We start from the raw sequence: 41,925 nt of genomic DNA on the forward strand, positions 1-41,925 counted from the left end.
CCGCGGGAGGCATGGCGGCCCGCCGGCGCCGGCTGCGGATCCGGAGGGCCGCCCGGGCCTCAGAGCCGGAGGTCGCGCCGCTCCACCAGCACCGCCGCCGCCGTGACGAAGAGGAGCGCGTAGGCCAGGAGCGCAGCCGCCGCGCGCGCGAAACCGTCCGCCGTCGAGACCGCCACCGTGGCGTCGAAGCGGCCGAAGATCAGCCACGGCAGCAGGCGGTCGTAACGGCCGGCCGCGCGGAGGGCGACCGTGACGACGTAGAGTCCGAGTGCCACGCCGAGGCCGGCGAAGGTGGCCTGGCTGGAGTCGCTGAAGGCCAGGGAGAGCAGCAGCATCAGCGCCGCCAGGGCCAGCGCGACCAGGAAGGAGAGCGCGAGGGCGCGCAGGCTTCCTGCCAGGGAGAGGCTCTGCCCGGCGGCGGCCGCGCCGCCCCAGGCGGCCAGGAGCACCGCCGTGTGGACCGCCAGCAGCTGCACGGCGATGGCGGCGAAGCGGCCCAGCAGGACTTGCGTCCGGCTGACCGGCTGCGCGAAGAGGAACTCGGCCGTCCCCTGGTCGACCTCGCGGCAGAGCACGCCGGCGGCCGCCACGGCGGCGTAGACGGCCAGCACGAGGGGGAGGAGCGAGTAGATCTCGGCCGCCAGGTAGCTGTCCAGCGTGGCCAGCGAGAGGCGGCTCCCCACGATGGCCTTCAGGGCCGGGGGCAGCTGCTGGAGGTACTGTTGCAAGGAGCCCCCCTTCGCGCCGCCCAGGCTCGGGTAGAGGGAGACGACGAACCAGGTGTAGGCCGCCATGCCGGCCGCCCAGCCCAGCAGCGCGCCCCGTCCCAGGCGCAGGTACTGCCGGAAGAGGAGGATCACGGTCGCCCGCCCCCCTCCGCCCCGCTGAAGTAGGCCAGGAAGACTTCCTCGAGGCTCGGCTCCTCCACCGAGAGGTCGCTCAGCTCGCTCTCCGCCAGCCTGCGCAAGACCGGCCGCAAGTCGCCGGAGACGTGGAAGACGAGGCGCCGCCCCTCCCGCCGGACGTCCCGCACCCCTTCGAGCCCCTCCAGGGAGGGCGGCTCCTGGGCGAAGCTGGCCTGCACCCTCTTGAGGCGCATCCTCCGGAGCGAGGCGACCTCGTCCACCGCCACCACCCTCCCCTCGCGGATGACGGCGACGCGGTGGCAGAGCGCCTCCACCTGCGCCAGATGATGCGAGGAGAGGAAGACGGTCCGGCCGCGCGCCACTTCCTCCCGCAGGAGCTCCTCCAGCGTCCGCTGCATCAGGGGGTCGAGCCCCGCATCCGGCTCGTCCAGGAGGATCAGCTCGGGCTCGTGGGCCAGCGCTGCGACGAGGGCCACCTTCTGGCGCATGCCGCGCGAGAGCTGCTTGACCGGAAGCCCGAGGTCCACGTCGAGGCGGCGGCTCAGCTCCTCCACCCGCCTGCCGGCGCGCAACCCCCGCGTCGCCAGCGTGAACTCGACCACCTCGCGGCCGCGCAGGTTCGGATAGAGGCTGACGTCGCTGGGCAGGTAGCCGGTGCGGCGCCGGATCTCCAGGCCGTGACGGCGCGTCTCCAGCCCGAAGAGGCGCGCCTCTCCCCCGCTGGGGCGCAGGAAGCCCAACAGGAGCCGGATGGTGGTGGTCTTCCCCGCGCCGTTGGGCCCGAGGAAACCGAAGATCTCGCCGCGCTCCACCTCCAGCGAGACATCCTCGACGCCGCGGCGACCCCCGTAGTACTTGCTCAGATGCCGGGTCTCGATCACTGCCACGCAGCTCGCCCCCCGCAAAGGCCGCCCCCGGGCAGGGTAGCACGCGGAGCCGCACTCGACGACCGCCTGTTGAGCGTTTTCCGTAGCCTGCGTCCGCGTGGCCGGCTGCCGGCATGGTCGGCAGGTATGGCGAGGGCAAGGTGGCCCAGACGCTAGCCGGGGCTCCAAGGGACCTCGCGGGGTCCCGGCCGCTCCCGACGGTTGGGCGGCGGTGAGCACCGGTCCACCTGGGCGAGCGGACCCGAGTACCGGCTGGTCCGAGTTGGAGCCGGACGCCACCGCGCCCAGGAGAAGGCTCCGCTGCCGGTGGGCCGCGATGCCAGGGGCCGCCGGCTCGCCGCCGGTTCGCCGAGCTCGGCCGTCTCCACGGCGACGGCGCCGGCGATCTCGCGCCAGAGCTGGAGCTCCCGCCGGCAGGCGGCGCAGGAGGCCAGGTGGCGGTCCACTTCCTGGCGCTCCGCGGGCGAGAGCGTGCCTGCCGCGTAAAAAGGAAGGAGCTCGTGGATCCGCTCCTCTTCCTCGCGGCTCTTCCGCACCGGGCCGCTCATCGCTCCCCCTCCTCCAACTCCGCCGCCAGGCGGAGCCGCGCGCGGCGGAGCCGGCTCTTGACCGTTCCCTCCGGGCAGCCCATCACGCGCGCCACTTCCTCGAGCGGCAGGTGTTCCACCAGGACCAGCTGGAGCGTCGCCCGCTGTTCGGGCGGGAGGCTTCGCACCGCCTCCGCGAGCCGCTCGATCCGCTCGCGGCCCAGCAGCCGTCGCTCCGGGTCGCCTGCGCACGCCGCGCCGGCGCCGATCGAATGCCAGGCCGGCGCCTCGGGAAGCTCGCCGAGGGGCTCGGGAGCGTCGCGTCGCCGGCAGGCGTCCAGCGCCTTGTGGTGGGCGATCCGGAAAAGCCAGCCTGCCACCGCGCCATCGCCCCGGAACTGCGCCGCCCCCTGCCAGACCGCGAGCCAGACGTCCTGAAGCACCTCTTCCGCCCCTTCCGGGTCGGGCACCCAGCGGCGCACATAGGCGCGCAGGCGGTTCCCGTAGCGGCGGACGAGCTCGCCCAGGGCGGCCTCGGCCGCCCCGCCCCGCGGGGAGTCCGCGCCGGACGCCCCGGAGATCGCCCGGTCGCCGATGATGCGGACCAGCTGGAGGTCGCCCGGGGTTTCGCCCGGCCGCGACGGTGCCGTGCGCGTCAGCGACGCTCAGCCCCCCGTGGAGAATGTCGGAGTCCGGGTAGGTCGGGATTCATCCGCCGCCTGGGACAGGTCGCCTACTCCGTTTCGCTCTCCAGCGCCCTGCCGATGGCGCGGAGATGGAGGAGGTCGTGCCAGATGAGGCGGCGGAGCGTCTTCTGGGCGGTCCAGGGTTCCGGGCGGCCGACCGACCAGACGTCCGGCGGGAAGGAGCGGGGCGTGACCGGATCCGCCTCCATGCGGCGCTCGATCCAGGCGTCCGCCAGCCGGCCTAGGGCGCTCAGAAGAAAGTCCTGCCACTCTGCCGCGGCGGGAGCGGCCGCGCGCTGGGCATACCAGAGGTAGACGATGGCCATGTGATCGAAGGTGGCGCCCACGGTCCGGCCGCTGCGGCCCACCGGGCGTCGCAGCGCCTCTGCGTCCAACCTTCTGAGCAGATCGAGGGCGTCCGCCCGCGCGTAGGCGCGGAAGCGCCGGGCACGGGCGAGGATCTCCTGCGGAAGCGGCTCCCGATCAAAGGAGAAGAGCCCCTCGCTGTCCGCCTCCCCCAGGTCCGACGCCACCGGACAGCGCTCCACGCGCCCGATCCGCACCCCGGTGCCCGGCGGTGGCGCCTCCGGGTCCCCGTGCCGCCTGAGCCACGCCCAGAACGCTTCGACGGCTCGGGGGAGCCGGTCGAGCGCCTCCCGCTCGCTCTCGCCGTGACCGGTGCAACCGGGCCACTCCCTCACCCAGCCCAGCGCACGCCCCTTGGGGTCGATCTCGATGCCGACGGTCAGATCGGCCGTATCCATCCTGCCTCCTCCCTCCCGGTCCACGCCCGGCGCGCATGGGGCCTGCCGAGCCCCTCTCCAGCGCGCGAGATCCTCCACCTCCACCGCCCCCGTCACCGGCCGGCGACGCCCGCCTCGCCGGACTCGACCCGATCCGGATCGTCCTCGACGGGGAAGACCAGGCTGAGCCCGGCGACCGCCATCATCGCTCCGAGCACCCACCAGAGGACGTTCAGCGGCAGGTAGGCCATGAGGCCGCCCAAGAGCGCCACGCCCAACGGCGTCATGACGGTGCTCAGAGCGTTGACCAGTCCCGTCACCCGGCCCAGCATCCCCTGCGGGACCGCGCGCAGGAGCCAGGCGGTGGCCGCTCCCCCGGTGACCCCGTTGCCGAGCCCGACCAGGACGGCGAGCGACGTGTCCCAGACCGCGTCGGGCCATGCTCCCAGGGCGGCGTAGCCCACGCCGGCGCAGAGCAGGCCGGCGGCGAGGAGGGTCTTGACCGCCGCCCGCCGGCTGAGAGAGCCCAGCATCATCCCGCCCACCACGACGCCGGCCAGGGCGCCGGCGTTGATCACCCCGAGGAGCGAGCCGCCTCCGTGGAGCGGTCCCTTCACCCAGGCGGTGAGCAGGATGTCGACCGGGGCCAGGGCGAAGTTGGCCACGGTCACCGCCAGGAGGAGGCGGCGGACCAGGCGCGACCGGAAGGCCAGCCGTACGCCGGCCACCCACTCCGCCCACAGGCCGCCGGTGCCCCGGGCCACCGGGACGGCCTCCGAGACGCTCAGGACGAGCAGGCTGGCGACCAAGGCCACGAAGGAGAGCCCGTCCAGCAGGAAGAGGAGGGGCGCGCCGACCGCGTCCAGCAGCGCTCCGCCCGCGAGCATGCCCCCCAGCTGCGCGGCTCCCGACCCGGATCGGAAGAGCCCCGTCGCCGCCGGCAGTTCCTCGGCGGGTACGAGTCGTGGCAGGAGCGCGTTGTAGGCGGGCGAGGAGACCGCGCCCGCGAGCTGGAGGAGGAAGACGAGGACCAGGATCCAGGTGACCGGCAGACCCGCCCGGGCGGCGCCGAACAGGAGGAAGCAGATCAGGGCACGCGCCGCGCCCGTCGCGACCAGCGTGGGTCGCTTCGGCCGGCGGTCCACCCAGACCCCCGCGAACAGGCTCGCCAGGAGGGGCAGCGTGACGGCGACCCCCGCCGAGGCCAGGGCCGCCTTCGAACCCGTCCGGGTGTACACGTACCATGGCAGGGCGATGTCGAAGAGGTTGTTCCCCGCCTGTGAGATCACCTGTCCCGCGAAGAGGATGGCGAAGTTCCTGTGCTGGAAGACGGCCACGGCCCGCCTCCACCGGCCCGGCGCAAGTCTTCTGAGCCCTCCACGATCCTGGCTGACCCATTCGAGGTTCCGGCCTCCTCACCTCCGCCGGCACACACGGCTCCTGGGTCCAGCCGGCGAGATCTCCTGGTATGCTCGGAGGCGCGAGGTGGTGGGTAGGCCCGCTACCGGCACCAAGGGGGTGCATGGCTTGACGAGTGAAGAGCTGCTCCAGTCCTTCTGGAGACACAGGAAGGCCACGCAGCGGATCGCGGATCTCATGCCCGACGAGCGCTTCGGGTTCCGGCCCTACGAGGGCTGGAGGAGCTTTGCCGAGCTGGTGCTTCACGTCGCCGACGCCACCGACCGTATGCTCGCACCCGCGGCCGGCAAGGCCCCGGCGCAGGGAGCCTCCCCCTCCCCCGAGGGGGCGGCCGCGATCCGGCGCTACCTCGCGGCGAAGAGCGCGAGCCAGGAAGAGCTCGTCCGCACCCTGGCCGCCGATCCCCGCCGGCCGGTGGAGTGGCGGGGGATGCAGATGCCGGCCGAGCTGCTCCTCGCCCAGGCGCGGGAGCACGAGGCCCACCACAAGGGCCAGCTGATGCTGCTGGCGCGCCTCGCGGGAGTCCGGGACGAGATGTTCTACCTCGACCGCGGCTGATCCGCACCCGGCGGAAAGCCGCGGGGAGGAGAGCGGGTGCGCCCGCGCGGGGAAGCCGACCCGGTCCGCCGCGCCTGCAGCGGCGCCATGTGCTCCCCGCAGGCGCCCGTCTCCTCGGACCTGTGGGTCCGGGGCCGGAGGCGGGCTCGGTCGGGGACCCGAGGGATGCCCGAGCGTGGAAATGGTAACCTGTTTTCAGGCGTAGACGGGCAGGGATCCGCCGGCGGGAGGCGAGCGACGATCGCGTTCGCTCGTCTGCGATCCGGGGGGAGCGACGGGCGGGGAGAGGGGCCCCGTCCCCGCTCCGCTCGGGGAGGGAGCCGGCGTGGACTTCGTCTACGGGCTGTTGGCGGGTCTGTCTACCGGTCTTCTCAACGCGCTCCTCGTCGTCCTGGCCCTGGTCCAGCCTCGGCTGCGCGGTCCCAGCTCGCTCCAGCTTCTCGCAGGCGCCTTCTACGTTCACTTCTTCACGGACGGGCTGACGCTCCTCGGCGTCCGCCTTCTCCTGCCCCGGGATCCGGCGCTGGTGGGGGCGGCGGTGGGCTTGACGCTGATGCTCGTGCCCACGGTTCTCATCGGCCTGTGGGGAAGGAATCCGCACCCGGCGCGGGTCGATGCGCCGCGGCCCGCGACGGCTGCGCGCCCCCGGCTCCGGCTCGTTCGCGCGCACCGTCTGATCCCGCGCTCCGTCCCCCTGGGCCTCCGCCCGGTCCGGCTGCCCCGGCCCGCGCCCCGGATCCGGAGGGAGGCGCGCGCGCCGGCGGACGACCTGGACCTTCTCGAGGCGGGAACGGTTCGGACCCGGAGGAGGCGTCGCGAAGCCGGGATCGCTCGGCTGGGACCAGCCGCCGGGGATCTCTCCGGCGTGCGCGGGAATCGTAGCCGGATACCAGGCAGCCTGCGCCGGTCGGGACGGCGCACCGCGGGCGCGTCCGGACGGAGGACCAGGTCCGCATGGTCCAGCGGGTCGGTCTGTCGGCGATGGGTGACGTGATAGACCGTCGCCTGGAGGACGTCGCGCATGGCCGCCCTGCCTTCCGAGGCCAGGGTGGCCGGCACGCCTCCGAAGTCGACGGCCAGGACCCGGTCCGCGCCGAGCCGGCGGACCCAGCGGACGGGGAGGTTGTCGCTCAGGCCGCCGTCCACCAGCACGCGGCCCTGCCAGCGGACCGGCTCGAAGACGAGCGGCACGGCGCAGGAAGCGGCCACCGCCACGTCGACCGGAGTCTCGCCGCCCCCCAGTCCCCGGGCGGGCTCCTCCACGCTGGAGAAGACTGCCGGCTCGCCGCTGGCGAGATCGGTGGCCACCACCGCCAGGGGGAGGGGCGAGGAGCGGAGGGGGACGTCGCCGACTTCCTCGCGCACGAAGCGCATCAGGGGCGTGAGCCGGAGCAGGCCGGACGGCCGGCTCCGGATGACGTTGGCGAAAGGCCAGCCCCACCAGCGCGCGTCGATGATCCGCCAGACCCTCGGGTCCGGGGGGATGGAGGGGTCGTAGGCGCCGAAGGCGTAGAGCGCCGCCACGATCGCCCCGGCGCTGGTGCCGGCCACCGCCGCCACCTCCACGCCCAGTTCGTGGAGCGCCCGCAACACCCCCGCATGGACGAAGCCGTAGATGCTTCCCCCCGAAAGGGCGACCCCCACACTTCGTGCCATCCAGGGTCCGCCTCCCCGCGCAAGGCTTCGGCTGACCGTATTGTATTCGCGTCCCCCGCCGGGACCGAGCCGGAGGGCCGCTGTCCGGCCACGCCGGACCCGCGTCCGGTCGCCGTCGCCTCCCGGAGGAAGCGGGCACCCGGCCCCGAAACTCCGCACGACGGAGCGGGCGGTGCCCTGCTCCGGCCACTCCCCTGGGATGGGGGCGGATCGTCCATGGAAGACGGCCACGGCGAGCAACCGCGCCTGGAGCCCCTCCGAGGGCGGCGCGTGGTCAGCCTCGCCCTCAACGTGCCGGGCCCGGTGGCGGCCGCGCGCCTGCACCGGCTGGGGGCGGAGGTGGTCAAGGTGGAGCCGCCGGGCGGCGACCCCCTGGCCGGCTTCGCTCCCGGCTGGTACCGGGCCCTCACCCAGGGACAGCACCTCCTGCGCCTCGACCTGAAGAGCGCGGAAGGGAGGATGGAGCTGGACGAGCTGCTGGGGTCGGCGGACCTGCTCCTCACCGCCCAGCGCCCCTCGGCGCTCGGGCGGCTGGGCCTCGACCGGGCCAGCCTCCGGCGACGCTTCCCCCGCCTCGCCCAGGTGGCCATCGTGGGCCATCCCGCCCCGGAGACGGAGCGGCCCGGGCACGACCTGACCTACCTGGCCGCGGCGGGCCTGGCGCGGCCGCCGCGGCTGCCGCCGACGCTCCCGGTGGACCTGGCCGGCGCCGAGAGAGCGGTCGCCGCGGCCCTGGCGCTCCTGCTGGCGCGCGACCAGGGACAGGAGGCCGGCTACGCCGAGGTGGCGCTGGCCCAGGTCGCCTTCGATCTGGCCGAGCCCCTGCGCCAGGGCCTCACGGCGCCAGGCGGGCTCCTGGGCGGCGGCCTGGCCTTCTACCGCTTCTACCGGGCGAGCGATGGCTGGGTCGCCCTGGCCGCGCTGGAGCCGCGCTTCGCGGCCCGCCTCAAGGAGGAGCTGGCGCTCACTCGCGGGGACGCCCGGGAGCTGGAGGCGCTCTTCGCGCGGCGGCCAGCCGCCGAATGGCAGGCGTGGGCCGAGGCCCGGGACCTGCCGCTGGTGGCGCTCCCCGATGTTCAGGGCGAGCCGCCCGGCTTCACCGCCTGAGCCAGCATCTCCGCATAGGCACGGGCCCCCTCGGGATTGAGGTGGACGCCGTCCGGGTAGAAATACTCCGCCTTGCCCGCGCTGGCCCCGTACCAGTCGACCACCCTCACCCTGGGGAAGCGCCGGGCCGTGGCGTCGATGGTGGCGTTGACCGACCGTTCCCAGGGGCGGGGGACGCGCACGTTGACCAGCACCACCTCCTTGGCCGAGCGGAGGTCGTCGAGGAGAGCGGCCAGCTGGTCGCGGGTGAAGGGCCCGTTGGTGCCGAGCTCGATGATCACCCGGTCGCCCAGCTTCCCCTGGGCGCGCAGTTCGGCCACCACCTTCGGCGCCTCGACCAGCTGGCGGCCCACGCGTCCGTCGATGACCGCGCCGGGCAGAAGCTCGCGGAGGTACGGGGCGACGTCCAGCAGGACGGAGTCCCCGATGGCCGTCACCTCCTTCCCCGGTCCCGCCTGCGGCTCTTCCGCGGCGGCGCCTCCGCCGCCCGGCTTCGCGCCGGCCACGCGACCCGCGGGGCGTTCCCCGCTCCCGCCGCCGGGCGCGGGCAGCAGCTGGTCTCCGCGTCTCCCGGGCCCATGGACGAGCGGCGCCCCCCCGCCTCCCTGCCCGGGCACCGGGGAGGCGGAAGCCGCCGGCGAGGGGGCCGGATCCAGCGAGCCCGCCGCCGGCAGCCAGCCCGAACCGGAGATCCGGCCTCCATCCAGGGGCGCGAGCCCCGCCAACCCCCAGGAGGCGAGGGCCACCACCAGCGCGGCCGCAGCAGCGGTGGCCCAGCCGCGCGCCCGGAGCCACCTCCCCGTCTCGCCCGCGTCGTGCGCCGCCTCCCACCAGCGCCGCGCCGCCCCGCGGCGGAACGGTTCCTCCACGAAGCGGTAGGAGAGGGCGGCGATCAACAGCGTCGCCCCCACCTGGATCGCCGCCCGCTCCGGCCGGAACTCGTTCATCTCGCTCACCGGCGTGGTGAGCGCGATGACCGGGTAGTGCCAGAGGTAGATCCCGTACGAGCGCAGGCCGATCCAGCGGAGAGGCGCCCAGCTGAGAAGCCGGGCGATCCTCCCCTCTCCCGGCGTCGCCGCGGCGATCACCGCCGCGGTGGCCACCGAGACCAGCACCATCCCGCCCTGGTAGAGAAAGCTCCCGTACTCGTCGCTCCACGCCAGCATGGCTCCGATGACCAGGAGACCGGCCGCGCCCGCCGCCTCCAGGGCGAGCCGGGCGGGCGGACGGGCCGCCCGGGGAGGCGCCCCGCTCGGCCAGAGGAGCGCCAGCGCGGCTCCGATCAGCAGGGCGAAGGCGCGGGTGTCGGTGCCGTCGTAGACGCGGGTGGGATCCCCGCCCGGCTGGAAGAGGAGCGCCATGGCCAGCGCCGAGGCCGCGGCCAGCCCCAGAACCGCCGGGACCAGCCGGCTCCTCCGGCGGAGGAGGCGAAGCCCCGCCAGGAGCAGAAGCGGCCAGAGAAGATAGAACTGCTCCTCCACCGCCAGCGACCAGAGGTGACCCAGCGGCGAGGGCGGCCCGAAGCGGGCGAAGTAGGAGACTTTGTGGAAGATGAACCACCAGTTGCTGACATAGACCCAGGCGGCGAGCAGGTCGCCGCGCAGGTTGACCAGCCGGGCCGGATCGACCAGCGCCAGGTAGGCCGCGACGATCAGGAGCATGGCGTAGAGCGCAGGCAGGAGGCGGCGGGCGCGCCGCAGCCAGAAGTGACCCAGGGCGATGCGGCCGCTTCTCCGGTATTCCGCCGCCAGCTGGTCGGTGATCAGGTAGCCCGAGATGACGAAGAAGACGTCCACACCCAGGAGGCCGCCCCTCGCCTGGGCCATCCCCAGGTGGTAGGCGATGACGGCCAGGACGGCCACCGCTCTGAGGCCGTCGAGGCCGGTGATGTAGCGGCGTGGTTCGACGGGGACCAAGGAAGTGTCGCGCCTCCGATCGACCGCAGATGCTGTCCCGTCCGAGAGCGTTCGGAATCAGTCAGAGAGCGTTCCGTCTGCTATGACGGCTCCGGTCCCGGCGCGGTTCCGCCCCTGGAGAACGAGCGGTATGGCGACGCTTCCCAGTTGATGCGCCTGACGCCCGGCTCGGCTCCCGCCGGCGAGGGCTGCCAGCCTCCTCGTGGCCTCCAGCTTCTCCCGGTCGCCCAGCCGGGCCCGCTCCACCGCGTCCGCCAGCACCCGGATCGACCGGTCGTAGGCAGCCCGGTCGACAGGATAGGGATGGCCGTCCTTGCCCCCGTGGGCGAAGCTGTAGCGGACCGGGTCCCGGAAGCTGGCCGGGACGCCGTGGACCACCTCGGCCACCATGCTGAGCGCCCGCACCGTCTGCGCTCCCACGCCGGGCAGCCCGATGAGCGCCTGGAAGTCGGGCACCTGCCGCTCGTAGACCCGGCGCAGGATCCGGTCCAGGCGGTCGGCGTCCGGCACGGCGTGGGCTGCCGGCAGGCTCAGATAGCGGACCAGCGCCCGGCTCGCCCCGTCCGGGCTGTCCTCCGCCGCCGCGGCCCCGTCCGCGGCTCCGCCGCCGGCGGTCGCGCCGGGCGCGGACGCCTCCAACAGGCTCAACTGGCCGGCGCGGGCCAAGCGGGCGGTGCGGGCGGCTTGCACGCCGCGAGCGGCACGGGCAGCCGCCCGGGCCTCCCGGCCGGCGCCCGAGTCGAGCCAGTCCAGGAGGCGGCGGTAGTCGCGGAGCACCGCGTCCGGCCGCTCTTCCCGCGCCAGGGCGGCGATGGTTGTGCGCGCCGGCCCGCTCTCGGGGTCCACCAGGTTGAGCGTCGGTCCGCGGCGGTCGGAGCAGACGGCGCTGTGCGGCTCCTGCACGAAGCTCTTCACCTGCTCCCCCAGCCAGTGGTAGCGCCGCGCCCAGCGCCCGCCCCGTTCCATCCCCTGCTGTACCACCGCCCAGGCGCCGTCCGCCGTGAAGAGAAAGGTGTGGTGATAGAGCTCAAAGCCGTCTTGGACCGCCACCGAGTCCACCTTGGCGGCCAGCCGGCTCGCCCCGACCAGCGACGTCGGGTCGAAGGCCAGGGCATACCGGTCGGCCGCCGTCTCGATCTCCCGCGGCGTCCGCCGCGAGGTGGCCCCCTTGCCGCCGGCCGCGAAGAGGCCCAGATCGCGGCCCCGCTGGGCGAGCGCGATCTTGACGGCGCCCGCCACCGTGGTCGTCAGCCCCGAGGAGTGCCAGTCGAAGCCGAGGACCGAGCCGAAGGCCTGGTACCAGAAGGGATCGGCGAAGCGGCGGAGGACCTCCCGGGGCCCGTACTCCAGGACCACCGCCTCGAGGATGCCGCCCGAAAGCTCCACCATCCGCCGGAAGAGCCACGGCGGGCAGTGACCGCCGTGGAGCGGCAGGTCCGCCACTCCGGTGCGCGTCGCCATCCGCCCAGTCACCCCCGCGTCGCTTGGGACCTGTCTGCTTCCCATTCCCAGGGTAGCGCCACCGCCGGCCGCGGGACAGGCCGGGTTGCCGCCCCGCGGCGGCCGGCGCTATGATGGCTCCACCAGCCTTTCTCCCGACAAGAGCAGATGGAATCGACTCGAAGGCAGAGACTGGACTGCCACCGCGCCCCGCTCCGGGGCGGGTGGCTTTTTTCGTCGGCAGAGCGCGAACGGGGCGGAGAGGAAGCGAGGATCCATGCCCGGGGCTGTCTTCCACCTGATCACCGACCGCGAACGGAGTAGCGGCGATCTTCGCCTCGCCCTGGCGGAGGCCGTCGCCGCCGGCGTCCGCTGGATCCAGATCCGCGAGAAGACGGCGCCGGCGCAAGCACTCTTCCGTTTCGGGCGGGCGCTCCAGACCGATCCGAGGACACGGGCGGCCGCGCTGCTGGTCAACGATCGCGCGGACGTGGCCATGGCCCTCTCCGCCGCGGGCGTCCACCTGGCCAGGAAGAGCCTTCCTGTCGGTCCGGTGCGGCGCTTCCTTCCGCAGGCGATGCTCGTGGGCGCCAGCGTCCACTCGCGCCAGGAAGCGCTGGAGGCGGCGGAGGCAGGCGCCGACTACGTCACCTTCGGCCCGGTCTTCCCCACGCGTTCCCATCCGGGTCAGGCGGGGCAGGGATTGGAGGCCCTGGCGGAGGTGGTGGAGGCCGTCCGGCTTCCGGTGCTGGCCATCGGCGGAATCACGCCGGAGAACGTGGGCAGGGTTCTGGCCACAGGGGCGGCCGGCGTCGCCGCCATCGGCGCCGTTCTGGAGGCGCCCAGCCCGGGCGCCGCCACCCGCCGGCTCCTGGACGCCATCGAGTCCGCCCCCGCGCGCCCCCGCTTTCCCTTCCCGGGCCCATCCACCGCTGGCGCCGTTTCTATGACCTTCGGGAGGTGATGGCCTTGCGCCTGTGGGTCAATGGAAGATCGGAAGAGGTCGTGGACGGGCTCCGGCTGGAGGAGTTCCTCGCCGCCAGGGGGGTGGCGAGGACCGGGCTGGCGGTGGCGGTCAACGGCCGCGTCCTCCGGCCCGGTGAGAACCCGGAGCTCCGGGAGGGCGACCGCCTCGAACTGGTCCGGGCGGTGGCCGGCGGCGAACGGGACGAGGCCGATCGCCTCCACGTCGCGGGGACGCCCCTCCGGAGCAGGCTCTTCCTGGGCACGGGCAAGTACCCCGACGAGGAGAGCATGCGTCGGGCGCTGGAGGCGGCAGAGCCCGGGCTGGTCACCGTGGCGGTCCGCGCCATGAACCCGGGGCGCGGCGAACAGAGCCTCCTGGACGCCATCGATCTCCGCCGCTACCGCCTGCTCCCCAACACCGCCGGCTCCACGAGCGCGTCCCAGGCGGTCCACATGGCCGAACTGGCGCGGGTGGCCACCGGCACCGAGTGGATCAAACTGGAGATCGTCGGCGATCCGAGGACGCTCTGGCCGGACACGGCGGCGACGGTGGAGGCGACCAGGGAGCTGGTCCGGCAGGGCTTCGTCGTCCTGGCCTATACCAGCCCCGATCTGGTGGCGGCGCTGCGCCTGGAGGAGGCGGGTGCCGCCGCCGTCATGCCGCTCGCCTCCCCCATCGGCACGGGCCAGGGCTTCCAGGACTGGGCCGGCCTCCGCCGCATCATCGAGCGGATCCAGGTGCCGGTGGTGATCGACGCCGGGCTGGGCGTCCCCTCCGAGGCCGCACGCGCGATGGAGATGGGTGCCGACGCGGTCCTGGTCAACAGCGCCGTCGCCTACGCCGGCGATCCGGCGGCCATGGCACTGGCCTTCCGCCTGGCGGTCGAGGCAGGGCGCCGCGCCTTCCTGGCCGGCCGCATGCCCGTCCGGGAGGAGGCCGTCCCCTCCAGTCCCACCCGGGGGCTGCCCTCGCCCGGCGGCCTGCCCGCCTCGCTGGAGGGTACGGCCGGATGAGCGCTCCGGCGCTCTTCTCCCGCGCCCCCGACACGCTGGTCGTGGGGGGTGGCGTGATCGGCGCCGCCATCGCCTGGCGGCTCGCCCGCCGCGGCCACTCCGTGGCGCTGGTGGAGGCTTCCTCCATCGCCGCCGGAGCCTCGGGCGCCGCGGCCGGCATGCTCGCCGCGCAGGCCGAGCAGCCCCACCCGGGCGCCCTTTTCGACGCCGGCCTCCTCTCGCGCAGGCTCCTGCTCGAGTGGCGGGAAGAGCTGGAAGGGAGCAGCGGCATCGGGCTGGACCTGGTGGCGACCGGTCTCCTCCGCGTCGCCTCCGGCGACGAGGAGGAGCGCGAACTCCACCGCCGGGTGGCCTGGCAGTCGGCGGCCGGCGCCCCTGCCCGCTGGCTGGATGCGGCGGCGCTGCGGGAGCTCGAGCCCGGGCTCGCCCCCTCGCTCCTCGGCGGGGCCTTCTTCCCCGCGGACAGCCAGCTCGAGGCGCCCCGCCTGGCCAGGGCGTACGCGCTGGCAGCCGCCGGCGAGGGCGCCTTCTTGGCTGAGGGGCTGCCCGCCGCCGGGCTGCTCCGGGAGGGCCGGCGAGTGACCGGCCTGCTCCTGGCCGACGGCCGCCGCCAGCCCGCGGGCCGCGTCGTCCTGGCCGCGGGCCATGCCGCCGCCCGCCTCTGGCCCCCTCTCGGGGAGCGGTTGGCGCTCCACCCGGTGCGCGGGCAGATCCTCGCCCTCCGGCCGTTTCCGGGCACGGCACCGCGCCACACGATCTTCGCCTCCACCGGCTACCTGGTCCCCAAACCGGACGGGCGGCTGCTGGTGGGCTCGGTGGAGGAGGAGGGCGAATGGCAAGCCCGCACCCGGCTCGACGTTCTCGACCGGCTGGCCCGGGCGGCGGTGGAGCTGGTTCCCGCGCTGGCCTCCGCCGAGCCGGTCGCGGCCTGGGCGGGCCTCCGCCCGAAGCTGGGCGACGGCCTCCCGGTCCTGGGCTTCTGGCCGGGAGCGGATGGGCTCTACGTGGCCGCGGGCCACTTCCGGAACGGCATCCTGCTCTCGGCCCTGAGCGGAGAGGCGGCCGCACTCGACCTGCTCGGGGAGGAGCTCCCGCCCGAACTCGGCCACGCCGTGGCGGCCTTCCGGCCGGAAGCGCGGGAGCTCCCCGGGGCCGGCTCGCCCTCCTCCACGGATTGACAATCTCTCCGGCCGCTCTTTATCCTGAGTCCGCCGCACGGACGGAGACCCCGCCCGGCCATCCGGGGCGGGTCTCCTTTCCTGTCCTTGCCCCGGGAGAGGGGATCGCCGCCGGCGGCGCTCCATGCCGGAACGGCGGCCCCAGACGAAGAGGAAGCCGGCCCGGATCGGTCCCGTTGCGCCGCGGGCGCGAGCCGCCGGGACCGTCGGCGGCGACACGGGCTCCACCCGGCATCGCCGCTCGCGGAAGCCGGCGCCGACCCGCGCGAGCCTCCCCCGGTCCCGGGAGAGAATCCACCTGGATCGGATGGGGGTGACCGCCGTTGGAGCGCAGGCTGCGCCTCCGGGACCAGCTCCTCGCCTTCCTCGCGGTGATGGGTCCCGGCATCATCACCATGAACGTCGACAACGACCCGGGCGGCATCACCACCTATTCGGTGATGGGAGCCCGCTACGGGTACGGCATGCTCTGGACGCTCATCCCCATGACCATCCTGCTGGCGCTGGTCCAGGAGATGTCCGCGCGCATGGGTCTGGCCACGGGCAAAGGGCTGGGCGACCTGATCCGCGAGCGGTTCGGACTCCGCGTCACGGTCCTGGTGATGACCCTCCTGGTCCTGACCAACTTCGGCACCATCCTGGCGGAATTCGCCGGCGTGGCGGCGTCCAGCCAGCTTCTGGGCATCCCCGCCTGGCTGGCGGTGCCGCTGGCGGGCGTCTTCGTCTGGTGGCTGGTGGTGCGCGGGAGCTACCGCAGCGTGGAACGCGTGATGCTGGCCCTCACCGTGGTCTACTTCGCCTATCCGGCCTCCGCCTGGCTGGCCCACCCGGACTGGGGCGCCGTCTTCCGGAACCTGGTGCGCCCGTCGGTGCAGGCCGATCCGGCTTATGTCAACCTCTTGATGACCGCGGTGGGGACCACCATCGCGCCGTGGATGATCTTCTACCAGCAGGCGCTGACCGTCGACAAGGGGCTGACCTGGGACGACTACCCGGCCTCGCGCGCCGACACCTACATCGGCGCCTTCATGACCAACTTCCTTCCCGGCTCGCTCTTCATGATCGTGGCCAGCGCCGCCGTCCTCTTCCCGGCCGGCATCCGCATCGAGACGGCGGCCGAGGCCGCGCGGGCGCTGGAGCCCCTGGCCGGCCACTACGCCTCGCTCCTCTTCGCCGTCGGGCTGCTCAACGCGGCCACGCTGTCGGCCTCGGTGGTCCCGCTCTCCACCGCCCACGTGGTGGCCGAAGCGTTCGGGTGGGAGTCCCGTGTCGGGCGCCGCTTCCGCGAGGCGCCCGCCTTCCTCGGCCTCTACACCGCCTTCATCCTCCTGGGTGCGCTCCTCGTCCTCTGGCCCGGGCTCAACCTGATCGAGCTGATGCTGGTCTCCCAGCTGGTCAACGGGATCTTCCTGCCGCTGGTCCTGATCTTCATGATGATCCTGGTCAACGACCGCGCCGTCATGGGCGAGCACGTCAACTCCGGCGTCCAGAACCTGCTGGTGGGCATCGGGGCGGCGCTGCTGATCGGCATCGATCTGCTGCTCCTGGCGCAGAACCTCCTCCCCGGCCTGATGGGACGGGCCTGAGGCGAGGAGCTCGCCGGGGCGGCGCAGGCGCGGGGCGGTGTGCGGGTCCCCCCCTCACCGCCCGGCCGCCCCGCCCCCGGACCCCGTGGATCGGAGCCGCCGCCCAGGATGAGGAGCGCCGGCCAGCCCGCCGTCAGGAAGGTGAGGAGGAGCACCGCCAGGCTCATCCCGCGCGCGATCAGAGCGTTGTCGGTCACTTCCTCGGCCAGCGGGGTCACCCATTCGAAGCCGACGAAGAGGAAGAGGCCCAGGGCGACACCCTGCGCCACCGCCGCCGGCCCCCCGGGGTGGGTGGCCAGCGGCAGGGCGAAGCGGATCCGGTCGAAGGGTTGGCGTTGAACCGCTCGGCGAAGGTCTCCAGGATGCGGCCCATCTCATCCGCGCTCACCAAGGGCGTCCGCACCCCCTTCCTCGGCGGCCAGGTCCAGGACCAATGGGGAGCTTGACCATCTCGCCCGCCAGCCGGCGGGCGAACTTCCTCAGCTCCTCCAGGGAGCGGATCGGGTAGGGGATGCCGGGACCGAACATCAGGTCGCCGTAGGTGACGCTGCAGCCCGCTGCCTCGAGAGCCTCCGCCATGCCGTAGCGGTCCAGGGCGGAGACCATCAGCACCTTCAGCCCGGCGTCTGCCGCGCCGCCTTGAGCAGGCGCTCCCCGTCGGCGATCGCGTAGCGGTCGCCCGCGATGTAGAGGTAGGCGTCCAGCCCTCCCAGCCCGATGGCGTCGACCCGGCCGTCCATCTCGGCGACCGCCCGCTCCGCCGCCTCCACGTCACCGTCGAAGCCCCGCCGGCGCACCTGGATCCGCTCTCCCAGGAGCTCGAGAAGGGCGGTGTGATCCCGCCGGCTGGTGCCCAGGCCGACCGAGACCACCTGCCTGTCGGCCGTGCTCCTCACCTCGCGCGCGCTCGATCACCCGCGCATGCTACTCCTCCCCCGGCGGCCGGTCCAGCCCGCGGCGGTCAGACCAGGCTCCTCAACCGCTCGGGGTCGGTGCCGAGGACCACGTGCCCTTCCCGGAGCAGGAGGAAGAGCGACTGGTTGGGCTTCACCCTCAGCGCCTGGCGCACCACGGGCGGCAGGACGATGCGACCCTTGGGGTCGATGCGGACTGCGACCAGCCGCGGCTCCTCCGGGGCACCGTTTCCGCTTCCAGCCGCCATGGCAGCCTTCACCCTCCCCGGTTCAGTGCAGGAGCTGCTGGGCGGGGACCACCGCCCCCCTGTAGTGCGATTCGATGAAGGCCCTCACCTCGGGCCCGACCAGCGCCCTGGCCAGCGCCTCGACGGCCGGTTTCCCCACGTCGTCCTTCCGCACCACCAGCACATTGGCGAACGGCGAGTCCGCCCTCTCAAGGTACAGGGCGCCGGGATGTTTGAGAAGCCCGGCCTTCCTGGCCTCGAGCACGTAGTTGGTGTTGATGGCCGCCAGGTCCACGTCGTCCAGGGCGCGCGGGAGGATCTCCGCCGCCAGCTCGCGGATCTGGAGATGGCGCGGGTTCTGGACGACGTCCGCGACCGTCGCGGAGGAGCCGGCCCCGGGTCGGAGCCGGATCAGGCCGGCGGACTGGAGCAGGAGGAGCGCGCGCCCGCCGTTGGTGGTGTCGTTGGGGATGGCGACGGTGGCCCCGTCCTTCAGCCCGCCCAGCGAGGTGATCCGGTTGGAGTAGAGGCCCATGGGCTCGATGTGCACCTTGGCGATGGCCACGAGGCCCCCGCCGTTGTGGCTGTTCCAGTCGTCCAGGTAGGGCAGGTGCTGGAAGTAGTTGGCGTCCAGGCTGCCGTCCTTCAAGGCGGGGTTGATCTGGGTATAGTCCGAGAACTCCACCACCTGGAGCCGGATCCCCTGCTTGGCCAGGAGCGGCTTGACCACCTGCTGCAGGATCTCGCCGTGGGGCACGGCGGTGGCGCCCACCTTGAGCACCGTGGCGGCCTGGCCGGCGGCCTTCGCCCCGCTCCCCGGCACGGCCTGCCCGGCCGTGCCGGCGCTCCCCGCCCCGCCGCAGGCCGCGGCCAGCAGCGCCAGCGGCAGGAGGGCCCCGCCCAGCCGGCGTGTCAGCCGGAGAAGGCCGCGCCCCGACTCCGGGTTCCGTTCGTGCTTCACCGTGACTTCCTCCATCCTCTGCTGCCTCCTCGCTGCGTCGAATGTCCGGACCATCTCCCCATCTCGAAGCGGAGACCTCCAGGATCTCCCTGCGCCGCTCGCCCCGCGCGCTCAGCCCCGGTGGTCGAGCCGTCGGGACAGGCGGTCGCCCGTGAACTGGATCACCTGGACCAGGACCACGAGGACGACGATGGCCCAGAGCAGGACCTTCACCTCGTAGCGCTGGTAGCCGTAGCGGTAGGCCAGGTCCCCCAAGCCCCCGCCGCCCACGGCGCCGGCGACGGCCGAATACTCCACCAGCGAGACGGCGGCCACGGTGATCGCCAGGACCAGATCCGGCAGCGCCTCCCGCCAGAGCACCTTCCAGACCACCTGCCAGCTGCTGGCTCCCATGGCCAGCACCGCCTCCACCGCGCCCCGGTCGACGGCCCGGAGCGACCCCTCCACCAGCCGGGCCACGTACGGCGTGGCGCCCACCGCCATGGGCACCACGGCGGCCGAGGTGCCGATCGAGGTTCCGGCCACCCAGCGGGTGAAGGGGATGAGAGCCACCATCAGGATCAGGAAGGGGACCGACCGCCCCACATTGACCACCGCGGCCAGCGCCCGCTGGAGCACGGGCATGGGCGCGATCAGGCCGTGGTCGAGGACGACCAGCAGCGTCCCGAGGGGGAGCCCGGCCGCCACCGCCAGGAGAAGGCTCAGGCCTACCATGTGGAGCGTCTCCAGCGTCGCTTGAAGAAGTTGCGCCGTCAGGTCAGGCATCGCCCGCCCCCGCCTCCGCCGGGCCCGGCACCGCGGCCGGTACCGCGGCCAGCAGCTGCCGCGCCGCCACCGAGAGGGGCTGTCGCAGAAGGCGCTCGGCCGGGCCGCTCTCCACCACCCGCCCGGACTCCAGCACGACCAGGCGCGAGCAGACCGCCCGGACCGCGCTCAGGTCGTGGCTGACCAGGAGGATGGACACCCCGTACTCCTGCCGGATCTCGTCCAGGAGCCGCAGGATCGACGTGGCCGTGGCCGGGTCCAGCGCCGAGGTCGGCTCGTCACAGAGCAGGAGCGAGGGCGTCAGCGCCAGGGCCCGGGCGATCCCCACCCGCTGCTTCTGGCCCCCGCTCAGCTGGGCCGGGTACGCCTCTTCCCAGCCCCTGAGGCCCACGCGCGCCAGGAGGTTCCTGGCGCGCGCCTCGGCCTCGGCGCGACGGACGCCCGCCAGCTCCAGGGGCAGGAGCACGTTCCCCAGCGCCGTCCTGGAAGCGAGAAGGTTGAAGTGCTGGAAGACCATGCCCACCTTCCGCCGGGCCGCACGCAGGGCGCGGCCGCGGAGGCGGTTCACCTCCTGGCCCTGCAGCCGGATGGAGCCGCTCTCCGGGCGCTCCAGACCGACGATGCAGCGGATCAGGGTGCTCTTTCCCGCCCCGCTCCGGCCGACCACCCCCAGCGCCTCGCCGCGGGCCAGCTCGAAGCTGACCTCCTCCAGGGCCTTCCTCGGCCCGTACCGCTTGCTCAGGCCCTGGACCGCCAGTACCGGCGGTCGTCCCGCGGCCTCCGCCGCCTGCCCCGTCACCGCACCGATCCTCCTCCCGCGCTGTCGCGCCGCCCCGCCTGCGGCCTCCCGCCCGGTCGCGGAGATACGAAAAAACCCCTCGCACGCGAGGGGCACCGTCCGCGTCTCTCATCTTTCGGCATACCGCCGCAGGAGTTAGCACCGCTGCCACCAACGTGGCCGGTTGCCGGGCTTCATCGGGCCAGTCCCTCCGCCTGCTCTCGATGGGAGGTGCTTCGCGTCGATATTCGGTTCACGCGCAAAGCAGTCTACCGGGCCGTCCCGCCGCAGTCAACAGGTGCCGTCGGCGGGTGACGAGGGTCAGGGCTGCGGGGCGACCGGCTTCGCCGGCGGGCAGTCGAACTGCTGCCAGTCCCAGTAGGGGCTCTTGGCGGGGCAGAGGCGGATGCCCTCGCTCCGGCCGAGTGCGGCCACCACGGCCGAGGCGAGGAGCGCGTTCCCCGCCGGCGTGGCGATGTGCACCCCGTCGGGGGCGCGAACGTCCTGGAGGACGCCGGAGGAGTCCCGGATGTAGCGCGTGTACCTTCCTGAGGCGTCCTGGAAGAGCTCCCAGGACGAGACGTAGATCACGCCGGGGTGGGCCTCCGCCTGGGCTTCGTAGACGCCGTTGAGCTCCTGCATGGCCGTGTTCGACAGCACCGCCGCGGGCGACATGACGGGCATGCCCACCCAGACGACGCGCGCACCCGCCCGCGTCGCCTCGTCCATCACGGCGGCCACCCTGGCCCCGTACGCCCTTCGCCAGGGCTCGCTGCCGAAGCGCACGTACGCCCCCTGGTCGATGAAGCTGACCGCGTCGTTTCCGCCGAACATGGCGACGACCACCTGCGGGTGGAGGTCGGCCAGCTCGCGCTCGAGGACGGCGGGCCAGTCGTAGTACGCCCTGTTGACCAGCCCGGACGAGCCGACGGCCTTGAGGAGCAGCCGGACGTCGGGCCGGCTTCCGATGACGTCGCGCAGACCGAACCCCAGGTCCATGCCGAGTGAGTCGCCGATGACGAGCACCGTGAGCGGGTGATCCGGGCTCGGCTGGGCAAGGGGCGCCGGCCCGAGCGGGCTCGCCGGGCGGGTCGCGCCAGGGGTCTTCGGCCTCTCCCCCGCCACGCTCCGGGAAGGCGACGCCTCCGACACGGACCGGAGCCCGGCGGATCGCGAGCGGGAGGGTCCGGTATCGGCCACCGCCACGGCGCAGGCGATCCCGAGACCCAGCGCCAGTCCGGCTGCAAGCCATATCGCGCCTCGCCGGTGAACCGCTTGCCGCATCCGTGGTGGACCTCCCGCTGGCGAGGAATCGTCGCCTCACGTGGAGCCGTCCGGCACCGGAAGGATGGATTAGGATCGACCGCCGCACGAGAGGTTCGACAGGCCCGAGCGGCGCTTCCTGCCGGATTCGGCAGGTTCCGCCCGGAAAGGCCTGGCGATCCGCGCGGGCAGAGGCGCTCGAACGGGGCGGGCCGGTATGGGCCGGGGCGAACCGCTCCCGGCCGGTCCCGGCCCGCCCTCGCGCCGCCTAGGCGGGAGCGCCGGCGCGCCCGAGCGACCGGCGCCGCACCGCCGGGAAGAGGAGCGCCAGCGGCGTCCCCAGGGCCGCGATCGCCGCGGACGCGTAGAGGGCCGCGTCGATGCCGGCCGTCTGGGCCACGAAGGCGAGCAACCCGGCCCCCAGCGAGGCGACGGCGTTCCCCCAGCCCAGGACCAGGCCGGATGCCGTGGCCACGTGATCGGGGAAGAGCTCCTGCCCCATGACGATCACCACCGAGCTGACGCTCATGGCGGTGAAGCCGGCCAGCGCCAGCAGCACCAGCGCCAGCGGACCCCGGGCGCTGATGAAGAGGGCCAGGAAGAGCGCGCTGGCCACGGAGGCGACCGCCACCACCGCGGTTCGCGGCACCCGGTCGGAGAGCGCGCCGCCGAGCCCGTTCCCGAGGCTTCCCGCCAGCAGCATGACACCGATGAAGGCCGCGCTCTGCAGCACGGGACCGCCGGAGAGCTTGTAGCGGATGGGCAGATAGGCGATCACCGCCGTGGTCACGATGGAGCGCGAGGCCGACATCAGCAGCAGGAAGAGCGCCGCCACGCCCCGCTCGGAGAGCGCCCGGGCCAGCGTCCGCGCGTCGGCGCCCTGCGCCCCGTGGCCGGTGTGGCCGTCGCCCTCCGCCTCGCGGCCGTTGTACGCCCGGCCGATGGCGCCGGCGATCCAGAGCGCGACGAGGATCCCGGGCAGCGCCACCAGCCCCACGCTCCGCTGCGCCGCGATCATCGCGGCCAGGGCGGCCGCGGTCGGCCCCAGCGCGCGGCCGATGTTGCCCGCCACCATGAAGGCCGACATCCAGAGCCCCCGCGCCTCGCCGCTGGAATCGTGGACGAGGGCGGCGGCCGGCGGATGGAAGGCCGAGTTGCCGGCGGCGGCGATGAAGACCAGTGCGAGCAGAGCGGCATAGCTCGGCGCCAGCCCGAGGAGGCCCACGGCGGCCGCCCCGACCAGGAGCGCAAAGGGCAGGACCCGCAGCCCTCCCCGCCGGTCGGCCAGATAGCCCCAGACGGGCTGGAGGAGGGCCGCCGTCAGGCCGTTGGCCGAGGTGACCCAGGCGGCCATGGCCACGGTCATGTGCAGCGGTCCCATCAGCAGCGGGACCAGCGTCGGATAGATGTTGCCATACAGGTCGTTCAGGAAGTGCCCCAGGGCGGCGATGGCGACGTTGGCCCGCGCAGCCTGGCGCGCGCCCGCCGCCCCTCCCGTCGCGACTTCAGCCCCGGACATCCTCCGCCTCCTTCCACGCCTCGAGCCAGAAGTCCAGGTTGTCCCGGCTCCGCCGGATCTCCTCGCTCCACTCCCGCAAGAGCTCCCGGCCCCGAGGCGTGATGGTGTACTCCCGGGCGGCGGCCCCGCGGCCCGTCCGCCACTCGGACTCCACGGCACCCGCCGACTCCAGGTCGCGGAGCGTCCGGTAGACGCTGGGCTGGTCCGCCTGCCAGCCGCCTGGAAGATGGGCGCTCAGCCAGAGATCGATCCCCCGGCCGTGCATCCGGCCGCACCGGAGCACGGCCAGCAGGACGAAGGCCGGCAAGTGGCGGCCCCGGGTTTGGATCCGCTCCAAGCGATCCGTCCTCCCCTCCCCGTCGGCGGGCCGAATCCAGCATACTGCAATTCGCACTTATATGCGTAATGCACTAATCAGCACGAAGACGCCCACCCCGGGAGCCGGCCCGCGACCCCGAGAAGGGTGGGAGGAAGGCGGGACGGGAAGGGGAATCAGGCGGCGCGGGCCACCGGGACGCCGAGCGCCTCCTGCGACTCGCCGTCGAAGAGGTGGATGCGCTCCGGCTCGATCGCCAGGCGGAGCCGCTCTCCCATGCCGGTGCGGATGTCGGGCTGGGTGCGGACCGTCAACCGGTCCTCCCCCGCCGTCACGTGCAGGTAGCTCTCCGCCCCCAACGGCTCGACCACCTCCACCGCCGCGTCGAAGGCCGTCTCGCCCAGGGCCGCCACCCGTTCCGGCTCCACCACCACGTGCTCCGGCCGGACGCCCAGCACCATCTCGCGGCCGTGGTGGTCGGCGGCCAGCTCCGCCAGCCGCGCGGGAAGGCGGATGTCGAGGCCGCTGGAGCGGAAGCGGACCCCTTCCTCGTCGCGCTCGATCCGCCCGCGCACGAAGTTCATCTGCGGCGAGCCGATGAAGCCGGCGACGAACATGTTGGCCGGGTGGTCGTACAGCTCCACCGGGGTGGCCACCTGCTGCACCCGGCCGTGGTGGAGGACCGCGATCCGGTTGCCCATGGTCATGGCCTCCACCTGGTCGTGGGTGACGTAGATGGTGGTCGTCCCCAGGCGCTGGTGGAGACGGATCAGCTCGGTCCGGGTCTGGACGCGCAGCTGGGCATCCAGGTTGGAGAGCGGCTCGTCCATCAGGAAGACCTGCGGCTCCCGCACGATCGCCCGTCCCAGCGCGACCCGCTGCCGCTGGCCGCCCGAGAGCTCCCGCGGCCGCCGCTGGAGCAGCTCCGCCAGGCCCAGGCTCTCCGCCACCTCGCGCACCCGCCGGTCGATCTGCTGCCTGGGCACCTTGCGCATGCGCAGGCCGAAGGCCATGTTCTCGTAGACGTTCATGTGCGGATAGAGCGCGTAGTTCTGGAAGACCATGGCCACGTCCCGGTCCTTGGGCGGCAGCTCGTTGACCATGCGGTCGCCGATCCAGACCTCGCCCTCGGTCACTTCCTCCAGCCCCGCGATCATGCGCAGAAGCGTCGACTTGCCGCAGCCCGAGGGGCCGACCAGGACCATGAACTCGCCGTCGTGCACCTCCAGGCTGACCTGCCGGACCGCCTCCACCTGCCCGAAGCGCTTGGTCACCTGCTTCAGCTCGACGCGCGCCATGCTCGCACCTCCATCTCCACCCGCTCCGCCTCCCCCGCCTCGGCCGCCCGAGGAAGCGGAACCCACAGCCGATCCTCGCCCTCGTCGTAGCGCCAGCCGGGTTGCACCTCCGGGCGCCCGCCCAGCACCCGCGCCGCGTCGTGGAGGACGAGCCAGCGCTCCTTCCGCGACGAGGCGTAACGCCCCTCTGATTCGACCCTCACCCGCAGCGCCTCCTGCACGGCGGCCTCCCGTCCCGCGGTAGCCGGGCCGGCCGGGGCCCCCTCTCCCGCCCCCTCCGCCCTCGGGCGCAGCCGCTCGAGGGTCAGCCGGCTCTCGCGCCACTCGCCCCGCCGGTAGGCGAAGGAGCGGCCATCGTCCTCATAGAGCGCCGGCCTCAGCTCGGCCACCGCCCGGCTGCTCCCGGACCGCGCCGGGCCCCGGCCGCTGCCGGCCCGCGGCCCGGGGTAGGCGTGGAACTCCAGCGGCCCTGCCGCCGGGTCGGCCAGCTCGCCGGTGTGCGCGACCGCCGGCCCCAGGGGAAGGACGGCGCCCTCCCGGATGAAGGCCGGGATCCGGTCCAGCGGCGCCTCGACCAGGATGTCGGCCGGTCCCCGGTGCCAGCGCCCGCTCCAGGCCTCCCGCCACCGCCCCGGCGGCAGGTGGACCGGCCGCCGGCGCGCGCCCGGCCGGTCGACGGGCGCCAGCAGCAGCTGCTCGCCCAGGAGGAACTGGTCCCAGACGCCGTGCGAGCCCGGGTCCTCCGGGAAGACCAGCCAGAGCGGGCGCAGGGGCGGCAGCCCCGTCCGCTCCGCCTCGCGGAAGAGCGCGTAGAGGTAGGGCAGGAGCCGGTAGCGGAGGCGGATGTAGCGGCGGGCGATCGCCTCCACCTCCGGTCCGAAGGACCAGGGCTCCTGCGCCCGGGTGTCGAGCGCGGTGTGGGTGCGGCAGAAGGGGCTGAAGGCGCCCAGCTCGATCCAGCGCGCGTACAGCTCCGGCGAGCTGTCGCCCAGGAAGCCGCCGATGTCCGTCCCCGCGAACGGGACTCCCGAGAGGGAGAGCCCCAGCAGCATCGGCGTCGCCATCTGGAGGTGCTCCCACCAGCTGGCGTTGTCGCCGGTCCAGACGGCCGCGTAGCGCTGGATGCCGGCGAAGCCGGCCCGCGTCAGGAGGAAGGGCCGCTCGTCCGGCCGGGCCCGCAGCATCCCCTGGCGCGTCGCCTCGGCCTCCAGGAGGGCGTAGGCGTTGTGGACGGCGGCATGGGGGAGGGTACGGCCGCGCTCGTCGCGGTGCGTCACGTCCTCCGGCATGCTCTTGCCGGGCCCGTCGAAGACGGCCGGCTCGTTCATGTCGTTCCAGATGCCGTCCACGCCCCGGTCCAGCAGCCCCCGGTGGAGGTCGCCCCACCAGCGCCGCACCTCCGGCCGGGCGAAGTCGGGGAAGGCGGTGGTCCCGGGCCAGACCTCGCCGCGGTAGACCTCGCCCTCGCGCGTCCGACAGAAGACGTCGCGCTCCAGCCCCTCCCGGTAGACCCGGTAGTCCGGGTCGACCTTGACGCCCGGGTCGAGGATGGTCACCAGGTGGAAGCCGTCCCGGGCGAGATCCCGCGCCATCCGCTCCGGTTCGGGAAAGCGCTCCGGATCCCAGGTGAAGACCCGGTAGCCGTCCATGTAGTGGATGTCCAGGTGGATGGCGTCACAGGGGATCCCGCGCTCGCGGAAGCCCCGCGCCAGCTCGCGCACCGCCGGCTCGGGGTAGTAGCTGTAGCGCGACTGGTGGTAGCCCAGCGCCCAGAGCGGCGGGAGCGGCGTCCTCCCGGTCAGCTCGGTGTACCGCTCCAGCACCGCCGCCGGCTCGGGGCCCGCGACCAGCCAGAGCTCCAGCCCGCCCGCCCGCGCGTCGACGCCCAGCCGGAGCGCCTCGGGGTCGCGCGCGGCCAGGTCGAAGCTCGTCCGCCAGGTACTGGCCAGGAAGAGGCCGACGCTCCGCGCCGCCTCCGCCCCCACGGGCCGCAGCACCATCAGGAAGGGGATCGCCTGGTAGAGCGGATCGGTGTCGGGCAGGTGCGGCAGCACGTCCCGGCACCATTCCTCCAGTCGCTTCCCGCGGTGGTCGAGGAAGCCGACCTTCTCCCCGAGGCCCACGTATCGCTCCCCGGGCAGCGCGCGCATCCGCAGGCGCAGCTCGCCCTCCGCCTCCTCCAGGGCGCCCGGCCCGAAGTCCGCCACCAGCCGCCCGCGCCGGTCGCGGACGCGGAGCGCGAACGGCTCCGGCTGCAGCTCCAGCCGGAGCGCGCCGGTGCTCAGCCCGAGCCAGCCGTCGCGGCTGCGCATCCGGCGCAACCGCCCTCTCGGCCGGAATCCGGGGTCGAGCCAGACCGGCCGCCCGTCGAGCAGCGGCTCCAGCCGCCCGCTTCCACCGCGTCGCCAGCGGAGGCGGAGCACATGGGGCGTCGCCGCCTCCAGCTCGATCTCCTCGGCCGGGCCGCTCCGCCCGTCGCGCCGCGCCTCGAGCCGGAGCAGCCGTCCGGCACCGTCCCGCGCCTCCGCGGCGGTCATCGTCGACATCTCCGGTTCATTTGCCTTCCGCTGTGACAAAGAGCGACGCCTCCCATGGTCCGAGGGTAGCCGTCAGCGGGCCATCCCGCCAGACCGGCGCGCTGACGCCTCCTTTGGCACCGCGGCCCGACGGGCCTATGATGACGGCTGACCCCCGCCGCCGGGAGGGAAGGCGGGGGAAAGGCGGGACAGCGGAAGTTCGGGAGGTCGGTGGAGATGCGCATGGCAGCGGTGATCGACGAGCAGTGGCGGATCACGCGCCTTCCTGACGGGTCGGAGATCGTCCTCTTCGACACTGAGAGCGGCCGGGTGGAGATCGAGCACAACCGCGGCCACGACCTGGAGAAGGACCGGAGGCCGACCACGGTCCGCCAGCTGGTCGAGATGGGGGCCGACGTGGTCTGCGTCGTCCCGGAGGCCCTCTGCGACCGTTCCTACCAGCAGGCCCGGGAGGCGGGGATCCGCTTCCTCGACGTGGAGGAAGGGACGCCGTGGCAGGAGGTGCTGGACCTGGCCCACGAGGGCGCGCTCCACCCCCACGAGACCACCTCGCAACCGCTCTTCCGGCCCCGGGTCGGCCCCCAGCCCTAGGGCGCCGGCTCCTCCCCGGCCGCCGGCGCGCGGCCTCGCCCGCCCACGGGAGGCTCCGCCTCCTCTCGCGCCGTCGCCCCTCCCGCAGGGGCGCGCGATTCCCGCAGGAGCGACAGGACGGCCCCCAGGGCGGCGAGGAGTGCGCCGGCCAGCCAGGCGTCCCGCAATCCCATCCAGAAGGCGAGACGGCCCGCCTGCGCCGCGTCGAGCCCTTGGCCGGCGAGGGTCGCCGCCCAGGCCGAGCGGCGCGCGGTGAAGACAGCGTCGGCCAGCGCCACGCCCAGCACCATACCCACGTTCCGCACCGTGGCCAGCACCGAGGAAGCGATCCCCAGCCGCGACCGCGGCGCCGCCCCCATCACCGCGCTGTTGTTGGGCGCCTGGAAGAGCCCCGCCCCCAGCCCGAAGACGGCCATCCGCCAGGCCACCTCCCACGGAGCCGCGGCGGGCCCCAGCCCCGTCAGAAGGAGGAGCGCGGTCGCCGACAGAGCCAGCCCGGCAAAGGCCAGCGAGCGGGTTCCGATCCGGTCCGAGAGCGCCCCGGCCACCGGCGCCACCGCCAGCACCATCAGCGGGTGGGCGGTCATCACCAGGCCGGCGCGGAAGGGGTCGAGGCGCAGCAGCTGCTGCAGGTAGAACGGGATCAGGAAGGTCATGAGGAACTGGGTCACGAAGCTGAGCAGCCCCGCCGCCGAGGCTGCGCTGAAGGTGCGGCTGCGGAAGAGCGCCAGGTCCAGCATCGGTTCCGGCGTCCGCCGCTCCCAGAGGACGAAGAGGAGCCCGACGATCAGGCCGCCCGCCATGGCCGCGAGGACGGCCGGCGACCCCCAGCCCCAGCTCTCCCCCTCGCTGGCGGCCAGGAGGAGGGCGCCGAGCGCGACGACGGCAAGCCCCGAGCCCGCCAGGTCGAAGCGCTGGCCTCCCCGCCGGGGTCCGTCGGGGAGCACGCGGCCCGTCCAGACCAGCGCGGCCAGGCCGATGGGCAGGTTGATGTAGAAGACCGAGCGCCAAGTGAGCAGCTCGGTCAGCGTACCGCCCAGCGTCGGTCCCAGCGCCAGCCCGGCCGCCACCGCCATCCCGTTGAAGCCCAGCGCCCTCCCCCGCTCCGACGGAGGGAAGACGGCGGTCAGGATGGCGGGACCGACCGCCATGAACATGGCCGCCCCCAGCGCCTGGATCCCCCGCGCCACCAGCAGGAGCGGGAAGGTGGGCGCGGCGCCGCTGGCGGCGGAGCCCAGGGTGAAGACCAGGAGCCCCGCCCGGAAGACTCGCCGGTAGCCCCACATGTCGCCCAGGCGGCCGAAGCCCAGGAGGGTCGAGCCGATCACCAGCAGGTAGACCATCACCACCCAGCTGACGGCGGCCAGGCCGACCCTGTACTCGCCGGCGATCACCGGCATGGTCACGTTCATCACGCTGCCGTCCACAGGGCCCATGGCCCCGCCCAGGACGACGGCGGCCAGGATGCTCCAGCGGTCGGGACGGGGCTCCGGCCGCGGGGCAGTCGCGACGCGCTCTCGCTCCGTCCCTTCTCCCTCCCCGAACGTGTGCTCCGCCTGCGGGGATCGCCCGCAGGCGCCACGGCTCCAGGGTAGCACCGAGGGCCGGTCCCGGGACGCGGCCGACCGGGGTTCGCCTCGGCTCCGGGCAACGGTCAGGGTTCGGGGAGCCCCTCCAGCAGCTCCGCCGCGTCGGGGCGGCAGCTCCTGCAGAGCGGCTCGGGGCGCGGGGAGAAGAACTGCTGCCCACAGCGCCGGCAGCGCGCCCGGTGGCCGCCCAGGAGGGCGACGGGCTCGGGGGCGAGCGGGAGGTCGGCCTGGGTGAGGCGAAGGGCGCCGGTCGGGCAGGCTTCCTCGCAGAGGCGGCACCCGGCGCAGCGCCAGAGGTCGAAGGCCAGTTCCGCAGGAACGGGTACGGCCGCCGGCTCGCTCCCGGGAAACGGAGCCGCTTGCCGGGCGGGTGGGGCGGAGCCGCCGGTCGCCGGCGCGAGCCGCCAGCCGAGCGCACCCTCGGGGCAGAGCTCGGCACAGAGCCCGCAGCCTGGGCAGCGCTCCCGCTCCAGATGGAGGCGCCAGACGGGAAGGAGGCCGGGCCGAGGGTGCGGCGCACCCGCCGGGGTCGACACCCGCGCTTCCGGTCCGAAGGGGAGCCAGCGGGCCAGCTCCCGCCGGCGGCGGTCGGTGGCGTGGGGCAGCCGGCCGCCGCTCCAGAGGCGCGGCTTCTCCTCGGGCAGCAGGGCCAGCGCGGCATCCTCCCGGATCTCCTGCCGCCCGAGGCGGAAGAAATCACGGCGGGAGAGGCGCGGCGCCGCGCGCGAGGGCCGCGGCGCCCGCCCCTCCGGGTCGAGGCCGGTGGAGGCTTCCTGGCGGAGCGTGAGCGCCAGCTCGAGGCCGTTCCAGCGGGCCAGTTCCCGCGCTTCCTCCAGGTGGCGGTCGAACGCCTGGCGGCCGCGGGTCAGGGGGCAGCGAGCGCAGTCGCCGTGGAGGAGGAGCACCGGCCGGGCGGTGGCTTCGAGCAGCGCCACCGGCTCCAGCGAACCCAGGCAGCCGGCCTGGCGGGCCGAGGGGGGCAGGCGGGAGGCGTCGACGGCGGCGCAGGCGGTCACGTCGGCCAGCTGAAACGGATCCGCCGCCTCCGCCGGCGCCGGCTGAAGCGCGGCGGTCGGACAGGCCGGCAGGCAGAGGCCGCAACCGCGGCAACACTCGCCGTCCACGAGGAGCGCCTCCGGGCCGCCCGCCGCTCCGAGACGGATGGCCTGGGCCGGGCAGGCGTCCACGCAGGCGCGGCAGCTCGAGAGGCGATGCCGCGCGCGGGTGCAGCGGCCCGGCTCGAACCGGACCGGCGGGCGGCCGAAGCGCCCGAGGAGCCGTTCCAGCGCGTCCAGTGGATCGCCCAGCGGCTGGCTCACATGCCGCCCTGCTTCCTTTCATCGCCGGCCTCCGCCGGCGGGTCGCTGCGGGCGGCCGGTCCGGCGGGGCCGGCCGGCGAGGAGGCCGCCGGCGCCGACGTCGTTCCGGGGACCGAGCCGGACGGTTCGCCGGTCTCGCCGGACGTGGCGGAGCGGAAGGCCCGCATGCCTTCGCCGATCGAGCGCCCCAGTTCCGGAAGCCGGCTGGGGCCGAAGAGGATGAGGACGATGGCCAGAAGGACGACCAGATGCCAGGGGGCGAGCAGATCCCGAGCCCACACGGCGATCCCACCTTTCGGACCATCCTAGACGCCCGGACGCCCCGCGGGCATCACCCGAGCAGGCGAGAACCGGTCGCACGTCGGGGCCGAGAGCCGCCCCTTCGGGTGAGCCGATCCGCCCGCGCCCGGACTACCATCGCGTCGGAGGTGATGGAGCTGCACGGCAGGCGCTTCCCCCTTCCCCGCGAGCATGGTTCGTGGGTGATGCTGGTCCTGCCCGCGTCCCTGCCACTGCTGGCGCTGCGCGCCTGGGCGCCGGCGGCCGGCTGGACGCTGCTGGCGATGGTGGCGCTCTTCCTCGGCCGCGAGCCGCTCCGCCAACGCCTGCGCGGCGCCGCCGCCACCTGGACGGTGGCCGTGCCGCTGGCGGGGGCCGCGGTCGCCGGGGCGGCCGCCCTCCTCCGTTCGCATTCGCTCGCCCTGGCCGGCTGGGCGCTGCTGGCGGCGGCGGTGCTGGCGGCGGAACTCGCCTTTTCCCGGGTCCGCCGGATCACGCCCCGCCGGGCCCTGTTCCGCGAGCTGGCCGGCGTGGCGGGCCTGACGGCGGGCGCGCCCGCCCTGGCCGCGGCGCTGGGACGCCCGCCCGCCTTCCAGCTGGGACTCTGGCTCCTCGCCCTGATGCCCTTCGGCCTCGGAACCCTCCACGTCGACCGCTTCGTCACCTGGCGGCGGGAGCACACCCCCGAGGCGGAGCGTCGCCGCTCCGCCTTCCTCCTGCTGGCGGCCGCAGCTGGCGGCGCCGTTCTCCTCTCTCTCGTCCTGACCGCCCTGGAGCCGATCACGGGGGTCCCGGGCCGGGCCGCGCTGGCCTGGGCGCCGGAGCTTCTCCATCTGGCCTCTACCGCGCGCCGGCCGGAGGCACGCGCCGATTTCAAGCGGATCGGGCTGGAGGAGACCGCGTCCGGGATCCTCTGGCTGATCCTCGGGTCGGTTTTGATCGCGTCCGCTTGACTTTTTTCGCAACGACACCGCGGTTCGCCGAAGGAAAATCGTGTTCGGCATGCGAAGCTTCCCCCTGATCTCGCGACCGACAGGTCGGGTGGGGGGAGGTGTTCGTCGTGTCGATGGCGGAGGCGGAGGATCGCGGCAGGGGAACGGCGGTGGCTGGCGGCTCCGGCCCCGGCGAGGAACCGGTCCCATCCGGGGAGGAGCCGGCCGCCGGAGGGGTCCGGCGCCTCCTGGAGAACCGGCTGGTACCGCCGGGCCGGAGTCTCCGCGCCAAGGCGGCCTTCTCCTCGGTGGCCGCCTTCGAGACCTGGTGGGAGCGATCCAGGGTCGACCCGGATGCGTATTGGGCCGAGGTCGCCTCCGAGCTGGAATGGTTCAGCCCCTGGCAGGTGCGAAGGGAGGGGGAGTTGCCCGACTTCCGCTACTTCGTGGGCGGGCTGGGCAACGTCAGCACCAACTGCATCGACCGGCACGTGCGAGCGGGCCGGGGGAATCAGGCGGCGATCCTCTGGGAGGGCGAGGACGGCGCGACGCGCGTCCTCACCTACCGCATGCTGCTGGACGAGGTGGGCCGCCTGGCCAACGCGCTCAGGGCGCTGGGCGTCGGGCGCGGCGACGTGGTCGCCATCTACATGTCGAACATCCCCGAGGTCTTCGTCGCCGTCCACGCCTGCTACCGGATCGGCGCGCTCTACAGCGTCATCTTCGCCGGCTTCTCGGCGGAGGCGGTCCGCCAGCGGCTCCTCGACGCCCAGCCGAAGGTGGTGGTGGTCGCCGACGGCAGCCGCCGGCGCGGCCAGGTGCTCCCGCTCAAGGCGACGCTGGAGCGGGCGGCCGCGGGGATCTCCTCCATCGAGCATGTCGTGGTGGTCCGGCACACCGGCGTCGAACTCCCGATGACGCCGGGCAGGGATCTCTGGTACCACGAGCTGGTCGCCGCGGCCTCCCCCGACTGCCCGCCGGAACCCATGGAGGCCAACGAACCCGGATTCATCATCTACACCAGCGGTACCGAGTCGAAGCCGAAGGGCGTGGTCCACGCCGGGATGGGCTTCCTGGTCGGTACCTACGCCAACGTCAAGTGGGCGCTGGGGTTGACCCCGGAGGATGTGTACTGGTGCACGGCCGATGTGGGCTGGCTCACCTTCCCGATCTTCGCGCTGGTCGGAGGGATGGCCCACGGCGTCACCCAGGTGGTCTACGAGGGTGCGCTGGACTGGCCGACGCCCGACCGCCTCTACCGCATCGTCGAACGCTGGGGCGTCAACAAGCTCTTCACCGCGCCGACGGCGCTCCGCATGCTTCGCCGCCTGGGTGAGGCGGGGCTGGAGGGGCACGATCTCTCCCGGTTGGAGCTGATCGCCCTGGTGGGCGAGCCGCTCGACCCGGAGACCTGGAACTGGGTTCGCGACCACCTGGGGAAGGGGCGGCCGGCGGGCGACGAGCTCTTCATCAACAACACCTACGGGCAGACCGAGACCGCGACCGCCTGGACCTGCTCGATGGTCGGCCTGACGCCGGCCAAGCCGGGCTCCGCCGGCCAGCCGCTGCCGGGATACGTCGCCCGCGTGGTGGACGAGCATGGCGCTCCGCTGCCGCCGGGGAAGCAGGGTTACCTGATCATCACCCACCCCTTCCCCTCCCTGGCGCGCACCGTCTGGGGCGACCACGGCCGTTACCTGGAGACCTACTTCCGGCGCTTCCCAGGGGCCTACTTCACGGCGGACGCGGCCGTGCAGGACGACGACGGGCATATCTGGGTGGTGGGCCGGGTGGACGACGTGATCAACGTCGCCGGTCACCGCCTGAGCACCATGGAGATGGAGGCGGCGCTCCTCGACCATCCCCGCGTCGCGGAAGCGGCGGTCGTCGGCGCCACGGACCCCGTCAAGGGCCTGGTGCCCATCGCCTTCGTGGTGCCGCGGCGCGCCGCGGGCGACGGAGAGGGCGTGGAGGAGGCGGCCCTCGCCGCCGAGCTGAGCCGGCGGATCGTGGACGCGATCGGGCCCATCGCCCGGCCGGAGCGGATCTACGTCGTCCCCACGCTTCCGAAGACGCGGAGCGGCAAGATCATGCGACGCCTGCTGCGGGAGGCGGTGGATCAAGGAAGCGTCCACGGCGACACCTCCGCCCTCGAGAACCCGGAGGCGTTGGAGGTGGTCCTGGCGACGGTCCGGCCGGCGGCTGGGGCGGAACCTTCCACAAAATCTTGACATGAGGGCGACAGCGGTTTGAAGGCGCGGGGGCAAGCTAATCGCGAAGGAGGGAGAGAGCTTGTCCCGATCGATGAAGCTGATCGCGGTGATCACCCTGGTCGCGGCGCTGGGCGGAGGTGTCCTGGCCGGGGCGCTCCTGACCGGCACCGGCCATGCGGCGGGCCTCCCGGCTCCGGTGGCCCAGACGGTGGCGCAGCCGAGTTGGGTCGACGCGACGACGCCCGCCCCCGGGCAGGCGGCTCCGGGTGCCGGGCCCGCGCAGGGTGCGGGCCACGGCCGTGCCTGGAGGATGATGGCGCGCGGGGAGCGGTCCACCTGGATCAACAGCGGGCCCGCGGTGGTCGCCAAGGAGCTGGGCATGACCGTGCAGGAGCTGATCCAGGCCCGGCAGAGCGGCCAGTCCGTCGCCCAGATCGCCCAGTCCAAGGGCGTCTCGCTCCAGTCGCTGATCGACGCGGTCCTGGCGGCACCCAAGGCGGCGCTGGACGTGCGCGTGCAGCAGGGCGTGCTCACGGCCCAGGAGAGGGACCGCATCCTCACCGAGCTGCAGCAGCGGTTGGAGACCAACTTCCAGCGCACCACCCTCGGACGCCCCGGCAAGGCGGCGCCCCCGACCACGCCCCAGACCACCCCGCAGACCGCGACGCCGCCCGGCGGCACGAGCAGCAACTGAGCCTCCGAGGCTCCCCGGCCTGACCGGGAATCGCAAGCGGAAAGGGCGAGCGCCACGGGGCGCTCGCCCTTTCCGCCGGGGAAGACGGAGCCGGGAGGAAGTCCGGGGCGCGGGGCTTCCTCCGGACCGGTGGACTTGGTTTGCTCGAGCCGCCGCGGTAGGTTGTTGGTGTTCGCGACCGGGGAGGTTGCCGACCGGATGGACGGGGAACCGAGGGACGAGACGCCGGACGCCAGCCGACAGCCCGAGCTCAGCGTGGTCCTCCCCGCCTACAATGAGGAAGCCAACATCGGCGACACCCTGGAGCAGGTGACCGGCTTCCTCGAGGGCAGGGGGCTGGAGTACGAGCTGCTGGTGGTGGACGACGGCAGCCGGGACCGGACCGGCGCCGTGGTGACCGGCATCGCCAAGGCCAACCCGGCGATCCGCCTGCTCCGCCATACCCGGAACCGCGGTTACGGCGCCGCGCTCCGCACCGGATTCGCGGCGGCCAGAGGCCGCTGGGTCTTCTTCATGGACTCCGACGGCCAGTTCGACATCCGCGACCTGGAAGGCTTCCTCGCCCGGCGGGAGAGGGCGGACGTGCTGGTGGGCTACCGGGCCAGGAGGCGCGATCCTCCGCTGCGCCGGCTCAACGCCGCCGGCTGGAACATGCTGGTGCGACTCCTCCTCGGCGTCCCGGTCCGCGACGTGGACTGCGCCTTCAAGCTTTACCGCGCCGACGTCCTCCGACGGCTGACCATCACCTCCAGCGGCGCCACCGTCAATGCCGAGATGCTGGCCCAGGTCCGGCGCCTGGGCTACAGGCTGCTGGAGCTCCCCGTCCGCCACTTCCCCCGCACCGCCGGGCGGGCGACGGGGAACGACCCCCGCGTGATCCTGCGCGCCTTCCGCGAGCTGGCCCGGCTCGCCCTCTCGCTCCGCCGCGGCGCCCACGACGCCAAGAAGGCCCCCGGAGCGTGGGCGGCCGGCGTCAAGCGCCCCCGGGGCGACCGCTGAGCCGGCGGGCGCCGGAGAACCCGGCGCGCGGTCAGGCGATCCAGTTCCAGGTCGTGAAGAGCGTGAAGAAGAAGGCCTGGACCAGCGGCAGGCTGGAGAAGAGCGCCACCTCCACCCAGGGGCGGCGCTCGGCCGCCTGGGCCAGCGTCACCGCCACGGGGAAGAGCACCACGAGGTAGCGGGACATGCTGGCCAGCGGCGTCATGGAGTGCAGCGTCGGCGCCGACATGGGCACCAGGACCCCGATCAGCGCCCAGAGCGCCCACGCCCGGGGCTGCCCCCAGCGCCGGCCCAGGAACGGCAGCAGCAGCCCCGCCAGCGCCGCGAGGCCGTCGATGGTGCTGTAGAGCGGGGCGAACTGGGGCCGCCAGCCGCTGACATAGACGCCCAGCGGCCAGTGGGCGGGCGGCGGCGGCGTCACCACCCGGTCGACCGCCGTCGCCAGGCCGACCCAGGGGGCCGCGAGGTGCCGGTTCCAGCCGGCCTCGGCGTGGACGAAGCGGAGCGCGTCCCCGCTCTCCAGCCAGAGGAAGCCCGCCCAGAGCGCGAAGGCCAGCGGGATCAGGAGAAGGGGCGCCGCCCGGCGCAGGCTCGGCCCGGACCGGTACCGCTCCAGGGCGAGCCATCCCAGCGGCAGCACCAGGAGGATCCCCAGGTTCCGCGTCAGGGCCGCCGCCGCGCCCGCCACCCCCGCCCACCACCACCGCTCCCGGTCCGCCGCCCAGAAGGCGGCCACGGTGGCGAAGAGGAAGAGCGCCTCGGTGTAGATCGCCGAGAAGTAGAAGGAGGTGGGGAAGAGCAGCAGCAGGAGGACCGTCCGGAGCGCCACCCGTTCGCCCAGCCGGCGCGCCACCAGGCGGTCGAGCAGGATCAGCCCCAGGAGCAGGAAGAGGTTGGAGAGGAGCACCCCCAGGACCGCGCCGGGGAGTCCCGTCAGCCGCTCGCCCAGGCCGATCAGAAGGGGGTAGAGGGGAAAGAAGGCCTCCGGCGAGTAGTGGCTCCGGACCGGGAAGCCGAAGTAGCCGTAGCGCGCGATCTCCAGGTACCACTGGGAGTCGTACCGGTCCCACATGGTGAACAGGAGCGGCGCCTGGGAGAGCGGCCAGGGCTGTGCCGGACGGCCCCCCGGAATGCGGAGGCTGGCCGCCCAGCCGATGAAGCTGAGCGCCAGCCGCGACCCGGCCCAGGCGGCGGCGATGAGGCCGATCCGCCCCCACGCCTCACCCGGGCGAAGCCGCCCGGGGAGTGCCTGGGTCCCTTCCTCCATCAGCTGCGGCCGACCGGCGAGCCGCTCTCGCCCTCCGGGCCGGCCGTCCGCTCCTCGCTCGTCCCGCCGGCCGCCGCCAGCAGGTCCCGCAGCCAGAAGGCCAGGTAGCCGACCATGCCCGCCAGTGCGACCAGCGTCAGGCCGCCGCCGGCAGCAACGTTGGAGATGGTGGCGGCGGTCCACGGCCGGCCGGCCGGCTGGCTGGCCACCAGGGCGAAGGGCGAGAGCACCAGCCAGAGCCCTCCCAGGAAGAGCACGAGCAGGGCCCAGAAGCCCGCCGAGATCCGATTCACAGCGACTCACCCCGTTCTGCGCTTCCCGTCCCCCGGTAGAGCGCGGCGCCGGTCCGGTCCTCGTCCCGGTGCGCGTCGGAGCCGGCGGACCGCTGCTGGCTGGCCAGCTCCTCCAGCAGCCGCGCCGCCAGGGGCACGAGCGCCTCCTCCAGGCGTTCCGACGTCAGCCCCTCGGCCGCCTCGCGCTCCGGCCCCGCCTGCGCGCGGCGCTTCGGCCGCGGCAGCGCGCCGGCCGCGCGCAGCTGGGAGACCAGCGTGGCGCCGAAGAGGAAGACGCCTGCCAGCGCCACCACGGTAACACCGAGCCCGCTCCAGAACGAATTGAGCGTGGCGTCGTTCCAGTCGGCTCCCCGGGGCTGGAAGGCCAGCGCCCAGGGGGCGACCATCAGCCAGAAGCCGCCCAGGAGCGCGGCTAGGCTGGCGCCGATCCCCCAAAGATCTTTCCCGATACCGGCGCGCCTTCGTTCCATCGGTTCTCCCCCCCGTCGCGCAAGATCCGCACCGCCGTCGCCGCCGACGTCCCCGCCGCCCCGATCTCCCGGAACTCCCCCGCTGCAGCCAGCCAGGGGTCCAACAGGGCGCGGGCGGCAGGAAGCAGGAGCTCCCGGGCCACGCGGCGGCCCGCCTCTTCCACCTCCTGGGCGGGCCGGTCTCCCGCCGCCGCTCCCGCCGGCCCCCCGGCCGGCTGCCGTTCCAGCGCGGCCAGCGCCTCGAGCAGGCCGCGGTCCGCCTCCGAGCGGAGCGCCGTCCCCGCCAGGATGGCGAAGAGCGAGCCGAGAAGGAGCCGGATGTGGACCATCCTCGCCTCCTCCCCGCCGGCCAGTTCCTGCGCCCTCTCCTCCGTCTCCATCTCCATCTCCGTCGCGGCGCCGCCGGGCTCATGCGAGCGCCGCAGCGGGATCTCCTTGAGGAAGAGGGTGACCACGAAGGCCGCCACGAGCGCCGCCGTGCCGACCGCGAAGAGCTCGGTGATGGAGACGGCCAGGCTCTCCCGGATGGCCTGCATCAGCTGCCGGAAGAGGAGCTCGCCCTGCGGGCCGAAGTGGGCGAAGGCCTTCTGCATCTCGGCCGTCGCCTGGGGCGAGAGAAGGGCCTGCGGATTCTCCAGGGCGGCCAGCTTCCCGGCCGGCATCAGCTGGCTGAGTGCCGGCGGGATCCGGCTGTGCAGCTCCGTCTGGAAGCGGTTGGTCATCAGCGTGCCCAGGACGGCGACGCCGATGGTGCCGCCGATGGAGCGGAAGAACTGGAGGCTGGCCGTCACCTCCCCCAGGCGGCGGAAGGGGAAGGCGTTCTGGACCACGATGGTGAAGAGGCTCATCTGCACGCCCATGCCGAGGCCCATGATGATCATGTTGCGGATGACCTCGCCGTTGGTGGCGTGCACGTCCAGGCGCGCATTCAGGTACATGCCCACGGCGGCAACGGCGAAGCCCACCAGGGAGATGATCTTGTACCGCCCGGTCCGGGAGAGGAGCTGGCCGCCGATGATGCTGGAGGCCATGAAGCCCAGCATCATGGGCGTCAGCAGCGTGCCCGAGTTGGTGGCCGTGTCGCCGATCACGCCCTGCATGAAGAGCGGCAGGTACATCACCCCGCCGAAGAGCCCCCCGGCCACGATGAACGTCGCGATCATCGAGATCGTGAAGATGCTGTTCCGGAAGAGCGACGGGCTGATGATCGGCTCCTCCGCCCGCGACTCCAGCCAGAAGAAGAGCACCCACATGACCGCCGAGCCGGCGAAGAGCGAGAGGATCTGCGGCGAGCCCCAGGCGTACTCCGTGCCCGCCCAGCTGAACCCGAGGAGCATCGGCACCGCCGCCGCGATCAGCACGGCGGCCCCGGGGTAGTCGATCCGGTGCTGGCGCCGCAGGCCCACGCTGGGCAGGGCGATCGCCGCGATCACCATGGCCACGATGCCCACCGGCAGGTTGACGTAGAAGACCCAGCGCCACGTCCAGTGGTCGGTGATCCACCCGCCCAGCGTCGGCCCGACGATGGTGGCCAGGCCGAAGACCGCCATCATCAGCCCCTGCCACCGGCCCCGCTCGGCGGGCGGGAAGATGTCGCCGATGATGGCGATGACGATGGGCATCATGGCGCCCGCTCCCAGGCCTTGCAGGCCGCGGAAGAGGATCAGCTCGGTCATGCTCTGGCTCTGGCCCGAGAGGGCCGAGCCGGCCACGAAGAGGAAGAGCCCCAGCAGGAAGAAGGGCCTCCGCCCGTAGACGTCGGACAGCTTCCCATAGAGCGGCACCGTCGCCGTGGAAGCCAGCATGTAGGCGGTGAAGACCCAGGAATAGTGCTCCAGCCCGTTCAGATCCGCGATGATCCGCGGCATCGCGGTACCGACCACCGTCTGATCGATCGCGGACAGGAGCATCCCCAGCATCGCCGCCGCCACCACCAGCACCAGGCGCTCACGGCTCAGGGAGCTGCGAAGGCTCTGCCCTTCCTCGATCCGGACCGAGCCACCCTCCCCTGCGCGGCTCCTCCGCTCCCGATCCGCGGTAGACAACTCGATCACCCGTCCTTCCTTGAAGCCTGCACGGTACTCGTCCTGCGGTCCGGGCGGGCCCCCTCCGCAACGAGGGCGTCCAGGGCCCGGGTCAGCGCCTCCAGCCCCCGCGCCAGCGCCTCGAGGTCCTCGTCCGCCAGGAGGTCGAGCGACCGTTCGAGCCAGCGCTGGCTCCCGTGGCGGAGCGCCGCCACCTGCTCCTCCCCCCGCGCGCTGAGCGAGACCAGCGTCCGCCGGCGATCCCGGCGGTCCTCCTCGCGACGGGCCAGTTCCAGGCGGACCAGGCGGTCCACCAGCGCGCTGGCGGTCGGCTCGCTCACCCCCAGCACCTCGGCCAGGCGGCCGACGGGCATGGGACCGTGACGGACGAGGGCGAAGAGCCCCTTCACCTGGCCCATGGTCAGGTCGAGCGCCAGCCATCCGGACGCGTCGGCGCCCTGGCCCAGCATCGCCAGCCGGCGCAGCTCGTGCAGGCTGTGCATGATCCGCTGGCGGCGCCGCTCGCTCCCCTGAGAGCCCGGCTGGAGATCTCGCTGGCCCATACGCTCCCCTCTCGGACGGCTCCGGCTGAGACGCCCACCCGTCACGACGGTTAGAATACGTCGATTGTTTCGGGAATGCAAATAGAACGCGGCAGCCTCGTCCGGCCGCGCCATCCGGCGGGCCGGGCGGAGCCGCCGCGCGGCTCCTCTTCAGTTCGCCCGGCCGACCTCGGCCGGAACCGCGTCCGGCAGGACGTGGGTCCCGCTCTCCCCGGCCAGGGCCCGCTCCACGTCGGTCAGCGCGGCGATGATGGCCTCGCGGCCGCCCGCCTCCACGAAGCGGATGGCCGCCCTGATCTTGGGGCCCATGCTTCCCTCCGCGAACTCGCCCTGCTCCAGATAGCGGCGCGCCTCGCCCGCGGCGACCCGGCCCAGCGGCCGCGCATCCGGTCTCCGGTAGCGGAGGAAGGCCTGGGCTACGTCGGTCAGGATGACCAGGCGCTCCGCCCCCACGTCCACCGCCAGGCGCTGGGCACCCAGGTCCTTGTCGATGACCCCCTCGGCGCCCTCGTAGCGGATGCGGCCCTCCGCCGAGCGGCGTTCCACCACCGGGATGCCGCCGCCTCCCGCGCAGACCACCAGCACGCCCGCGTCGACCAGCGCGTCCTCTCGCTGCTGGGCGGGGTGATGCTCAGCTTCTACGACTGGTACGCCGACCTGCCGCCGGCCTCGCCGCAGGTCTGGGGCGAGCAGACCGACGTGCCGGAGAGCGGCGACTGGTACAACGCCTCCTACCTGATCGTCTGGGGCACCAACGTGCCCATGACGCGGACGCCGGACGCGCACTTCCTGGTCGAGGCGCGCTACCGCGGGGCGAAGGTGGTGGCGGTCAGCCCGGACTACGCCGAGGTGGTCAAGTTCGCCGACCAGTGGCTGCCGGCGCGGCCGGGGACCGACGGGGCGCTGGCCATGGCCATGACCCACGTCATCCTGAGGGAGTTCTACCTCGAGCGCGAGACGCCGTACTTCACCGACTACGCCAGGCGCTACACCGACCTGCCCTGCCTGGTGCGGCTGCGGAAGCACGGGGAGGCCTGGGTGCCCGACCGCTTCCTGCGGGCGAGCGACCTGGGTCTGGAGGAGCCCCACGCCGAGTGGAAGACGCTGGTCTGGGACGCCGCCGCGGGCGCGCCGGCCGTGCCCAACGGCAGCCTCGGCTTCCGCTGGAGCGAGGAGGGGCGCTGGAACCTGAAGCTGGAGACGGGGGACGGGCGCCCCGTCGACCCGGCGCTGACGCTCCTCGGGCGGGAGGAGGCCGTCCTGCCGGTGGAGCTGGCCTACTTCGGCGACGGCGCGCCCGCCCTCCTGCGCCGCTCGGTGCCCGCGGTGCGCGTCGCCGATCCGGGCGGGACGGACGGGACCTACGTGACCACGGTCTTCGACCTGCTCCTGGCCCAGGCGGGCCTGGGACGCGGCCTGCCCGGCGACTACCCGGCGGGCTACGACGACCCCCGCCCCTACACCCCGGCCTGGCAGGAGGCCATCACCGGCGTCGACCGGCGCCTGGCGATCCGCGTGGCGCGCGAGTTCGCCGAGAACGCCGCGCTCACCCGCGGCCGCTCCAT

At 73.7% G+C, this 41,925-nt stretch carries 40 protein-coding genes, 1 pseudogene and 1 riboswitch; of the genes and pseudogenes, 12 read left to right on the forward strand and 29 right to left on the reverse strand.

The genetic code is table 11. From position 1 onward, the window contains the following. Positions 1-59: 59 nt before the first annotated feature. From QJR14_05480 to QJR14_05505, 6 genes are all read right to left on the reverse strand, one after another. Positions 60-860, reverse strand: coding sequence for an ABC transporter permease subunit (locus QJR14_05480; GenBank protein MDI3317051.1), 801 nt, complete (start codon positions 858-860; stop codon positions 60-62). After that, positions 857-1,753 (reverse strand): ABC transporter ATP-binding protein, encoded by an 897-nt coding sequence (locus QJR14_05485; protein ID MDI3317052.1) that lies wholly within the window; start codon positions 1,751-1,753, stop codon positions 857-859. Before QJR14_05485 ends, QJR14_05480 begins: the two co-directional genes overlap by 4 nt. Before the next feature lie 152 nt (positions 1,754-1,905). Further along, a complete protein-coding gene (locus QJR14_05490) occupies positions 1,906-2,301 on the reverse strand; it encodes a zf-HC2 domain-containing protein (protein MDI3317053.1) in 396 nt (131 codons plus the stop codon). After that, positions 2,298-2,807: a sigma-70 family RNA polymerase sigma factor gene (locus QJR14_05495; protein MDI3317054.1), complete on the reverse strand. Its 510-nt coding sequence runs from the start codon at positions 2,805-2,807 to the stop codon at positions 2,298-2,300. Before QJR14_05495 ends, QJR14_05490 begins: the two co-directional genes overlap by 4 nt. Before the next feature lie 206 nt (positions 2,808-3,013). Continuing rightward, positions 3,014-3,730 carry a hypothetical protein gene (locus QJR14_05500; GenBank protein ID MDI3317055.1) on the reverse strand — a complete coding sequence of 239 codons (717 nt, stop codon included), beginning with the start codon at positions 3,728-3,730 and terminating at the stop codon, positions 3,014-3,016. Between the two features lie 92 nt (positions 3,731-3,822). Next, positions 3,823-5,046 carry an MFS transporter gene (locus QJR14_05505; GenBank protein MDI3317056.1) on the reverse strand — a complete coding sequence of 408 codons (1,224 nt, stop codon included), beginning with the start codon at positions 5,044-5,046 and terminating at the stop codon, positions 3,823-3,825. Between the two features lie 190 nt (positions 5,047-5,236). On the opposite strand from QJR14_05505, the gene QJR14_05510 reads away from it, so the two are divergent. Then, entirely contained in the window at positions 5,237-5,686 is a 450-nt protein-coding gene (locus QJR14_05510) for a DinB family protein (protein ID MDI3317057.1), read from the forward strand. A 459-nt stretch (positions 5,687-6,145) separates the two neighbouring features. On the opposite strand, the gene QJR14_05515 is transcribed toward QJR14_05510, so the two are convergent. Then, positions 6,146-7,342: a patatin-like phospholipase family protein gene (locus tag QJR14_05515; protein ID MDI3317058.1), complete on the reverse strand. Its 1,197-nt coding sequence runs from the start codon at positions 7,340-7,342 to the stop codon at positions 6,146-6,148. A gap of 216 nt (positions 7,343-7,558) precedes the next feature. On the opposite strand from QJR14_05515, the gene QJR14_05520 reads away from it, so the two are divergent. Continuing rightward, a complete protein-coding gene (locus QJR14_05520; GenBank protein MDI3317059.1) occupies positions 7,559-8,449 on the forward strand; it encodes a CoA transferase in 891 nt (296 codons plus the stop codon). Here the strand turns inward: QJR14_05520 and QJR14_05525 are convergent. Continuing rightward, positions 8,419-10,365: an acyltransferase family protein gene (locus tag QJR14_05525; GenBank protein MDI3317060.1), complete on the reverse strand. Its 1,947-nt coding sequence runs from the start codon at positions 10,363-10,365 to the stop codon at positions 8,419-8,421. The genes QJR14_05520 and QJR14_05525 overlap by 31 nt on opposite strands. 57 nt (positions 10,366-10,422) lie before the next feature. Further along, positions 10,423-11,826 (reverse strand): DUF763 domain-containing protein, encoded by a 1,404-nt coding sequence (locus QJR14_05530; protein MDI3317061.1) that lies wholly within the window; start codon positions 11,824-11,826, stop codon positions 10,423-10,425. Positions 11,827-12,082: 256 nt separating this feature from the next. Here QJR14_05530 and thiE point away from each other — a divergent pair, with 256 nt between their 5' ends. The 4 genes from thiE (at position 12,083) to QJR14_05550 (ending at position 16,549) form a co-directional block, all read left to right on the forward strand. Further along, a complete protein-coding gene (gene thiE / locus QJR14_05535; protein ID MDI3317062.1) occupies positions 12,083-12,769 on the forward strand; it encodes a thiamine phosphate synthase in 687 nt (228 codons plus the stop codon). After that, positions 12,769-13,785, forward strand: coding sequence for a sulfur carrier protein ThiS (gene thiS, locus QJR14_05540; protein MDI3317063.1), 1,017 nt, complete (start codon positions 12,769-12,771; stop codon positions 13,783-13,785). The genes thiE and thiS overlap by 1 nt, the downstream gene beginning before the upstream one ends. Further along, entirely contained in the window at positions 13,782-14,963 is a 1,182-nt protein-coding gene (thiO, locus tag QJR14_05545) for a glycine oxidase ThiO (GenBank protein MDI3317064.1), read from the forward strand. The genes thiS and thiO overlap by 4 nt, the downstream gene beginning before the upstream one ends. 323 nt (positions 14,964-15,286) lie before the next feature. After that, the gene (locus QJR14_05550) at positions 15,287-16,549 is read left to right on the forward strand and encodes an Nramp family divalent metal transporter (protein ID MDI3317065.1); all 1,263 of its coding nucleotides are present in this window, start codon (positions 15,287-15,289) and stop codon (positions 16,547-16,549) included. A gap of 384 nt (positions 16,550-16,933) precedes the next feature. On the opposite strand, the gene QJR14_05555 is transcribed toward QJR14_05550, so the two are convergent. From QJR14_05555 to QJR14_05605, 11 genes are all read right to left on the reverse strand, one after another. Next, on the reverse strand, positions 16,934-17,155 hold the full coding sequence (locus QJR14_05555) for a hypothetical protein (protein ID MDI3317066.1): 222 nt from the start codon (positions 17,153-17,155) through the stop codon (positions 16,934-16,936). 8 nt (positions 17,156-17,163) lie between these two features. After that, positions 17,164-17,445, reverse strand: coding sequence for a hypothetical protein (locus QJR14_05560; GenBank protein MDI3317067.1), 282 nt, complete (start codon positions 17,443-17,445; stop codon positions 17,164-17,166). Between the two features lie 65 nt (positions 17,446-17,510). Then, positions 17,511-17,711, reverse strand: coding sequence for an AbrB/MazE/SpoVT family DNA-binding domain-containing protein (locus QJR14_05565; GenBank protein ID MDI3317068.1), 201 nt, complete (start codon positions 17,709-17,711; stop codon positions 17,511-17,513). 22 nt (positions 17,712-17,733) lie between these two features. Beyond that, a complete protein-coding gene (locus QJR14_05570; protein MDI3317069.1) occupies positions 17,734-18,666 on the reverse strand; it encodes a MetQ/NlpA family ABC transporter substrate-binding protein in 933 nt (310 codons plus the stop codon). A gap of 96 nt (positions 18,667-18,762) precedes the next feature. Continuing rightward, on the reverse strand, positions 18,763-19,416 hold the full coding sequence (locus QJR14_05575) for a methionine ABC transporter permease (GenBank protein ID MDI3317070.1): 654 nt from the start codon (positions 19,414-19,416) through the stop codon (positions 18,763-18,765). Next, positions 19,409-20,215: an ATP-binding cassette domain-containing protein gene (locus tag QJR14_05580; protein MDI3317071.1), complete on the reverse strand. Its 807-nt coding sequence runs from the start codon at positions 20,213-20,215 to the stop codon at positions 19,409-19,411. The genes QJR14_05575 and QJR14_05580 overlap by 8 nt, the downstream gene beginning before the upstream one ends. A gap of 105 nt (positions 20,216-20,320) precedes the next feature. Continuing rightward, a riboswitch (SAM riboswitch) is annotated at positions 20,321-20,425 on the reverse strand. Positions 20,426-20,515: 90 nt separating this feature from the next. Then, positions 20,516-21,220, reverse strand: coding sequence for a DUF459 domain-containing protein (locus QJR14_05585; protein MDI3317072.1), 705 nt, complete (start codon positions 21,218-21,220; stop codon positions 20,516-20,518). A 505-nt stretch (positions 21,221-21,725) separates the two neighbouring features. After that, positions 21,726-22,976 carry an MFS transporter gene (locus QJR14_05590; GenBank protein MDI3317073.1) on the reverse strand — a complete coding sequence of 417 codons (1,251 nt, stop codon included), beginning with the start codon at positions 22,974-22,976 and terminating at the stop codon, positions 21,726-21,728. Then, positions 22,963-23,313 (reverse strand): PadR family transcriptional regulator, encoded by a 351-nt coding sequence (locus QJR14_05595; GenBank protein MDI3317074.1) that lies wholly within the window; start codon positions 23,311-23,313, stop codon positions 22,963-22,965. The genes QJR14_05590 and QJR14_05595 overlap by 14 nt, the downstream gene beginning before the upstream one ends. A 155-nt stretch (positions 23,314-23,468) precedes the next feature. Further along, on the reverse strand, positions 23,469-24,590 hold the full coding sequence (gene ugpC, locus QJR14_05600; GenBank protein MDI3317075.1) for a sn-glycerol-3-phosphate ABC transporter ATP-binding protein UgpC: 1,122 nt from the start codon (positions 24,588-24,590) through the stop codon (positions 23,469-23,471). After that, positions 24,572-27,136, reverse strand: a complete 2,565-nt coding sequence (locus QJR14_05605; GenBank protein MDI3317076.1) for a glycoside hydrolase family 31 protein — start codon at positions 27,134-27,136, stop codon at positions 24,572-24,574. Before QJR14_05605 ends, ugpC begins: the two co-directional genes overlap by 19 nt. Positions 27,137-27,343: 207 nt before the next feature. Here QJR14_05605 and QJR14_05610 point away from each other — a divergent pair, with 207 nt between their 5' ends. Then, entirely contained in the window at positions 27,344-27,718 is a 375-nt protein-coding gene (locus QJR14_05610; protein MDI3317077.1) for a hypothetical protein, read from the forward strand. Here the strand turns inward: QJR14_05610 and QJR14_05615 are convergent. From QJR14_05615 to QJR14_05625, 3 genes are all read right to left on the reverse strand, one after another. Further along, positions 27,715-29,184 carry an MFS transporter gene (locus QJR14_05615; GenBank protein ID MDI3317078.1) on the reverse strand — a complete coding sequence of 490 codons (1,470 nt, stop codon included), beginning with the start codon at positions 29,182-29,184 and terminating at the stop codon, positions 27,715-27,717. The genes QJR14_05610 and QJR14_05615 overlap by 4 nt on opposite strands. 188 nt (positions 29,185-29,372) lie before the next feature. Further along, positions 29,373-30,626 (reverse strand): 4Fe-4S binding protein, encoded by a 1,254-nt coding sequence (locus QJR14_05620; protein ID MDI3317079.1) that lies wholly within the window; start codon positions 30,624-30,626, stop codon positions 29,373-29,375. Further along, on the reverse strand, positions 30,623-30,907 hold the full coding sequence (locus QJR14_05625) for a twin-arginine translocase TatA/TatE family subunit (protein ID MDI3317080.1): 285 nt from the start codon (positions 30,905-30,907) through the stop codon (positions 30,623-30,625). The genes QJR14_05620 and QJR14_05625 overlap by 4 nt, the downstream gene beginning before the upstream one ends. 150 nt (positions 30,908-31,057) lie before the next feature. On the opposite strand from QJR14_05625, the gene QJR14_05630 reads away from it, so the two are divergent. The 4 genes from QJR14_05630 to QJR14_05645 all read left to right on the forward strand — a co-directional run bounded on the left by QJR14_05630 (position 31,058) and on the right by QJR14_05645 (position 35,743). Further along, the gene (locus tag QJR14_05630) at positions 31,058-31,858 is read left to right on the forward strand and encodes a YwiC-like family protein (protein MDI3317081.1); all 801 of its coding nucleotides are present in this window, start codon (positions 31,058-31,060) and stop codon (positions 31,856-31,858) included. Positions 31,859-31,956: 98 nt separating this feature from the next. Beyond that, the gene (locus tag QJR14_05635) at positions 31,957-34,068 is read left to right on the forward strand and encodes an acetate--CoA ligase (GenBank protein MDI3317082.1); all 2,112 of its coding nucleotides are present in this window, start codon (positions 31,957-31,959) and stop codon (positions 34,066-34,068) included. A 61-nt stretch (positions 34,069-34,129) separates the two neighbouring features. Then, complete coding sequence (locus tag QJR14_05640) at positions 34,130-34,744, forward strand: hypothetical protein (GenBank protein MDI3317083.1); 615 nt, start codon at positions 34,130-34,132, stop codon at positions 34,742-34,744. 198 nt (positions 34,745-34,942) lie between these two features. Next, positions 34,943-35,743 (forward strand): glycosyltransferase family 2 protein, encoded by an 801-nt coding sequence (locus tag QJR14_05645; protein ID MDI3317084.1) that lies wholly within the window; start codon positions 34,943-34,945, stop codon positions 35,741-35,743. Positions 35,744-35,774: 31 nt separating this feature from the next. On the opposite strand, the gene QJR14_05650 is transcribed toward QJR14_05645, so the two are convergent. The 6 genes from QJR14_05650 to QJR14_05675 all read right to left on the reverse strand — a co-directional run bounded on the left by QJR14_05650 (position 35,775) and on the right by QJR14_05675 (position 40,939). Continuing rightward, the gene (locus QJR14_05650) at positions 35,775-37,010 is read right to left on the reverse strand and encodes a mannosyltransferase family protein (protein ID MDI3317085.1); all 1,236 of its coding nucleotides are present in this window, start codon (positions 37,008-37,010) and stop codon (positions 35,775-35,777) included. Then, a complete protein-coding gene (locus QJR14_05655; protein MDI3317086.1) occupies positions 37,010-37,303 on the reverse strand; it encodes a hypothetical protein in 294 nt (97 codons plus the stop codon). The genes QJR14_05650 and QJR14_05655 overlap by 1 nt, the downstream gene beginning before the upstream one ends. Then, a complete protein-coding gene (locus QJR14_05660; protein ID MDI3317087.1) occupies positions 37,300-37,773 on the reverse strand; it encodes a hypothetical protein in 474 nt (157 codons plus the stop codon). Before QJR14_05660 ends, QJR14_05655 begins: the two co-directional genes overlap by 4 nt. Beyond that, complete coding sequence (locus QJR14_05665) at positions 37,716-39,827, reverse strand: MDR family MFS transporter (GenBank protein MDI3317088.1); 2,112 nt, start codon at positions 39,825-39,827, stop codon at positions 37,716-37,718. The genes QJR14_05660 and QJR14_05665 overlap by 58 nt, the downstream gene beginning before the upstream one ends. Next, a complete protein-coding gene (locus QJR14_05670) occupies positions 39,824-40,360 on the reverse strand; it encodes a MarR family transcriptional regulator (GenBank protein ID MDI3317089.1) in 537 nt (178 codons plus the stop codon). The genes QJR14_05665 and QJR14_05670 overlap by 4 nt, the downstream gene beginning before the upstream one ends. A gap of 150 nt (positions 40,361-40,510) precedes the next feature. Further along, positions 40,511-40,939 carry a hypothetical protein gene (locus QJR14_05675; GenBank protein ID MDI3317090.1) on the reverse strand — a complete coding sequence of 143 codons (429 nt, stop codon included), beginning with the start codon at positions 40,937-40,939 and terminating at the stop codon, positions 40,511-40,513. 27 nt (positions 40,940-40,966) lie between these two features. Here QJR14_05675 and QJR14_05680 point away from each other — a divergent pair. After that, positions 40,967-41,925: pseudogene (locus tag QJR14_05680) on the forward strand (molybdopterin-dependent oxidoreductase).

Source organism: Bacillota bacterium, assembly GCA_029961055.1.
In the GTDB taxonomy this organism is placed as follows: domain Bacteria; phylum Bacillota; class Sulfobacillia; order JAIMAT01; family JAIMAT01; genus JAIMAT01.

Coding starts and splice junctions, on each gene's coding strand:
- QJR14_05490 (MDI3317053.1), bottom strand. CDS start 2,301: ATGAGCGGCCCGGTGCGGAAGAGCCGCGAGGAAGAGGAGCGGATCCAC.
- QJR14_05650 (MDI3317085.1), bottom strand. CDS start 37,010: ATGGAGGAAGGGACCCAGGCACTCCCCGGGCGGCTTCGCCCGGGTGAG.
- QJR14_05520 (MDI3317059.1), top strand. CDS start 7,559: ATGGAAGACGGCCACGGCGAGCAACCGCGCCTGGAGCCCCTCCGAGGG.
- QJR14_05590 (MDI3317073.1), bottom strand. CDS start 22,976: ATGTCCGGGGCTGAAGTCGCGACGGGAGGGGCGGCGGGCGCGCGCCAG.
- QJR14_05530 (MDI3317061.1), bottom strand. CDS start 11,826: ATGGCGACGCGCACCGGAGTGGCGGACCTGCCGCTCCACGGCGGTCAC.
- QJR14_05605 (MDI3317076.1), bottom strand. CDS start 27,136: ATGTCGACGATGACCGCCGCGGAGGCGCGGGACGGTGCCGGACGGCTG.
- QJR14_05515 (MDI3317058.1), bottom strand. CDS start 7,342: ATGGCACGAAGTGTGGGGGTCGCCCTTTCGGGGGGAAGCATCTACGGC.
- QJR14_05630 (MDI3317081.1), top strand. CDS start 31,058: ATGGAGCTGCACGGCAGGCGCTTCCCCCTTCCCCGCGAGCATGGTTCG.
- QJR14_05660 (MDI3317087.1), bottom strand. CDS start 37,773: ATGGAACGAAGGCGCGCCGGTATCGGGAAAGATCTTTGGGGGATCGGC.
- ugpC (MDI3317075.1), bottom strand. CDS start 24,590: ATGGCGCGCGTCGAGCTGAAGCAGGTGACCAAGCGCTTCGGGCAGGTG.
- QJR14_05645 (MDI3317084.1), top strand. CDS start 34,943: ATGGACGGGGAACCGAGGGACGAGACGCCGGACGCCAGCCGACAGCCC.
- QJR14_05555 (MDI3317066.1), bottom strand. CDS start 17,155: ATGGTCTCCGCCCTGGACCGCTACGGCATGGCGGAGGCTCTCGAGGCA.
- thiS (MDI3317063.1), top strand. CDS start 12,769: ATGGCCTTGCGCCTGTGGGTCAATGGAAGATCGGAAGAGGTCGTGGAC.
- QJR14_05500 (MDI3317055.1), bottom strand. CDS start 3,730: ATGGATACGGCCGATCTGACCGTCGGCATCGAGATCGACCCCAAGGGG.
- QJR14_05575 (MDI3317070.1), bottom strand. CDS start 19,416: ATGCCTGACCTGACGGCGCAACTTCTTCAAGCGACGCTGGAGACGCTC.
- QJR14_05610 (MDI3317077.1), top strand. CDS start 27,344: ATGCGCATGGCAGCGGTGATCGACGAGCAGTGGCGGATCACGCGCCTT.
- QJR14_05670 (MDI3317089.1), bottom strand. CDS start 40,360: ATGGGCCAGCGAGATCTCCAGCCGGGCTCTCAGGGGAGCGAGCGGCGC.
- QJR14_05570 (MDI3317069.1), bottom strand. CDS start 18,666: ATGGAGGAAGTCACGGTGAAGCACGAACGGAACCCGGAGTCGGGGCGC.
- thiO (MDI3317064.1), top strand. CDS start 13,782: ATGAGCGCTCCGGCGCTCTTCTCCCGCGCCCCCGACACGCTGGTCGTG.
- QJR14_05565 (MDI3317068.1), bottom strand. CDS start 17,711: ATGGCGGCTGGAAGCGGAAACGGTGCCCCGGAGGAGCCGCGGCTGGTC.
- thiE (MDI3317062.1), top strand. CDS start 12,083: ATGCCCGGGGCTGTCTTCCACCTGATCACCGACCGCGAACGGAGTAGC.